At 69.6% G+C, this 42,321-nt stretch carries 34 protein-coding genes and 1 tRNA gene; 18 read left to right on the top strand and 17 right to left on the bottom strand.

The window, feature by feature from the left end; translation table 11 throughout:
- From BHQ18_RS27445 to nuoN, 8 genes are all read left to right on the top strand, one after another.
- Nucleotides 1-869, top strand: an 869-nt coding sequence (locus BHQ18_RS27445) for a molybdopterin dinucleotide binding domain-containing protein (protein WP_165614605.1), incomplete at its 5' end; no start/stop codon positions are given.
- Nucleotides 866-2,107, top strand: coding sequence for an NADH-quinone oxidoreductase subunit NuoH (gene nuoH / locus BHQ18_RS27440; protein WP_069416804.1), 1,242 nt, complete (start codon nt 866-868; stop codon nt 2,105-2,107). The genes BHQ18_RS27445 and nuoH, both read left to right, overlap by 4 nt.
- On the top strand, nt 2,100-2,639 hold the full coding sequence (gene nuoI / locus BHQ18_RS27435; protein WP_069416803.1) for an NADH-quinone oxidoreductase subunit NuoI: 540 nt from the start codon (nt 2,100-2,102) through the stop codon (nt 2,637-2,639). The genes nuoH and nuoI overlap by 8 nt, the downstream gene beginning before the upstream one ends.
- Nucleotides 2,640-2,659: 20 nt before the next feature.
- On the top strand, nt 2,660-3,406 hold the full coding sequence (locus BHQ18_RS27430; RefSeq protein ID WP_069416809.1) for an NADH-quinone oxidoreductase subunit J: 747 nt from the start codon (nt 2,660-2,662) through the stop codon (nt 3,404-3,406).
- A complete protein-coding gene (gene nuoK / locus BHQ18_RS27425) occupies nt 3,403-3,702 on the top strand; it encodes an NADH-quinone oxidoreductase subunit NuoK (RefSeq protein ID WP_069416802.1) in 300 nt (99 codons plus the stop codon). Before BHQ18_RS27430 ends, nuoK begins: the two co-directional genes overlap by 4 nt.
- A gap of 24 nt (nt 3,703-3,726) precedes the next feature.
- Entirely contained in the window at nt 3,727-5,607 is a 1,881-nt protein-coding gene (nuoL, locus tag BHQ18_RS27420; protein WP_069416801.1) for an NADH-quinone oxidoreductase subunit L, read from the top strand.
- Complete coding sequence (locus BHQ18_RS27415) at nt 5,601-7,169, top strand: NADH-quinone oxidoreductase subunit M (RefSeq protein WP_069416800.1); 1,569 nt, start codon at nt 5,601-5,603, stop codon at nt 7,167-7,169. Before nuoL ends, BHQ18_RS27415 begins: the two co-directional genes overlap by 7 nt.
- Nucleotides 7,166-8,743, top strand: coding sequence for an NADH-quinone oxidoreductase subunit NuoN (nuoN, locus tag BHQ18_RS27410; protein ID WP_069416799.1), 1,578 nt, complete (start codon nt 7,166-7,168; stop codon nt 8,741-8,743). The genes BHQ18_RS27415 and nuoN overlap by 4 nt, the downstream gene beginning before the upstream one ends.
- A 4-nt stretch (nt 8,744-8,747) precedes the next feature.
- On the opposite strand, the gene BHQ18_RS27405 is transcribed toward nuoN, so the two are convergent.
- Together BHQ18_RS27405 and BHQ18_RS27400 are read right to left on the bottom strand one after the other, a co-directional pair.
- Entirely contained in the window at nt 8,748-9,338 is a 591-nt protein-coding gene (locus BHQ18_RS27405; RefSeq protein ID WP_069416798.1) for a TetR/AcrR family transcriptional regulator, read from the bottom strand.
- Complete coding sequence (locus tag BHQ18_RS27400; RefSeq protein ID WP_069416808.1) at nt 9,335-10,783, bottom strand: FAD-dependent monooxygenase; 1,449 nt, start codon at nt 10,781-10,783, stop codon at nt 9,335-9,337. The genes BHQ18_RS27405 and BHQ18_RS27400 overlap by 4 nt, the downstream gene beginning before the upstream one ends.
- Before the next feature lie 76 nt (nt 10,784-10,859).
- On the opposite strand from BHQ18_RS27400, the gene BHQ18_RS27395 reads away from it, so the two are divergent.
- Nucleotides 10,860-11,636 (top strand): enoyl-CoA hydratase, encoded by a 777-nt coding sequence (locus BHQ18_RS27395; RefSeq protein ID WP_069416797.1) that lies wholly within the window; start codon nt 10,860-10,862, stop codon nt 11,634-11,636.
- 73 nt (nt 11,637-11,709) lie between these two features.
- On the opposite strand, the gene BHQ18_RS27390 is transcribed toward BHQ18_RS27395, so the two are convergent.
- Nucleotides 11,710-12,396 carry a PIG-L deacetylase family protein gene (locus BHQ18_RS27390; RefSeq protein ID WP_069416796.1) on the bottom strand — a complete coding sequence of 229 codons (687 nt, stop codon included), beginning with the start codon at nt 12,394-12,396 and terminating at the stop codon, nt 11,710-11,712.
- A 5-nt stretch (nt 12,397-12,401) separates the two neighbouring features.
- Nucleotides 12,402-13,004 carry a TetR/AcrR family transcriptional regulator gene (locus BHQ18_RS27385; RefSeq protein WP_069416795.1) on the bottom strand — a complete coding sequence of 201 codons (603 nt, stop codon included), beginning with the start codon at nt 13,002-13,004 and terminating at the stop codon, nt 12,402-12,404.
- A gap of 44 nt (nt 13,005-13,048) precedes the next feature.
- On the opposite strand from BHQ18_RS27385, the gene BHQ18_RS27380 reads away from it, so the two are divergent.
- A complete protein-coding gene (locus tag BHQ18_RS27380; protein ID WP_069416794.1) occupies nt 13,049-14,182 on the top strand; it encodes a phosphotransferase family protein in 1,134 nt (377 codons plus the stop codon).
- On the top strand, nt 14,182-15,294 hold the full coding sequence (locus tag BHQ18_RS27375; RefSeq protein WP_069416793.1) for an Rv3169 family protein: 1,113 nt from the start codon (nt 14,182-14,184) through the stop codon (nt 15,292-15,294). Before BHQ18_RS27380 ends, BHQ18_RS27375 begins: the two co-directional genes overlap by 1 nt.
- A 32-nt stretch (nt 15,295-15,326) precedes the next feature.
- Here the strand turns inward: BHQ18_RS27375 and BHQ18_RS27370 are convergent, their stop codons facing one another.
- The gene (locus tag BHQ18_RS27370) at nt 15,327-15,698 is read right to left on the bottom strand and encodes a DUF4345 domain-containing protein (protein WP_084294429.1); all 372 of its coding nucleotides are present in this window, start codon (nt 15,696-15,698) and stop codon (nt 15,327-15,329) included.
- A 32-nt stretch (nt 15,699-15,730) separates the two neighbouring features.
- On the opposite strand from BHQ18_RS27370, the gene BHQ18_RS27365 reads away from it, so the two are divergent.
- Nucleotides 15,731-16,516 (top strand): helix-turn-helix transcriptional regulator, encoded by a 786-nt coding sequence (locus BHQ18_RS27365; protein WP_069416792.1) that lies wholly within the window; start codon nt 15,731-15,733, stop codon nt 16,514-16,516.
- Nucleotides 16,517-16,581: 65 nt separating this feature from the next.
- Here the strand turns inward: BHQ18_RS27365 and BHQ18_RS27360 are convergent, their stop codons facing one another.
- Both BHQ18_RS27360 and BHQ18_RS27355 read right to left on the bottom strand, forming a co-directional pair.
- A complete protein-coding gene (locus BHQ18_RS27360; protein WP_069416791.1) occupies nt 16,582-18,054 on the bottom strand; it encodes a flavin-containing monooxygenase in 1,473 nt (490 codons plus the stop codon).
- Between the two features lie 40 nt (nt 18,055-18,094).
- Nucleotides 18,095-19,075 carry a TIGR03617 family F420-dependent LLM class oxidoreductase gene (locus tag BHQ18_RS27355; RefSeq protein WP_069416790.1) on the bottom strand — a complete coding sequence of 327 codons (981 nt, stop codon included), beginning with the start codon at nt 19,073-19,075 and terminating at the stop codon, nt 18,095-18,097.
- 25 nt (nt 19,076-19,100) lie between these two features.
- Between BHQ18_RS27355 and BHQ18_RS27350 the strand changes: the two genes are divergently transcribed.
- Complete coding sequence (locus tag BHQ18_RS27350) at nt 19,101-20,447, top strand: flavin monoamine oxidase family protein (protein ID WP_276045636.1); 1,347 nt, start codon at nt 19,101-19,103, stop codon at nt 20,445-20,447.
- Here BHQ18_RS27350 and BHQ18_RS27345 read toward each other — a convergent pair.
- Nucleotides 20,444-21,412 carry an alpha/beta fold hydrolase gene (locus tag BHQ18_RS27345; RefSeq protein ID WP_069416788.1) on the bottom strand — a complete coding sequence of 323 codons (969 nt, stop codon included), beginning with the start codon at nt 21,410-21,412 and terminating at the stop codon, nt 20,444-20,446. The genes BHQ18_RS27350 and BHQ18_RS27345 overlap by 4 nt on opposite strands.
- Before the next feature lie 111 nt (nt 21,413-21,523).
- On the opposite strand from BHQ18_RS27345, the gene BHQ18_RS27340 reads away from it, so the two are divergent.
- Complete coding sequence (locus BHQ18_RS27340; RefSeq protein ID WP_069416806.1) at nt 21,524-22,495, top strand: NADPH:quinone oxidoreductase family protein; 972 nt, start codon at nt 21,524-21,526, stop codon at nt 22,493-22,495.
- A gap of 4 nt (nt 22,496-22,499) precedes the next feature.
- Here BHQ18_RS27340 and BHQ18_RS27335 read toward each other — a convergent pair whose 3' ends face one another.
- From BHQ18_RS27335 to putP, 4 genes are all read right to left on the bottom strand, one after another.
- Complete coding sequence (locus BHQ18_RS27335) at nt 22,500-23,252, bottom strand: alpha/beta hydrolase family protein (RefSeq protein WP_069416805.1); 753 nt, start codon at nt 23,250-23,252, stop codon at nt 22,500-22,502.
- 29 nt (nt 23,253-23,281) lie between these two features.
- Nucleotides 23,282-24,646, bottom strand: coding sequence for an FAD-binding oxidoreductase (locus BHQ18_RS27330; protein WP_069416787.1), 1,365 nt, complete (start codon nt 24,644-24,646; stop codon nt 23,282-23,284).
- An 80-nt stretch (nt 24,647-24,726) separates the two neighbouring features.
- Nucleotides 24,727-26,247: a long-chain-fatty acid--ACP ligase MbtM gene (mbtM, locus tag BHQ18_RS27325; protein WP_069416786.1), complete on the bottom strand. Its 1,521-nt coding sequence runs from the start codon at nt 26,245-26,247 to the stop codon at nt 24,727-24,729.
- A 117-nt stretch (nt 26,248-26,364) separates the two neighbouring features.
- Nucleotides 26,365-27,894, bottom strand: a complete 1,530-nt coding sequence (gene putP, locus BHQ18_RS27320) for a sodium/proline symporter PutP (protein WP_069416785.1) — start codon at nt 27,892-27,894, stop codon at nt 26,365-26,367.
- 460 nt (nt 27,895-28,354) lie between these two features.
- On the opposite strand from putP, the gene BHQ18_RS27315 reads away from it, so the two are divergent.
- A complete protein-coding gene (locus tag BHQ18_RS27315) occupies nt 28,355-28,729 on the top strand; it encodes a DUF7715 family protein (protein ID WP_069416784.1) in 375 nt (124 codons plus the stop codon).
- A gap of 216 nt (nt 28,730-28,945) precedes the next feature.
- On the opposite strand, the gene BHQ18_RS27310 is transcribed toward BHQ18_RS27315, so the two are convergent.
- From BHQ18_RS27310 to BHQ18_RS27290, 5 genes are all read right to left on the bottom strand, one after another.
- A tRNA-Met gene (locus BHQ18_RS27310) sits at nt 28,946-29,019 on the bottom strand.
- Nucleotides 29,020-29,168: 149 nt separating this feature from the next.
- A complete protein-coding gene (locus tag BHQ18_RS27305) occupies nt 29,169-30,560 on the bottom strand; it encodes an FAD-binding oxidoreductase (protein ID WP_069416783.1) in 1,392 nt (463 codons plus the stop codon).
- 184 nt (nt 30,561-30,744) lie between these two features.
- Nucleotides 30,745-34,194, bottom strand: coding sequence for an ATP-binding protein (locus tag BHQ18_RS27300; protein WP_069416782.1), 3,450 nt, complete (start codon nt 34,192-34,194; stop codon nt 30,745-30,747).
- A gap of 13 nt (nt 34,195-34,207) precedes the next feature.
- A complete protein-coding gene (locus tag BHQ18_RS27295) occupies nt 34,208-37,222 on the bottom strand; it encodes a UPF0182 family protein (protein ID WP_069416781.1) in 3,015 nt (1,004 codons plus the stop codon).
- Between the two features lie 88 nt (nt 37,223-37,310).
- A complete protein-coding gene (locus BHQ18_RS27290) occupies nt 37,311-38,333 on the bottom strand; it encodes a YlbL family protein (protein ID WP_069416780.1) in 1,023 nt (340 codons plus the stop codon).
- A 194-nt stretch (nt 38,334-38,527) separates the two neighbouring features.
- On the opposite strand from BHQ18_RS27290, the gene BHQ18_RS27285 reads away from it, so the two are divergent.
- The 3 genes from BHQ18_RS27285 (at nt 38,528) to BHQ18_RS27275 (ending at nt 42,198) form a co-directional block, all read left to right on the top strand.
- On the top strand, nt 38,528-39,868 hold the full coding sequence (locus BHQ18_RS27285) for a zinc-dependent metalloprotease (protein ID WP_069416779.1): 1,341 nt from the start codon (nt 38,528-38,530) through the stop codon (nt 39,866-39,868).
- Between the two features lie 105 nt (nt 39,869-39,973).
- The gene (locus BHQ18_RS27280; protein ID WP_069416778.1) at nt 39,974-40,807 is read left to right on the top strand and encodes a bacteriocin biosynthesis cyclodehydratase domain-containing protein; all 834 of its coding nucleotides are present in this window, start codon (nt 39,974-39,976) and stop codon (nt 40,805-40,807) included.
- Nucleotides 40,808-40,860: 53 nt separating this feature from the next.
- Complete coding sequence (locus tag BHQ18_RS27275; protein ID WP_069416777.1) at nt 40,861-42,198, top strand: macrolide-binding ATPase MABP-1; 1,338 nt, start codon at nt 40,861-40,863, stop codon at nt 42,196-42,198.
- The last annotated feature ends 123 nt before the right edge of the window (nt 42,199-42,321 follow it).

Genomic DNA, 42,321 nt, shown 5'->3' with positions numbered 1-42,321 from the left:
TGGGCGCGCTGCCCAACCTGCTGCCCGGCGGCAGGCCGGTCGCCGACGCCGCCGCCCGCGCCGAGACCGCGGCCGCCTGGTACGTCGGCGACGTGCCGAGCACACCGGGGCGCGACACCACGGCGATCCTGGAAGCCGCCCGCAGCGGTGAACTGGGCGCCCTGCTGGTCGGCGGCCTCGAACTCGACGACCTGCCCGATCCCGCCGCCGCGCTGGCCGCCGTCGAGGCGACGCCGTTCGTGGTCAGCCTGGAGATCCGGGAGAGCGCGGTCACCGCGGTCGCCGATGTGGTGTTCCCCGTCGCGCCGGTGGTCGAGAAGGCGGGCTCGTTCGTGAACTGGGAAGGGCGGCTGCGCCCCTTCGAACCCGCGCTGCAGAGCAGCGCGAGCCCCGATCTGCGGGTGCTCAACTTCCTGGCCGACGAACTCGGTGTCGCGCTGAACCTGCCCACGCCGGCGGCCGCGGGCGAGGACATGGCGCGGCTGGGACTGTGGGCGGGCGCCCGACCCGCCGCACCCAGCGTCGCGCCCGCCGCGCCGCCGGCCCCGGCCGTGGGGCAGGCCGTGCTCGCCGGATGGCGGATGCTGCTCGACGAAGGCCGGCTGCAGGACGGTGAACCGCACCTGGCCGGCACCGCGCACGCACCGGTCGCGCGGTTGTCGGCGGCCACCGCGGCCGAGATCGGCGCCGCCGAGGGCGATCTCGTGACGGTGCGCACCCCGCGGGGGTCGATCACGCTGCCGCTGGCGATCACCGACATCGGCGACCGGGTGGTGTGGTTACCGCTGAACTCGCCGGGTTCTGCGGTGCACAGGAGGCTGGCGGCGACGGTCGGCGACGTCGTGTCGATCGGGCGGGCCGAATCGTGAACCATCCGGATCCGACCCTGTTCGGCAACGACCCGCTGTGGCTGATCGCGCTGAAGGCCGTCGCGGTCTTCGCGCTGCTGATGCTGACCGTGCTGTCGGCCATCCTGATCGAACGGAAACTGCTGGGCCGCATGCAGATGCGGTTCGGACCCAACCGGGTCGGCCCCAAGGGGCTGCTGCAGTCGCTGGTCGACGGTGTGAAGCTGGCGCTCAAAGAGGGCCTGGTGCCGACCGGTGTCGACAAGTTCGTCTACCTCGCCGCGCCGGTGATCGCCGCCGTTCCCGCGTTCATCGCGTTCGCGGTGATCCCGTTGGGCGGCGAGGTGTCGATCTTCGGGCACCGCACCGCGTTACAGCTGACCGACATGCCGGTCGCGGTGCTCTACATCCTGGCCGCGACCTCCATCGGGGTGTACGGGATCGTGTTGGCCGGCTGGGCATCCGGGTCGACCTACCCGCTGCTGGGCGGTCTGCGTTCGAGCGCGCAGGTGATCTCCTACGAGATCGCGATGGCGCTGTCGTTCGTCGCGGTCTTCATCTACGCGGGCACGATGTCGACGTCGGGCATCGTCGCCGCACAGGACGGCGTCTGGTTCCTGTTCCTGCTTCTGCCGTCGTTCCTGGTGTACGTGACGTCGATGGTCGGTGAAACCAACCGCGCCCCCTTCGATCTCCCCGAGGCCGAGGGCGAGCTGGTCGGCGGGTTCCACACCGAGTACTCGTCGATCAAGTTCGCGATGTTCATGCTGGCCGAGTACGTCAACATGACGACCGTCTCGGCGCTGGCCACCACGATGTTCCTGGGCGGCTGGCACGCACCGTGGCCGATCAACATGTGGGACGGCGCCAATACCGGGTGGTGGCCGCTGCTGTGGTTCATCGCCAAGGTGTGGATGTTCATGTTCCTGTTCTTCTGGCTGCGCGCCACGATGCCGCGCATGCGCTACGACCAGTTCATGGGGCTGGGCTGGAAGGTGCTGATCCCGTTCTCGCTGGCCTGGATCATGATCGTCGCGACCGCGCGGGCGCTGCGCAACGAGGGCTTCGACGAGCTCACCACCTGGCTGGCCTCGGCGGCCGCGATCGTCACGCTGCTGATCGTCGTCGCGCTGTGGCGCCGGATGCGGACCAGGAACGTGCGCCAGGCCCCGCAACAGAACCTCGACCCGCAGATCTTCCCGATACCGCCCCTGCCGGTCACCGACGGGCCGACTACGAAGGAGCGAGCAGATGCCTAAATTCATCGAAGCGATCAAGGGTTTCGCGGTCACCTTCGGGACCATGTTCAAGAAGCCGGTCACCGAGGAGTACCCGGAGAAGCCGGGCCCGGTCGCCAAGCGCTACCACGGCCGCCACCAACTCAACCGGTACCCGGACGGGCTCGAGAAGTGCATCGGCTGCGAACTGTGCGCCTGGGCGTGTCCCGCCGACGCCATCTACGTCGAGGGCGCCGACAACACCGAGGCCGAACGCTACTCCCCCGGTGAGCGTTACGGCCGCGTGTACCAGATCAACTACCTGCGGTGCATCGGCTGCGGGCTGTGTATCGAGGCCTGCCCCACCCGGGCGCTGACCATGACCAACGAGTACGAGATGGCCGACGACAACCGCGCCGATCTCATCTGGGGCAAGGACAAGCTGCTGGCGCCGCTGCGGTCGGGCATGCTGCCGCCGCCGCACCCGATGGCCCCGGGCAGCACCGACGAGGACTACTACCTGGGCAACATCGGACCGGTACCGACGGACAAGATCACCGAGGACGTGCGGTGAGGTTCGACCTGATCGCCGCGATGGCCGAAGACACCCCCGGTCGCACATCGACCACCGAGGCGGTGCTGTTCTGGGTGCTCGGCGCGGCCGCGGTGATCGGCGCGCTCGGGGTCATCACCGCCCGAAAAGCGGTGTACAGCGCCATGTTCCTGGCCATGACGATGATCATTCTGGCCGTCTTCTACATCGCCCAGGACGCGTTGTTCCTCGGCGTCGTGCAGGTGGTGGTGTACACCGGCGCGGTGATGATGCTGTTCCTGTTCGTGCTGATGCTCGTCGGCGTGGACTCCTCGGACTCGCTGGTCGAGACGATCCGCGGACAGCGGGTCGCCGCAGGCGTCGTCGGCGTCGGATTCGGGCTGCTGCTGATCGCCGGGGTCGGCAACGTCTCGGTCGCCGGGTTCACCGGCCTGGCCCAGGCCAACGCCAACGGCAACGTCGAAGGACTCGCGGCGCTGATCTTCGTGCGGTATCTGTGGGCGTTCGAGTTGACCAGCGCGCTGCTGATCACCGCCGCGCTGGGGGCCATGGTGCTCGCCCACCGCGAACGCTTCGGCCACCGCAAGACCCAGCGCGAACTCGCCGAAGAGCGGTTCCGGCCCGGCGGATACCCGACGACGCTGCCCAATCCCGGTGTGTTCGCCCGCAACAACGCCGTCGACATCGCCGCCCGCCTGCCCGACGGATCGCCGTCGGAGCTGTCGGTCAGCCCCTCGCTGGAGCAACGGACCGTGCCGGTGCGCAACGGGCGAGGAGGTGAGGCGTGAACCCGGACAACTACCTGTACCTGTCGGTGCTGCTGTTCACCATCGGCGCGGCCGGGGTCATGCTGCGCCGCAACGCGATCGTGGTGTTCATGTGCGTGGAACTGATGCTCAACGCCTGCAACCTGGCGTTCGTCTCGTTCTCGCGGATGCACGGCACGCTCGACGGTCAGGTCGTGGCGTTCTTCACCATGGTCGTCGCCGCGTGCGAGGTGGTGGTGGGGCTCGCGATCATCATGACCATCTTCCGCGCCCGCAAGTCGGCCTCCGTCGACGACGCCAGTCTGCTGAAACACTAAGTCGGTTGGAAACCTAAGGCCACGATGACGATTCCAGTTTGGCTCACCATCGCACTGCCGCTGGCGGGTGCGACGATCCTGTTGCTCGGCGGGCGCCGCACCGACGCGTGGGGGCACCTGCTGGGCTGCCTGGCCGCGATCGCGTCGTTCGTCGTCGCGGCCGTGCTGTTCTTCGACATGGTCGGGCGCGACGGCGAACAGCGGGCGGTCCACGAAAGCCTGTTCTCCTGGGTGCCGGTCGGCGGTCTGCAGGTCGACTTCGGCCTGCAACTCGACCAGCTGTCCATGTGTTTCGTGCTGCTGATCACCGGTGTCGGATCGCTGATCCACATCTACTCGATCGGCTACATGGCCGAAGACCCCGGCCGGCGACGGTTTTTCGCCTACCTGAACCTGTTCCTGTCGGCGATGCTGCTGCTGGTGCTGGCCGACAACTACCTCGGCCTCTACGTCGGGTGGGAAGGCGTCGGCCTGGCGTCCTACCTGCTGATCGGGTTCTGGGCGCACAAGCCGTCGGCGGCCACGGCGGCCAAGAAGGCGTTCGTCGTCAACCGCGTCGGCGACATGGGCCTGGCGATCGCGATGATGGTGATGTTCGCGTACCTGGGAACCATCTCGTACGCGGGGGTTTTCGAGGCCGCGCCGGTGGCCGGGGAAGGTGCGCTCACCGCGATCGGGTTGCTGTTGCTGCTGGCGGCGTGCGGTAAGTCGGCGCAGGTGCCGCTGCAGTCCTGGCTGGGCGACGCGATGGAAGGCCCGACCCCGGTGTCGGCGCTGATCCACGCCGCCACCATGGTGACCGCGGGCGTCTACCTGATTGTGCGGTCCGGACCGGTGTTCGACCTCGCGCCCAACGCCCAGCTGGGCGTGGTGATCGTCGGGGCGGTCACGCTGCTGTTCGGCGCGATCATCGGCTGCGCCAAGGACGACATCAAGAAAGCCCTTGCTGCGTCGACGATGTCGCAGATCGGCTACATGGTGCTGGCCGCCGGTCTCGGCCCGGTCGGTTATGCGTTCGCGATCATGCACCTGCTCACCCACGGCTTCTTCAAGGCCGGGCTGTTCCTGGGCGCCGGTTCGGTCATGCACGCGATGGACGACGAGGTCGACATGCGCCGCTACGGCGGTCTGCGCAAGGCGCTGCCCATCACGTTCGTCACGTTCGGCCTGGGCTATCTGGCGATCATCGGAATACCGCCACTGGCCGGCTTCTTCTCCAAGGACGGCATCATCGAAGCGGCCCTCGGCGCCGGCGGCGTCAAGGGCATCATCCTCGGCGCGGTCACCATCCTCGGCGCCGGTATCACCGCGTTCTACATGACGCGGGTGATGCTGATGACGTTCTTCGGCGAAAAGCGTTGGGCGGAAAAAGCACATCCACATGAGGCGCCCGCGGTGATGACCTGGCCGATGATCCTGCTGGCGGTCGGCTCGGTCGGGTCCGGCGCCGCGTTCGCGATCGGCGGCACGCTCGAACACTGGCTCGAACCCGTCGTCGGAACCCACGAGGTGCACCACGTCGCACCCGTGTGGGTGGTGACGACGGTGATCCTGGCCGTCGTCGCGGTCGGCATCCTGATCGCCTACCGGATGTACGGCACCCGACCGATCCCCGACGAGGTGCCCGACGGGTCAGCACTCACCGTGGCCGCCCGCCGGGATCTCTACGGCGACGCGTTCAACGAGGCGGCGCTGATGCGGCCGGGTCAGCTACTCACCCGCGGGCTCGTCGAGATCGACGACGAAGCGGTCGACGGTGCGGCCAGCGGGCTGGCGGGGCTGGTGTCCCGGCTCTCGGATGGTCTGCGCCAGTGGCAGACCGGGTTCGCCCGGTCGTACGCGTTGTCGATGCTCGGAGGTGCGGTTCTGGTGCTCGTGGCGATCCTGGCGGTGCAACTGTGGTGAGCGGCATTCCCTGGCTGACGGTGCTGTGGGCCACCCCGACAGTCGGCGCGGCGCTGGTGATCCTGCTGCCCGCCGCGCAACGCGTCCTGGCCAAGTGGTTCGCGCTCGCGGTCTCGCTGGCGGTGCTCGCCATCACCGCGGTGCTCGCCGTGGGGTTCGACCCGGGCGGCGAACAGTTCCAGTTCGTCGAATCACACCGCTGGATACCGTCGTTCGGGACCGGCTACATCCTCGGCGTCGACGGCATCGCGTTGGCGATCGTCGTGCTCACCGCCGTCCTGGTGCCGCTGCTGATCATCGCGGGCTGGAACGACGCCGACGGCCAGACCGGGCTGCGCGGCCGGTCGGTGCAGACGTATCTGGCGCTGACCCTGGCCGTCGAGGGCATGGTCATCATGTCGCTGGTGTCGCTGGACATCCTGCTGTTCTACGTGTTCTTCGAGGCGATGCTGATCCCGATGTACTTCCTCATCGGCGGGTTCGGCGGCGCGAACCGGTCCAAGGCGGCGGTGAAGTTCCTGCTGTACAACCTGTTCGGCGGGTTGATCATGCTGGCCGCGGTGGTCGGGCTGTACGTCGTGACTGCGGGCAGCGACGCGTTCGACGCCGGCACGTTCGACTTCCGCGCGATCGTGGCCGCGGTGGCCAGCGGCGAGTTCGTGGTCAACCCGGCCGTGATGCACCTGCTGTTCCTCGGCTTCATGTTCGCGTTCGCGGTCAAGGCGCCGCTGTGGCCGTTCCACCGCTGGCTGCCCGACGCCGCCGTGGAGGCCACCCCGGCCAGCGCGGTGCTGATGATGGCCGTGATGGACAAGGTCGGCACGTTCGGCATGCTGCGCTACTGCCTGCAGTTGTTCCCGGACTCGTCGCTGTACTTCCAGCCGCTGGTGGTCACGCTGGCGGTGATCGGGATCGTGTACGGCGCGATCCTCGCGATCGGCCAGACCGACGTCATGCGGTTGATCGCCTACACGTCGATCTCCCACTTCGGGTTCATCATCCTGGGCATCTTCGTGATGACCAGCCAGGGCCAGTCCGGGTCCACGCTGTACATGGTCAACCACGGGCTGTCGACGGCCGCGCTGTTCCTGATCGCCGGATTCCTGGTGTCGCGCAGGGGCACCCGCCTGATCAACGCCTACGGCGGCGTGCAGAAGGTCGCCCCGGTGATGGCGGGAACGTTCCTGGTGGCCGGGCTGGCGACGCTGTCGCTGCCGGGGCTGGCGCCGTTCATCAGCGAATTCCTGGTCCTGATCGGCACATTCACCCGGTTCCCGGTGCTGGCCGTGTTCGCGTCCACCGCGCTGGTGCTGTCGGCGATCTACATCCTGTGGATGTACCAGCGGATGATGACCGGGCCGGTGACCGACGGCAACGACCGCATCCGCGACCTGCTGCCGCGTGAACTCGTCGTCGTCGCACCGCTGATCGCGCTGCTGCTGGTTCTGGGCGTGTACCCCAAGCCCGCGCTCGACGTCATCAACCCCGCGGTCGACCACACGTTGACCACGATCGACCAACCTGACCCGGTACCCAGACTCGCCGAAGGGCCGACACCGTGACCCTGACCCCACCGACCGTCGAATACGGCCTGGTCTCCCCGCTTCTGATCATTTTCGGGGTGGCCATCGCCGGCGTCATCGTCGAGGCGTTCCTGCCGCGGCAGCACCGCTACCGGGCCCAACTGCTGCTGGCGTTCGGCGGCATGGCCGCCGCCCTGGTCGCGGTCGTGATGCTGGCCCGAGACCTGCACGGCAGCGTGGGACGCTCGGCGGTGATGGGCGCCGTCGTCGTCGACATGCCCGCACTGTTCCTGCAGGGCACCATCCTCGTCGTCGGCGTGCTGGGCGTGCTGCTGATCGCCGAACGCGAGATCCCCGCGCGCGCAGGCGGAGACAACGGCGAGCGCGGGCTGGACGGCTTCACCGCGCAGGCCTCGGCGGTCCCCGGCAGCGTCGCCGAACAACTGGCCACCAAGGCCGCGGTCATCCAGACCGAGGTGTTCCCGCTGACGATGTTCGCGATCGGCGGCATGATGCTGTTCCCGGCATCCGATGACCTGCTGACGATGTTCGTCGCGCTCGAGGTGCTGTCGCTGCCGCTGTACCTGCTGTGCGGGCTGGCGCGCCGGCGGCGTCTGCTCTCGCAGGAGGCGGCGCTCAAGTACTTCCTGCTGGGCGCGTTCTCGTCGGCGTTCTTCCTCTACGGCGTGGGCATGCTGTACGGCTACGCGGGCACCTTGGATCTCGACGGGATCGCCGCCGTCGTCGAATCCGGTTCCGGTAAAACGTCGCTGGCGCTGATCGGCATGGGCCTGCTGCTGGTCGGCGTGCTGTTCAAGATCGGCGCGGTGCCGTTCCACTCCTGGATCCCCGACGTGTATCAGGGCGCGCCGACGGCGATCACCGCCTTCATGGCGGCGGCGACCAAGATCGCCGCGTTCGGCGCGATGCTGCGGGTGTTCTACGTCGCGCTGCCCGAACTGCGCGACGACTGGCGGCCGGTGCTGTGGATCATCGCGATCCTGACCATGGTGGTCGGCACCGTGACCGCAGTGACCCAGGTGGACGTCAAGCGGATGCTCGCCTATTCGGCGGTCGCGCACACCGGGTTCATCCTGACCGGTCTGATCGCCGGGACCGAGGCCGGGCTGTCCTCGACGCTGTTCTATCTGTTCGCGTACGGGTTCAGCACGGTCGGCGCGTTCGCGGTCGTGGGTCTGGTCCGCGACGCGGCCGGTGAGGAGGACACCGCGATGGCCCGGTGGGCCGGTCTCGGACGGCGGTATCCCATTGTCGGCATAGTGTTTTCGCTGTTCCTGCTGGCGTTCGCCGGGATCCCGCTGACCAGTGGGTTCGTCAGCAAGTTCGCGGTGTTCAAGGCGGCCGGCGAGGGTGGTGCGATCCCGCTGGTGGTGGTCGGCGTGGTGGCCAGCGCGATCGCCGCCTACTTCTATGTGCGGGTGATCGTGCTGATGTTCTTCACCGACCCGCCCGAGGACCCGCCGACGGTGGTCGCGCCGAGCCTGCCGAGCACCGCGGTCGTCACGGTGACCGCTGCGGTGACGTTCGCGCTCGGTGCGCTGCCGCAGCCGCTGCTGGATATGGCGAACAACGCCGATCAGTTCCTGCGCTAGCTGCTCACTCGAGCAGCCCGACCTGCCGGTAGAGGCTTTCCAGGTAGCGGCGCATCTGCCGCGCCGTCGGCGGATTCGGTTGCAGGATACGGTAAGTGACCGCCCCGGCGAGCATGTCGATCAACACGTCGAGGTCGGCGTCGGCGTCGACCGCGCCGTCGGCCTGCGCGCGGCGCAGCATGGCGAGCACCGTCGTGCGCCGCGGGAGGATGTAGTGGTCCCAGTACGTCTGCATCAGCAGCGGGTGTGTGACGGCGGAGCCGTAGATCTGTGCGACCAGGCCGCGGAACCTGGGGTCGGCCGCGGTGGCCGCGGCGGCGGCGATGTTGCGTCGCACCAGATCCCGGGCCTCGACGGTTGCGACTTCGCCGTCGGTGGGCCACCGGATGTCCGCGCTGACCTGGGTTTCGATTGCGTCGGCGATCAAGCGCTCCTTGTCCGGCCACCTCCGGTAGACGGTCGGCTTCCCGACACCGGCGCGCTTGGCGACCTGCTCCATGCTCATGCCCGCGATGCCGCGGTCGATGAACAGGTCCAGCGCCGCGGTGAGGATCGCGGTGTCGGTGGCCGGGTCTCGCGGCCGGCCCCGTGTCATCGCACCGTGCCGGTACTCAGCGCCCGGCGCAGCCAGTCGTCGAGGCTCGCGGCATCGGTTCCGCGCCAGGCGAGATGGCCGTCGGGGCGGACCAGCAGGGCGTCACCGTCGACCGGGTCGTCCAGCATCTGGACATCCGGGCCGAGTCGGTGCGTCGCGACGTCGAGCAGTGCGCGCTCGCCGGATAGCAGCGCCCAGCCGCCGCGCAACTGCTCACCCGAGACCCCGGCGACGCGGTCCCCCGGTCGCGGCCGCTGCCACGGCAGGGACCGTTCGGCCAGCGGACCGCGGCGGTAGCTGACCCACAGTTGCGAGGTCTGGTAGGTGATCTTGCGCTGTATCCACGCCAGGTTCATCACCGGGACGAGGATCCGGTCGCGGAGGAACCGTCCGAAACCGTGTTGCGCCACATTGACTTTCGTCACAGCGCTGGTGCTGCGCAACACCTCGGTGGCCAGCGGGCGACGTTCGGATTCGTAGGTGTCGAGCAGCGCGGGTTCAGCGTGGCCGCCGATCACCGTCGCCAGCTTCCATGCGAGGTTTTCGGCGTCGCCGAGCCCGGTGAGCATCCCCTGCCCGCCGAACGGGGCGTGGGTGTGGGCGGCGTCGCCGGCGAGGAACACCCGTGACCGCCGGTAGGTGTCAGCCAGGCGCCGGTGCACCCGGAACGTAGACAGCCATCCGACGTCGGTGATCTGCACTCGGCGACCGGTGCGCTCGGGCAGGATCCGTTCGAGACGGCTCAACATCTCTGCGTCGCTGGGCTTGTCGGACGGTCCGTCGGGGTCGTAGGCGATGACGCGCCACATTCCGCCCGGCATCGGCATCACGCCGAGCATGCCCGCCGGGTGGATCCACCCGGTGGTTCCGGAGCGGTCCAGATCCCAGTCGAGTGCGACGTCGGCGAGCAGGAAGCGTTCGCTGAGCTTGACCCCCGGGAAACCGATGTCGGCGAGCTTGCGGGTGGCGCTGCCTGCGCCGTCGCAGCCGATCAGCCAGTCGGTCTGGTGCTGGGCGCCGGAGTCCGTGGTGGCCAGCACACCGTCATTGCTCTGGTGGAGCCCGACGAGTTCGGTGTCCCACTCGATCTGCCCGCCGAGTTCGGTCAGCCGGGCACGCAGCGCGGCCTCCACCTCGGCCTGGGAGATGACCATCGGCGGCGCGGCGGTCTGCATCTGCGGGTCGCCGAACCTGATGTGCATGACGGGGCGGTCGCCGAGGTAGGTCGTGATGCTCATGGCCCGCACCGAGCGGTCCGGTAGGTCGCCGAGCGCGCCGAGCCGCTCCAGCACCTCCGAACCGCGCGCATGCAGGAAGTTCGCCCTCGAGGTCGTCGCGGGCCCGTCGGCTTTGTCGATGACGCGCACCGCGACGCCGCGGCGGAGCAGCCCGCAGGCCGCCGCCAGGCCGGTCGGGCCGGCACCGGTCACCAGCACCTGGGACATCTGCGCCTCCTCCATTTACGAAACGGATACGTAACGGAATATACGCGCGTCGGGCCCGGACCGCTAGATTCAGGTGATGACCGAACAACCGCTCGTCCTCGTCGCCGACAACGGCCCGGTCCGGGTGCTGACGATGAACCGCCCCGAGGCTCGAAATGCGTTGAGCCGCGCGTTGATCCACGCCACCTACACCGCGCTGACCGACGCCGACGACGACGATTCGGTGCGCGCCGTCGTGCTCACCGGCGCCGACCCGGCCTTCTGCGCGGGCGTCGATCTCAAGGAGGCCCAGCGCGACGGCCTGGCCTACTTCGAGGAGTTCCGCTCGCAGAGTTGTATCGCCGCGACCGGCAACATGCGCACGCCGATCATCGCCGCGATCAACGGCGCCACCTTCACCGGCGGCCTAGAGATGGCGTTGGGCTGCGACTTTCTCGTCGCGTCCGAGCGCGCGGTGTTCGCCGACACACACGCCCGCGTCGGCATCCTGCCCGGCGGCGGGATGACCGCGCGGCTACCGCAAGTGGTCGGGCTGGCGATGGCCCGTCGGCTGTCGATGACCGGCGAGGTGGTCGACGCCGCCCGCGCCGAGCGGATCGGGCTGGTGACCGAGGTCGTCGAGCACGACCGGCTGCTGGCCCGCGCCGTCGAACTGGCCGCTCAGATCGCCGAGGTGCCGGGCCCGGTCATGCGCGGGCTCAAGGAGATCTATACGACGGGCGCCGCCGCGGTGATCGATCCGGCGCTGGCGGCCGAAGAGAAGATCGCGTACGCGCAGCACCGCGATTTCGAGGGGCTCGGCGACCGGTTCGAGGCGGTGTCGCAGCGCAACAAGCGCCAGATCGACACGTAGCGCTCGCGTGCTCGTCCGCCGAGCGTGGGAACTTTCGCGCGAAATGCGCGATATCGCATCAGAAACCCGACGCTCAGCGGCCTCGACCGTCGCGGACGAGGATGAACTCGACCGTGCGGCGGCCGCCGAACTCGGGGCGCGGCGTCGTGGTCATCTCCACCTGGCGGCGGGCCTGCTCGACGACCGGGGTGTCCGGGTCGAGCACCGACAGGTACACCTTGTGCTCGGCCAGCGACGCGACCGCCCGCTCGAAACAGCCGTCGTCGATCACCTCGGCGTGCGTCGCCTCCGGACCGTTCTGGAACAGCCACCGCGGCGGGTCGGCCAGCGCGTCGTAGGCGTCGACGACCGCGGCGGCGAACTCCATGTGGTCGCGCTGGTTGGGCTGCCCGGGCGCCCACTCGGGGCCGCCGTAGATGCTGATCACCACGTCGGGGCGCAGCGCGGTGATCGTCTCGGTGATCGCCGCGCGCAGCTCTGCGGTGTTGCGGATCTCGCTGTCGGGGAAGTCCCAGAACTGCACATCGGCGACGCCGAGGACGGCCGCGGAGCGCAACTGCTCGGCCTCGCGCAGCGGGCCCGCCTGCTCGGTCGGCATACCGGCGATGCCGGCCTCGCCGCGGCTGGCCAACGCGTAGTGGACGGTCCTGCCCTCGCCGGTCCACTTCGCCACCGCGGCCGCGCAACCGTACTCCGGGTCGTCGGGATGCGGCACCAGCAGCACCGCGGTGCGCCAGTCGGTCGGAAACGCCTCGAGCACGACCCCTATGTCACCACACCGTGCACCACGATCGCGGTGGTCTGGTCGACCCAGTCATCGCCGAGCGGCTCGCCGGGCTGCAACAGCATGCGCAGCAGCGTCGCGCCGCCGATCACCTCGACCAGCCGGTCCGGGTCGACGTCGGCGCGCACCTCACCGCGTCGCACTGCGTCGGCGACCCGGTTGCGCACGGCCACGAACACTCCGGCGAACCGTTCCATCACCCGCACGTTGAGCTCGGCGTCGGCGACCATGTCGGCGATCAGCCCGGGCAGCGCCGCGCGCACCACCGGGCTGGTGAACACGTCGCGGGTGGCGGCCAGCATCGCGCGGATGTCGGCTGCGAAACTGCCCGGCGGCGTCTCGATGGCCGACGGCGCCGCCGGGAACGCCGCCTCGTGGACCAGTTCGACCTTGCTCGACCAGCGCCGGTACAGCGCGGTCTTGGTGGTGCCCGCGCGCTCGGCGACCGCGGCCATCGTCAGATTCGAATAGCCGATTTCCACAAGCAGATCCGCGGTGGCCCGCAATATGGCAGCGTCGATACGCGGATCCCGGGGCCGCCCGGCGCCCGGGGTCTTGTCAAGCGAAGACGCGTCTGATTTCATATCGCTACCCAGCGTATCGTAATTAGCGGCCGAAGGAAGAACTTGTGGCTAGTGAACCGGCTGTCGAAGACATCAGCCGCCTCGAACACTCCAGTCGCGACCTGAGCACGCTGCCCGGCGTGATGTCGCGCTGGCTTTCCGGCGTGCTGCCCGGCGGCGTCGCCCCCGAGATCACCGTGGAAAGCGGCGTCGACGCCAACGGGATGTCCTCGGAGACCATCATCCTCACCGGGCGGTGGAGCGAGGACGGCCGGCCGCGCGAACAGAAGTGGGTGGCGCGCGTGGCCCCCACCGCCCAGGACGTCCCGGTGTTCTCCGAGTACCGGATGGATCACCAGTTCGACGTCATCCGGCTCGTCGCGCAGCACACCGACGTGCCGGTGCCGCAGGTGCGCTGGCTGGAGGACACCGGCGACGTGCTCGGCACGCCGTTCTTCCTGATGGACTACGTCGACGGCCGGGTGCCGCCCGACGTCATGCCGTACACGTTCGGCGGCAACTGGTTCGCCGACTCCCCCGCCGAACAGCGCCGCCAACTGCAGGACAACACCGTCGGCGTACTGGCCAAACTGCACTCGATCCCGAACCCGCAACAGACGTTCGGTTTCCTCGACGACGGCTCGGACCCGAACGCGTTGCGGCGCAACCTGAATTGGTTGCAATCCTGGTACCGGTTCGCGGTGCCCGACATCGGATCTTCCACGCTGGTCGAAAGCGCACTCGACTGGCTGGAGGCGAACTGGCCCGCCGACGTCGCGGCCGCCGACCCCGTGCTGGTGTGGGGCGACTCGCGGGTCGGCAATGTGCTCTACTCCGGTTACGACCCGGCGGCCGTACTCGACTGGGAGATGGCCACACTCGGCCCCCGCGAGATGGATGCGGCGTGGATGATCTTTGCGCACAACGTCTTCCAGGAGCTCGCCGGCCTGGCCGGGCTGCCCGGGTTACCGGACTTCATGCGCGAGGACGACGTGCGGTCCACCTACGCCGCGCTGACCGGCGTCGAACTCGGTGACCTGCACTGGTTCTACGTGTACTCCGGTGTGATCTGGGCGTGCGTGTTCATGCGCACCAGCGCCCGACGGGTGCGCTTCGGGGAGATCGAGCAGCCCGACGACGTCGAGTCGCTGTTCTATCACGGCGCGCTGCTCAAGCGACTGATCGGCCAGGAGGCGTAATGCTCGGACCCACAGACGAATTCCCGATCCACCAGATCCCCCAGCCGATCGCGTGGCCGGGATCGTCGGACCGCAACTTCTACGACCGCTCCTACTTCAACGCCCACGACCGCACCGGCGACATCTTCGCGATCACCGGCATCGGGTACTACCCGAACCTGGGTGTCAAGGACGCGTTCGTGCTGGTACGGCGCGGTGACACCCAGACCGCCGTGCACCTGTCCGACGCCATCGACGGCGACCGGCTCAACCAGCACGTGCTGGGCTATCGGGTCGAGGTCAGCGAACCGCTGCGCAAACTGCGGATCGTGCTCGAGGAGACCGAGGGCATCGCTGTCGACCTGACCTGGAACGGTCTGTTCGACGCCGTCCAGGAGCAGCGCCACGTGTTGCGCACGGGCACCCGGATCACGTTGGACGCCCAGCGGTTCGCGCAGGTCGGGTCGTGGAGCGGGGTGATCTCGGTCGACGGCGAGGACATCACCGTCGACCCGGACGTGTGGATCGGCAGCCGCGACCGGTCGTGGGGCATCCGCCCGATCGGCGAGGCCGAACCGGCCGGCCGGCCCGCCGATCCCCCGTTCGAGGGCATGTGGTGGCTGTACGTGCCGATGGCCTTCGACGACTTCGGGATCTGCCTGATCATCCAGGAGGACCCGACCGGGTTCCGCAGCCTCAACGACTGCACCCGCATCTGGCGTGACGGCCGCGTGGAACAACTCGGCTGGCCGCGGGCCAAGATCCACTACACCTCCGGCACCCGAATCCCGTACGGCGCCACCATCGAGGCCGCCACACGAGACGGGTCGCCGGTGGTGTTCGAGGTCGAGTCCAAGTTGGCGGTGCCGATCCACATCGGCGGCGGCTACGGCGGCGACTCCGACTGGCTGCACGGGGTGTGGAAGGGCGACAAGTTCACCGAGCGGCTGACCTACGACATGACCGACCCGGCGGTCAACGGCCGCGCCATGTTCGGGGTCATCGACCACGTCGGCCGCGCCGTGTGCACCGAGGGCGGCGCGTCCCGCGAGGGCTGGGGCCTGTTCGAACACGGCGCGCTCGGCCGCCACGACCCGTCGGGCTTCAAGGACTGGCTCACCCTCGCCGATTGAGTGGTTTCAGGGCGCTAACCGTCGACCAGCGATCAGTAGCGCACCGAAACCACGATGAGGGCGACGGCCGCGACCGCCTCGACAAGGCAGTAGAACCAGTTGGGGTAGAACGCTGTTCGTGTGTCGACGACCGCCGACACCACCCGACCGAACGCCATGCCGGTCAGCGCGACGCCCACGGTGAGCAGCACGCCGGCGCGAACCTCCGCGGCGACGACGGCGTACCCCAGTACGCCCGCGATCGCCAACCCGAAACCGCCGTACACCGCGCGCACCTCGGCCCGCGCGGTCGCCCCGCCCAGCGTGGTGCCGAAGGGCCGCACCAACCGGTCGGGCACCGCCAGCGCGTAAACGCCCATCCCGGCGAAGAACACGGCGATGACCGCCACGACGATGTCTGCCACGGTAGCCTCCTGTCGATCGGTAGGAGGCCAGCATGACCGTCGACGCAGCGGGCCCGCTTCCACAAACCTGTCGCCCGTCGGTGTGGTTGTGGCCGGGGCTCGCGCTGTATGCCGGGCCGAGCCTGAACCTGGCGCCGCACTCAGGTTCGGTGTGGTGTCTGGCGGTCGGCATCGGCGGACCGTTGAGCGTCACCGTCGAAGGCGCCGATCCGGTGCGCGCACCCAGCGTGCTGATCCCGCCGCGGTTCACCCACCACCTGGCCTGCCACGGCGACGGGCTGGTCTCCTGCTATCTGGAGCCGGCGTCGAGCCGCGCCGAGTGCTGCCGCGCCAAGGTCGGCGCCCGGCGCGGCGACATCGGCGTTGGCCATGTCGAGGCGCATCGCCTGCAGTTCACCCCGGACGACGACGACTCCGCGTCGCACTGGCTCGACATCGCCGCGCCCGTCGCCGACCGCCACCTGGACCCGCGAATCACACTCGCGGTCAACCGGATTCGCGCGGACCCTGCCGATCGGGTGTCGGCCCGCGAGCTGGCCGCCTCGGTCGGGCTGTCCGAGTCGCGGTTCCTGCACCTGTTCCGCGCCGAGGTGGGCACCACGCTGCGCCGCTACCGGTTGTGGGCGCGGCTACTGCGCGCGGGTGCGGCCATCGCCGACGGTCACAACCTGACCGACGCGGGGATGCAGGCCGGTTTCGCCAGCCCGTCGCACCTGTCCGACCGCTTCAAGTCGACGTTCGGGCTGACGGCCTCGGCGCTGCTGGACTCCGGCGCCGCGGTCCGCGTGCCCAAGACGTGGCGAGCAGACGCAAACTGACCGGAAAAGTGCCGAAAATAGGGCACTTCGCGTCTGCTCGCCGAAGAAGGCGGCCCGCGCTCTCTCTAGGCGACCGGGCGTACCGGCACCGGCGCCCGGCCGAACACCATCGACTCCTCGATGCGGTCCAGGCGGTGGTCGATCGCGTCGAGCACGTAGTTGTGCCGCACGTTCCACGGCCGGTGGGTACCGGACTTCGGCAGCACATGCCCGGCGCGCTGCACGTAACCGGCGTTGATGTTCCACGCCGGCTTCTCGGCCATCGGCTTGTCGCCGAGATGCGGGTAGGCATGCGTGTAGCCGTGAGAGTCCATGTAGGACACGAGCTTCGCGAACGCTCGCGCGGTCAGGTCGGCCCGCAATGTCCACGAGGCGTTGATGTAGCCGACGCACCACGCCAGGTTCGGCACGTCCTCGAGCATGTGCTCCTTGTAAACGAACCGGTCCTGCGGCTTGACCTCTTCGCCGTCGATGTGGATCGCCACCCCGCCGAGGGCCTGCAACTGGATCCCGGTCGCGGTGATCAACACGTCGGCGTCGATGCGCTGCCCGGACCGCAGCACCACACCGTCGGAATCGATGTGGTCGATCTGGTCGGTCACCACGTCGAGTCGACCGGTGTTGATCGTGTCGTAGAAGTCGTTGTCGAGCATCGCGCACAGCCGCTGATCCCACGGGTCGTAGCGCGGCTTGAAGTGCACGTCGACCGGATAGCCCTTGGGCAGATTGCGTTTGGCGTAGCCGCGGATGAAGGCCCTGGCGAGCTTGGGCGCCGCTTGGGCGAACGCGTAGATGAACACCGTGAAGATCGTGTTGAAGATCCGCGCGCCCCAGTAGCCGGCGCGGCCGGGCAGCACCTTGCGCAGCGCCTGCACCACCGGGTGCACCCGCCACGTCGACAACACGTACGTCGGTGAGCGCTGCAGCATGGTGACGTGTCCGGCCTTCTCGGCCAGCGACGGGATCATGCTGATCGCGGTCGCGCCGCTGCCGATCACCAGCAGCCGCTTGCCGGTGTAGTCGAGCGACTCCGGCCAGTGCTGCGGGTGCACCACCTCCCCGGCGAACTCGTCGATCCCCGGGAAGTCGGGGCGGTAGGGCTCGTCGTAGTTGTAGTAGCCGGTGCCGAAGAACAGGAACCGCGACCGGTAGCTCCTCGGTGTGCCGTTCTCCTCGGCGTGCACGGTCCAGGTGTCGGTCGTCGAGTCCCAGTCCGCCGAGAGCACGCGGTTGTTGAACCGGATGTGACGGTCGATGCCGTGCTTGCGGGCGGTCTCGGTCAGATAGTCGCGGATGTCGGCGCCGTCGGCCACGTTCTCGGGTCGCGTCCACGGCTCGAACGGGTAGCTGAGCGTGAAAATGTCGCTGTCGGAACGGATGCCCGGATACTGGTGCAGATCCCAGGTGCCGCCGATGCGGGCCCGCCGCTCGAGCACCGTGTAGGTGGCCTGCGGGTTCTTCTCCTGCATCCGGTAGGCGGCCCCGATCCCCGAGATGCCCGCGCCGATGATCAGCACATCGGACCACTGCTCACTCATCCGCAACCTCCTCTGGTCCCGATGGGTACCACGATAGGAGTCAAGCGGCGAGTGCGTCGACAATCTCGGTCAACGCGCTGATCGCGATGGGTCCGGGCTGGTAGAGGCAGACCCGGTCGGAGACCCCGCCGACGCGGTCGCGGATGTGGGCGGCGATCTGCGCGGGGCTGCCGCAGGCGGCGATGGTGTGCAGCATCTCGTCGTCGACGAGCGTCGCCATCTCCTGCCACCGGCCCTGTTTGGACATCGCGTTGAGCTCGGGCTGCAGCTCGCCCCAGCCGTGCGCGTCGAGCACCGGCCGGTACGCCGGGGTGGAGCCGTAGAACGCCAGCAGCCGGCGCGCGGCCGTGTGATCGCTCCCGACCGACACGATGACCTCCGGGACGACGGCGAAGTCGTCGAGCGAGCGGCCGGCACCGGCCAGCCCGTCGCGCACCGCGGGCATCGTCACCTCGTGCAGGAACCGTTTCGAGCCGAACGGCATCACCAGCAGACCGTCGGCGACCTCGGCGGTGGCGCGGGTCAGCCGCGGGCCCAGCGCGCCGAGGTAGATCGGCGGCGGGCCGTACGGGTTGGGCCCGGGGTTGAACGTCGGGGTCATCAGCGTGTGCCGGTAGTACTCGCCGCGAAAGTCGAGCCGCTCGCCGGTCTCCCAGGTGGTGAACACCGCCCGCAGCGCCCCGACCATCTCCTTCATCCGCTCGACCGGCCGGTCGAAGGCCGCGCCGTAGCGTTTCTCCACCTGCGCGCGGACCTGGGTGCCGAGCCCGAGGGTGAACCGGCCGCGCGCCAGCAGCTGGTGGTCATAGGCCTGGTGCGCCAGCTGGACGGGGTTGCGCGGAAACGCGATCGCGACGTTGGTCAGCAGATCCAGGCCTCCGACGGTGGCGGCCACGGTCAGCGGCGCGAACACGTCGTGCGGCCCTTCGAAGGTGAACACCCCGGCCGCCCCGGCCTCGCGCAGCTGCTGCGCGCGTTCGGCCGCGTCCGTCGGCCCGAACAACGCTGTCATGACCTTCACGACGTGAGAGCCTATCGGCGTGACCATGCAAGCCAGTGCCGACGCGGTCGTGGTGGGCGCCGGGTTCGCCGGGTTGGCCGCGGCGCGCGAACTCACCCGGCTCGGTCACGACGTCGTCGTCCTCGAGGGCCGCGACCGCGTCGGTGGCCGCTCCTCGACCGTGACGATCGCCGGGGTGGCAGTCGACCTCGGCGCCACGTTCGTCGGCCCCACCCAGGACGCGGTCACCTCGTTGGCCGCCGAGCTGGGCTGCGAGGCGGTGCCGACGTTCAGCCGGGGCAAGAACCTGATCCGCTGGCGGGGCCGGGTCCGCTCCTACCGCAGCACGATTCCGCGGCTGTCGGTCATCGAGTTGCTCGACGTGTCGCGGATCCAGTGGCGCTTCGAGCGCGTGTGCCGCCGGGTGCGGGTGGACGAGCCGTGGGCCGGGTCGAACGCCTACCAGCTCGACGGCCTGACGCTCGACGGCTGGCTGAAGTCGGTGCGCGCCAGCGCCGGCACCCGCGACCTGATGGCGATCATGTCGCGGGTGACGTGGGGCGCCGAACCCGACGCCGTGTCGATGCTGCACGCGGTGCGTTACGTCAAGGCCGCCGGCGGGCTGGACCGCATGCTCGACGTCGAAGGCGGCGCGCAGCAGAGCCGTTTCCCGGGCGGCACGCAGCAGATCGCGGTGCGGATGGCCGAGGAGCTGGGGCCGCGGGTGGTGCTGGGCGCCGTCGTGCGGCGCATCGAACGTCACGGCGACGGCACCCTCACCGTCACCGCCGATTCCGGTGCGGTCCGCGCCAGGGCCGTCGTCGTCGCGATCCCACCCGAGCACCGCAGGGCCATCACGTTCCTACCCGATCTGCCACCCGAGTACGGCAAGCTCGCCGAGCACTGGCCGCAGGGCAAGCTGAGCAAGGCCTACGTCGCGTACGAGAAGCCGTTCTGGCGGGCCAACGGCCTGTCCGGAGAGGCACTTTCGGACGAGGGGCCGGTGTTCATCACGTTCGACGTCAGCCCGGGCGACGACGGGCCCGGTGTGCTGCTGGGCTTCACCGACGCCCGCACGTTCGACCCGCTGCCCCCCGAACAGCGCAGACAGCGCGCACTGACCGGGTTCTCGGCGCTGTTCGGCGATCAGGCACTGAACCCGATCGACTATCTCGACCACCGTTGGGGCGCGGAGGGTTTCGCACCTGGTGGGCCGACGGCCGCGGTGCCGCCCGGCTCATGGACGACCTACGGCCGCTGGCTGCGCAAGCCGATCGACGGGATCTACTGGGCGGGAACGGAAACCGCCGACACCTGGACCGGGTTCCTCGACGGCGCGGTGCGCTCGGGCCGGCGCGCGGCCGACGAGGTGCACCGCGCACTGTCCGGCTAGGAGCTGATCCGGCGCTGGGCGCTGACCGAGTCGATCAGCAGCCGAAGGTGGTTGTTCACGTCGTCGGGACGCTCGAGGATCGCGCAGTGCCCGCCGGACAGTTCGACGAACTGCGCCAGGTTGGGCACCTCGCGGGCGATGCGGCGCGCCGAGACCATCGGCAGCAGCCGGTCCTTCTCGCTGCCGATCACCAGCGTCGGCACCACCAGGTTGTGCAGCCCGATGTGCTGGGGCCCGAGGTGGTCGACCAGCGCGCCCGCCCAGCCGCCGCGGCCGGCGGGCGCGGTCCCGGCGAACAGGTCGTGGACGAACGCGGCGATCGTCGGGTCGGCGTCGCGACCGACGGCCAGCATCGACACGAACCGCTGGTTGGGGCGGTGGATCGCGCGGGGCACCGGCACCGCGCCGAACGTCTTGAGCAACGTGCCCGCGGTGCGGACCCGCACACTGGCCAACGGGGCAGGCACCCGCAGCAGCTGGACGTGGCGCAGCAGGTCACCGGTCGTGGTGTTGATCAGCGCGACGCCGTCGGCCCGCTCGCCGACCCGCTCGGCGTAGCGCTCCGACCACGAGGTGATCGCGATACCGCCCATCGAATGCCCGGCGACGACGGCCCGCTCCCCCGGTGCCAGCGTCTGCTCCAGCACGGAGTCCAGGTCGGCGGCCAGGTGGTCGAGGCTGTAGCTGCGCCGCGACCGTGGGACCTCGCTGCGCCCGTGGCCGCGGTGGTCGTAGGCGATGACGCGGTAGTGCCGGGACAGGTCGGCGATCTGGTTCGCCCAGACCCGGATGGCGCAGGTGATGCCGTGTACCAGCACCACGGGGTAGCCGTCGTCGGGGCCCCAGACCTCGGCATGCAGGCGGGTGCCGTCGGCGGACCGGACCGTGACCTCGCGGCCCGGCGGAAGCGCCTCGGCGGGGGCGAACACGGACGTCCTGGATCGTCTCGCGGGACCACGGCTCATGAGCGCTCCATTCCAGATCGGCAACACTGCCGGATAAGTAAGCTTATCTACGCTCCGGCAAGCCGGTGGCATTACCCCGGCCGGTGTCGCGCCGCGGGTTTAATGGGCGCCATGCGCGCGATACAGATTGCCAGCCTCGACGGACCCCAGGCCGCCAAGCTCGTCGACATCGACGAGCCCGACGCCGACGGTCAGGTACTCATCGATGTGCACGCCGCCGGCGTCGCGTTCCCCGATGTGCTGCAGTCGCGCGGGCTCTACCAGTACAAGCCGGACCTGCCCTACAGCCCCGGCGGTGAGGTCGCAGGCGTGGTGCGCAGCGCCCCGGACGACGCGCACGTGGCCGCCGGCGACCGGGTCGCCGGGCTGACGATGGTGTGCGGCGCGATGGCCGAGGTCGTTGCGCTGCCCGCCGAGCGGGTGTTCAAGCTGCCTGACAACGTGTCGTTCGAGGCCGGCGCCGGCCTGCTGTTCAACGACCTGACCATGCATCACGCGCTGCGCACCCGCGGCCGGTTGGCCGAGGACGAGACCGTGCTGGTGCACGGCGCGGCCGGCGGCATCGGCACCTCGACGCTGCGGCTGGCGCCGGCGTGGGGCGCGTCGCGAGTGATCGCGGTGGTCAGCACCGAAGACAAGGCCGAGGTGGCCCGGGCCGCGGGTGCGACGGATGTCGTGCTGGCCGACGGGTTCAAAGACGCCGTCAAGGAGTTGACCGGCGGGCGCGGGGTGGACATCGTCGTCGACCCGGTGGGCGGTGACCGGTTCACCGACTCGCTGCGGTCGCTGGCGCCGGGCGGCCGGTTGCTGGTGATCGGGTTCACCGGCGGCGAGATTCCGACGGTCAAGGTGAACCGGTTGCTGCTGAACAATGTCGATGCGGTCGGAGTCGGCTGGGGCGCCTGGACTTTCACGCATCCGAACTATCTCGCCGAGCAGTGGGCCGAACTGGAGCCGCTGCTGGCCTCGGGCAAGGTGGCCGCGCCGCAGCCACAGGTGTTCCCGCTCGAGCGGGCGGCGGAGGCGATCGCGGCGCTGGAGGACCGCTCGGCCAAGGGCAAGGTCGTCGTCGCCCTGCGTTAGGCGCTCACAGGTACGGGTCGGCCCAGGCGCTGATGATGCGGGCGGCACGGGCGGCCTGGTTCTTGCCGGTCAGCAGATGGTCAGCGCCCTCGAGTGAGACGAAACTGCGTGGGTGGCGCGCACATTGGAAGATGTCGCTGGCGTTGGCGATTCCGACTGTGTTGTCGGTCGGCGAATGCATGACGAGCAGCGCGCGCCGCAGGGTGTGGATGCGCTCGCGCAGGTCGGCTTTGCGGACGTCGTCGATGAAGTGCCGGCGCAGGGTGAGCGCCTTGCCGCCGATGTGCAGCCGCGCCTCCCCTTCCTCCTCGATGCGTTGTACGAGCGCGTCGTAGATGTTCTCGACGTGGGCGGGCTGGTAGGGGGCGGCGACGCTCGCCACGGCCGCGACCGTCGGGCATTCGTGCGCAGCGGCCAGCACGGCCGACCCGCCGAACGAGTGCCCGACCAGCAGGCGCACCTCGCGTCCGCCCGCGTTCATGTACTCGACGGCGCGCACGGTGTCGGCGACCTTGTGCGAGAACGAGCCATCGCCCCAGTCCCCCTCGGAGTCGCCGAGGCCGAGGTTGTCGAATCGCAGCATGCCGATGCCTTCGGCCGCCAGCTGTTTGCACATGCGGCTGGCGGCCGGGCTGTCCTTGCCGAGCGTGAAGCCGTGCGCGAAGACGCCCCACCCGCGGACGTCGCCGTCGGGGTGGTCGATGACGCCGCACAGGTTCGGACCGCTGGAACTCGCAAAGATGACGCGCTCACCCACGTCGGCCATCCTGTCACTCGCCGGCGCCGTCAGTCGCGGATGCGGGCGACCTGACCGGTAGCCAGCACCCCGGCGGGGTCGTAGTGCTCGGCCAGGTCGGCCAGCCGGAACAGGGTGGGCATGTCGTAGCAGCGCACCAACCGGTCCGGGCCGGTCGCCGGCGCGAAGTTCGGCAACGAGTCGCCGGTGGACCACTTCGCGAGCGCGGCGATTACCCGCGCGGTGCGCCCGGGCACTGCCGGGTCCACCACCCCGATCGTGACGAGGGTGAACGCGGCGTCGCGGTGGCAGAACGCGTCCGGATGCCGCGGCGGGCGGGCGAACGCTCCACCGAGTTGGCGTATCTCGACGATCGTCTGCGGCGAGCCGGATCCCGGGCCGGCCACGGCCAGCAGGGCGTCGACGGTGTCGGCGGTGACCTCGCGCAGCACGGTGTGATCTTCGTGGACCGGTAGGGGGTCGACCGGATCGGCGTGCACGGCGCCGATGGCCGCGTACGGCAGCACCGACACCGTGTCGAGCACCGGCTCGGCGACCTTTCGCATCGGCTCGAGCAGCCGTCGCGCCTCGTCGTGGTCGCCGACCGCGGCGAAGCGTACGGCGACGGTCATCCGCCCGGCCAGTGGTGCGGGAACCTCCGGTAGCGGCGGAAGTTGCAGCACCGCAATCGAAGTGGTCACGCTGTGTGGCAGTTCTGTGCACCAGTCGCGCCAGGCATGCAGTACGGCGGCCGCGTCCTCGCCGTCGAAGTAGACTGCGCCACCGAAGAACTCGGGGATCGGCAGTAGGTCGATCTCGACGGCGGTGACGATGCCCAGCGTCCCTTTGCCGCCGCGCAGACCCCAGAACAGGTCGGCATGTTGGCTCGGCGTCGCGGGCAGGATGTCGCCGGTGCCGGTGACCACTTCGAAACCGCGGACGTGGTCGGACGACAGGCCGATGCTGCGGGCCAGCGGTCCGACGCCTCCGCCGGTGAGCAGCCCGACGACCCCGACGCCGGGCGCCGAACCGCACGGTGCGGCCAGCCCGAACGGTGTCAGCGCGTCGAGCACCTGCTGCCAGCACACCCCGGCGCCGACCCGCGCGGTGCGCCGCATGACATCGACGTCGAGGCTGTCGAGCCCGGCGGTGAGCAGCAGCACCGTGTCCGAATCCACCCCGGTCGCACCGTGACCGGTGGCTTGCACCGCGATTCGCATCCCGTGCGCTCCGGCGAACCGCACGGTGCGGGCCACGTCGTGCGCCGATGCCGCCAGCACCACCGCGGCCGGTGTCACCGCGGCCCCGTTCCACGGTGCGCACCGCTCGTAGCCGGGCTCCCCGGGTAGCGCGACGGGGCAGCTGAGGTGATCCCGCAGGGTGGCGGTGCGGGTGCGGTCGTCCGACAGAGTCATCGGGGTCCTTTCTCGAGGCCTTCGGCCATCGAGTAGGAATCCCATCGCAGGCGGGGCCCGGGTGACAGGCCCTGGCAGTGCTACCTCGGGTGCAGCAGGTCGCGTTTGACCTCGAGTCGACGCAGTTTGCCCGACGAGGTCCGAGGCAGTGTGCCGGGCCGGACGAGCACGACATCGGCTGGCACGACACCACATTCGGATGCGACCCGCTCGATCAGGTCGGCGCGTGACTTGGCTTCGTCGGGGCCGCGGAACTCCGCGACGATCGCGACACCGGGCCGGATCGAGCGCTCCCCGACGCCGACGGCGACGACGGCACCCTCCCGCACGCCCGGTGCGCCTGCGGCGACGCGTTCGACCTCGGCGGGGAAGATGTTGCGCCCGGCGACGGTGATCAGTTCCTTGGCGCGACCGCACACCACCAGGCCGCCGTCGACGAGGTAGCCGAGATCGCCGGTGGGGAACCACTCGTCGGCGGACAGCGGCGCGCCGTCACGGTAGCCCGACATCATCGAGGTGCCGCGGATGAAGACTTCGCCGATGCCGTCGTCGTCGACCTCGCCGATGCGCACCTCCATACCGGAGATCGGCTCACCGAGCACGGCTTGTCCGGCGTCGTCGACGACCAGGCCGCAGCCGGGCTCGGGAACGGTTACCGCACAGGTGGATTCGGCGAGACCGTAGGAGGGAGCCAGGGCTCCCGCGGAAAATCCGAAGCGGGCCATCTCCTCGGCGAAGCGTGCGGTCAGCTCGACGTCGACGGGTTCGCCGCCGTTGAGGGCGAAGCGCACGTTTCCGAGGTCGACGTCGCTGACGCGTCGCGAGTACTTGCCGATCAGGCCGTAGGCCATGTTCGGTGCGGCGGTGATGGTGGCTCGGCTCTCGGTGAGCCAGGACAGCCAGCGAAACGGTGACGCCTGAAACGCCGTCGTCGGCGCCTGCCAGACGTCGGTGCCGGCGAGCGCACCGGCGAGCAGGAAGCTCAGCCCCATGTCGTGGTAGAGCGGTAGCCACGAGCACCCGGTGTCGGCGGGGGTCACGCCGATGCGGTCGTTGAGCCCGGACAGGTTGGCCAGCACGGCATCCGGTGACAGTTGCACGGCGCGCGGCACGCCCGTCGAGCCCGCGGTGCCCTGCAGCAGCGCGATCTCGGGCCGCTGGTCGGGGGCGCGGAAGGTGGTGGACCGGGTGAGCGACGCGACGGAATCGAGTTCCTTGACCAGCGGGCCGGTCTCGACGCGGGAGAGCTGCTCGAGGTAGCTGCCCGTGCTGAGGACGTGGGTGACGCCCATGCCCGCGAACCGGGCCGCGGTCGTGGACGCCCATTTGTCGGTGTCGGCGCCGCGGACCGGGCCGGGCGCGATGGTGACCGGGATTCCGGCCTGGAAGGCGCCGAGGATCGCGGCGATCATCTCGACGGTCGGCTCGTTGGCCAGGCCCAGGGTGGCGACCTCCTCGTTGAGCAGCCAGTCGGCGACGTTCTCCGAACGGGCGTGTACCTCCGGCCAGGGGTGGCGCCGCCAGGACCCGTCGTCGAAGACGTACAGGCTGTTGTCGGAGCTGGCCAGCCGTTGAGCAAAGGCCTGCGCCAGCGTGTTCATGGAAACCTCGCAGAGTCAACCCGCTCGAACGAGCGATTGTCGGTCAGGTCAATTGCCTCAAAGCTAACCGATGATGATTGGCTGCGGGCAGCCACCCTCCGGCGCGGTTGCCCGACTTCAGGCAGACGCCACGGCTTCTTGAGTCTGCTCGGCCCGCTCTGCCATCTCGGTGAACTCGCGTTGGATCTCGTCGTCTTCGCGGGCGGTCATCAGCGAGACGACGACGGCGACGACCAGGCAGGCGAGGAAGCCGGGGACGATCTCGTACATCGCGCTCGACAGTGCCTCGGTCTGGCCCCAGATGCCGACCACCACGGCACCGGCGATCATGCCGCCGATCGCGCCGGCCGAGGTGAGTTTGCGCCAGAACAGCGACAGGATGATCAGCGGGCCGAACGCGGCACCGAAGCCGGCCCACGCGAAGCCGACGAGGTCGAGGACCGTGCCGTCCGGGGTGAGCGCGAGCAGGCCGGCCACCACCGCGACCGTCAGCACCCCGAGCCGGCCGTAGGTGACCAGCCTCGTCGGGTTGGCCTCTTTGCCGAACGCCCGGTAGATGTCTTCGACCAGCGCCGACGAGCACACGATGAGCTGCGACGAAACCGTCGACATGATCGCCGCCAGCACCGCGGCGAGCACGATGCCCGCGACGAAGGGGTGGAACATCACCTGCGCCAACTCGAGGAACACGGTCTCCGGGTTGTCCAGCGTCACGCCCTCGCGGAAGAAGTACGCCAGACCTGCGAGGCCGGTGATGATCGCACCCAGTGAGGTGAGGATCATCCAGCTGATGCCGATCCGGCGACCGGCCTTGGCGTCGGCCGAGGAACGCATCGCCATGAACCGGACGATGATGTGCGGTTGGCCGAAGTAGCCGAGCCCCCAGGCCGCCGCGGAGATGATGGCGAGCACACTTCCGCCGAAGAACAGTGACGTGCGGTGCAATTCGTCGCCGGGGTCGGCGGTGTTGTGGGCGGCGTCGGCGGCCTGCACCAGGGCGACCACTTCGCCTGGTCCGCCGGTGGCGATGATCGTGACGACGGGAATGGTGACGAGCGCGGCGAACATCAGCAGCGCCTGCGCGACGTCGGTGAGCGATGCACCCAGGAAACCGCCGAACAGCGTGTAGCACAGCGTGACTCCGGCGACCAGCAGCATGCCGGTCAGGTACGACGAGCCGAACGACGACTCGAAGAACACGCCACCGGCGACCATGCCGGACGACACGTAGAACGTGAAGAAGACCAGAATGATCGTGCCCGCCGAGATCCGCAGCACGTGCGATTTGTCGCGCAGCCGGTTCTCGAAGAAGCTCGGCACGGTGATCGAGTTGTTGGCGATCTCGGTGTAGGCCCGCAGCCGCGGCGCGACGAACTTCCAGTTGAGCCAGGCGCCGATGACCAGGCCGATCACGATCCACGACTCGATGAGCCCGGAGGCGTAGATGGCGCCGGGGACGCCCAGGAGCAGCCATCCGGACATGTCTGATGCGCCCGCCGAGAGCGCCGCGACGGTCGGGGTGAGCTGGCGCCCGCCGAGCATGTAGTCGTCGAGATCGCTGGTCCGACGGAAGGCGTAGAAGCCGATCGCGAGCATCAGGACGAAGTACAGGCCGATCGCCAACATCTGGAACGCGGTGTCGGACATCAATTTCTCGTTCCGTCGAAGGTTTCCTGCGAAGGGCGCGCCGTCTCATCATGCAAGCCGGGTTCCGATCATGAAAGCAGGACGGGCACCGGAATTTCTTGGCCGATCGTATGGGAATCGGGTGGGCTCTTTATCCGGTTCGCCAAAGCCATGGGGCCGGTCCCCCGCACGGGTCCGACCGGCGCTTGAGCGCCTTCCTGTCGGCGGCGAGGACAGTTCGGGATCTGCCTGGGCGATGAGCTGCACTCCGGCCAACTGGCCGGACAGGGCGATGGCCTGCTGGGTCGCCCTGCTGCCTGCGGCATTTCCGGGCCCCTCCGGTCTGCGCAGCGACAAACCGGAAAGGACGAGGCCACGGTGACTGACGTGCGGGCGCGCTGTTGGCTGCCGCGGCGGTGATGAACCCGAACTGTCGGTGGGCAGTCGTAGCGTCGGCGCCAACCGTGAAGGAGGGCGGACAATGAAGATTCTGGTGGCGACAAAACTCACCCAGGGCGCCCGCAGCAGTGACTACAACTACTGCGTCCCAGGGGAACTCGTGTGGGTCCAAGAACCGTGCGACCGAGGCCGCCGCAATCCCGATGGCGGCTGCGGATGCGGCCGAGGCTTCGCCGGCGTGGCGTCCCACCGCGCAACGACAACCGCGGAGGTCGTCGAGGTCGATTTCACCCGCGCCGAAATGATTGTTGCGATGCGAACAAGCCTGGCCGACGGCGGGTGGCCGCAGGACTGGGCGGCAGGAGTCGTCGACGACAACCTGGCGATCGCTTCGGTGTTTCCGGCCGGGACGGTCATCGAGCGGCGACTGGAGCAGTTTCAGGCCCGGGCTGCCTAGGCTCGGACGCCTCAACGCGCCGAGCGACGATTGACTGGGTAACACCGAGCCGGCGCTCGCCCCCGCGTGATCGCCTCCATCGGGCATGTAGGAGACATCTTGGCAACGGCGCTTTCGTTCCCGATCCGCGAAGTCCTTGCGTGGGATGCCCCAAAAGTGTTCCCAAAACCAATGAAAACGGCCCCCGGAGTGTCCTCCGGGGGCCGTTCCATTTAGTAGCGGGGACAGGATTCGAACCTGCGACCTCTGGGTTATGAGCCCAGCGAGCTACCGAGCTGCTCCACCCCGCGACGGGTGAACGCTAGGTTACCCAAGTGGTCGTTCGGCCTCCAAATCGCCTGCTCATCGCCCATGCTTCGCACGCTCACTGCGGTACGAGCGTGCACAAACTGCCGAAATTCCGCGGCGTGTCGTGTGCAAACCCGCACGCTCGCCGCAATTAGGCGGTAGTGGTGCGGATCACCTGGCCGGTGGCCAGCACCCGGCCCGGGTCATACCGGTCGGCCAGGGCGGCCAGCCAGTGCAGCGTGTCGTCGTTGTACACCCGCGACGGGCGGGCCGGGTCGTAGGAGGGCGCGAAGTTCGGCATCTGTCCGCCCGTCGACCACCGGGCGACCGCATCCGTGAGCGCCGAGGCGTGCCCGGCCACCACGTCCGCGATCTCCGGGGCGGCCAGCCCGATCACGGCCAGCGAGTACGCCGCGTCGCGATGGCAGAATGCGCTGCGGTGCTGCGGTTCCCGCGCCAGCGACCCGCCGAGCAACCGCAACTCCACCAGCACCTGCGGCGACCCCGACCCCGGGCCGGCCAGCGCCAGCACCGCGTCGACCGCCTCGGCGGGCAGTTCCCGCAGCAGCGCCTGGTCCTCGTGGATCGGCATCGGGTCGACCGGATCCGCGTGCACCGCACCGAGAGCCGCGTACGGCAGCACCGCGACGGTGTCGAGCACCGGCGTCGCCACCGCCCGCATCGGCGCCAGCAGTCGTTCGGCCTCGTCGAAATCGCCGACGGCGGTGTAGCGCACCGCCACCGTCATCCTGCCTGCCAGCGGTTCGGGGATGCCCGGCAGCGGCGGCAGCTGCTGAATCGCGATCGACGTGTTCACCGTCTCCGGCAGCTCCGCGGTCCACTCCCGCCACGCGTGCAGCACCGCCGCCGCGTCGGCGCCGTCGAAATACACTGCACCACCGTAGAATTGCGCGATCGGCAGCAGGTCGATCTCCACCGACGTGACGATGCCCAGCGTCGCCTTCCCGCCGCGCAGCCCCCAGAACAGGTCGGCGTTGTCGCGCGGCGACGCCCGGAACAGCCGGCCCTCCCCGGTGACCACGTCGAAGCTGCGGACGTGGTCGGACGACAACCCGACCGTGCGCACCAGCGGACCGATCCCGCCGCCGGTCAGGTAGCCGACCACCCCGACACCCGGCGCCGAACCCGCCAGCGGCGCAAGCCCGTGCGGGGCGGCCGCGTCGATGACGTCCTGCCACCGGGCGCCCGCACCCACCCGCGCCGTGCGGCTGTGCGGGTCGATCTCGCAGTGCTTCATCGCCGCGGTCTGCACCAGGATCGTGTCCGCGCCGACACCCACCGCGCCGTGCCCGGTCGCCTGCACGGTGACCGTGAACCCGTACGCGGCGGCGAACCGGATCGCGCCCGCGACGTCCTGGGCCGTCGTCGCCATCACCACCGCCGCCGGGGCCACCGTCGCGGCCACGTTCCACGGCGCGCACCGCTCATAGCCGGGCTCCCCCGGCAGCGCCACGGGCGTGGCGACGTAGTCACACAGCAGCGGCAGCACCTCGGCGCGGTCACGCGTCAGGTCGAGCGTCATCGGAGTCCCTTCGTCAAGCCGTCAGGTCGGCATTCCTGGTGTCGGCACGAAGCATCGCCGAACCGGCTTGGCACTCCCTTGGCCCCGGATTCAAGAAAAATCCAAGCAGCGAGCGTGCGATTGTGCACGCCCGCGCGGCGTGTCGCGTGCCGCAATCGCACACTCGGCGGAAAAAGAGGCGGGCTCACACCAGCGCGTGGGCGGCGTCGACCACCGACACCATCCCGATCGCGGCCGCATCCGCCGCCAAGGCCTGCAGGGCCGCCGTCCGCGCAGGTCCGGGCTCACCCAGCTCGCACTCCAGCAGCCGGGCGCGCAGCAGCGTCGGCACGCCGCCGGTGCGCTCGGCCAACTCCCGGGTGCGGGCCACGTCGGCGCGGGCGCGGGCCGCGTCGCCGCGCAGCGCGTGCAACCGCGCGGTGGCCAGGCTGACCGGACCCGCCGAGCCGACCTGGCCCAGCACCGCGATCCGGTCACCGAACGGCGCGAGCCGCTCCAGCAGCAGATCGGCGAACTCGGTCAGACCGTGATCGGCCGCGAGATGGGCCAGCAGCGTGTGGTGGCCGAGCGTCGGCCAGATATGCGCCTCGTCGTGCGCTGCCCAGGTGCGCAGCGTCGCCTCGGCCTCGGCGCGCGCCTGCGGCCCGCGGCCCAGCGACTGCACGCCGGTGCGAACGACACTGACGACACCCGGCCCGCCGAACGCCTCGATGTCCCCGACCGGTTGGAAGTGTGCGGGAACCGGCCCGCCCTTCTCGCGCAGCAGCGTTGCGGTCGCCAGCAGCCCGCTGCCCGCCTCGTACAGCTCGGTCTGCTCGTGCACGTGCGCGGCGATCGCGTGATGCCGTTCGGCTTCGGCGAAGTCACCGACCCACGCCGCGACGACGGCCTCCATCCACCGCAGCTGCGCGCGCAGCACCGGCAGCTGCAGCTCGTCGCTGCCTGCGATCCCGGCCTGCAGGTGACGACGCGCGGCGGCGAGGTCGCCGAGGTTCATCGCCGCCATCGTCGCGACCGAGTGCGCGATCACCGTGTCCTCACGGGATCGGCTGTGCTGCAACCGGTTCAGCCGCTCCACCCACTCCAGTGTCTGACGGGCGTGGGTGGCCATCCCGGAGTAGGTGATCAGCCGGCCGATCAGCACGTCGGCGGTCACATCCGGGTCGTCGGCCGCCTCGGCCAGCTGATCGGCGTCGTCGAGGAGGGTCGCCGCCACCGTGGGATCCGGGTGGTAACAGTTCCCGACTGCCAGCGCGGAGCGCACCCGGGCGCCGGCGGCCGGGTCGTCGGCGGCCAGTGCGGCGGCGCGTTCGAGCACGCCCAGCAGCTCGCCGGGCTCCCGGCCCGGCGCCAGCCAGGGCCACCCGCCGCTGGCCCGCAGCAGCGCGCTGGCCACCCGCCCGGCGGTGGCCGTCCGGCCGGTCCGCAACGCCTCACCGAGGTAGCGGTGCACGCTGTCCAGCACCAGTTGTCCTCGGCCGGCCCGGGAATGGGCTTCCAGCAGCTCCACCGTCAGCGCGTCGCGTTCCTCGTCGTCGCGCACCGGGGCGGGCAGCCGGTCGTAGGCGTCCAGTGCGGCCTGCCACCAGCGCGCCGCAATGTCCGAACTCCACTGCGCGGTGGCCTGTTCGGCCGCCAGCCGGCACGCCTGCACCACTTCGGCGGGCTCGACCAACGGTTGCGCGGCCACCAGATGCTGCGCGCGCCGCGTCGGGGCGTCCGCGTCGGTGCTCTCCGCGAGCACCTCCCCGACCTTGGCGTGCACCCGCTGCCTGCGCAGCGCGGGCATCCCCGCCAGCAACTGCTCGCGCAGCAGCCCGTGCGCGAACACGTAACCCTCGCCGCCGTAGGCGCTGACGATGATGCGTTCGTCGGCGGCGTCGTCGAGGTGATCGGCCAGGGTGTCGAGATCCAGTCCGGTCGTCTTGGCCAGCACCGGCACCGCGGCCGCGTCGATGCCGTCGCCGATGACCGCCGCGGTGCGCAGCACCTGCACGACAACGGGATCCAATGCGGCCAATCGGCGTTCTAGCACAGCGCGCACCGCGTGCGGGATCTCCGCACCGACCCGCTCTGCGCGCGGCAGCCGCGCATACTCGGAGACGAAGAACGGGTTGCCGCCGGTGCGGTCGGCCAGTTCGGCGGCCTCGTCAGCGGTCACCGGTTCCTCGGCGATCTCGTCGGCCAGCGTCGCCACATCGGCCGACGACAGCGCGGGCACCTCGATGTGCCGGTTGGCCTCGCCGCGCGCCACGGTGCTGAGCAACCGGGCCACCTCCGGGCTGCGTTCGCCGTCGCGGACCGTGACCAGCATCAGCACCGGCCGCCCGCGCAGCGCACCGGCGATGTAGGCCAGACAGCTCGCCGACGTCGGGTCCGACCACTGCACATCGTCGACCACGACGGCCAACGTCGTGTCGGTCGACTCCAGCAGCGCTTGAATGCGTTCGTAGACAAGGAACCTGGCGGTGTCGGGGTCAGCCCCGGTGGGCACCTCGAGTACCGAGTCCGCGTCGGCGCCCAACCCGCGGACCAGTTGACGCATCGGCCACCACGGCGGCGTCGCCTGCTCGTCGGGACAGCCGACCCACACGACCTGACCGCCACCTGCCGACACCCGCTCCGAGATCTCCTCGGCCAGCCGGGTTTTGCCGATGCCGGGCGGCCCGGACAGCACCAGCCAGCGGGTCGCGCCGGACGCCACCCGGGCCAGGATGTCCTCGGCGACGGACAGTTCACGGTAGCGCCCCACCAACGGCGTGCGGTGCGCGGCGGGTTCGACGACGGCCGTCGCCGCCGCATCCACCGTCGGCCCCGAAATCGTTGCGGCACCGGTCCATTCGGGTGACCGCGGCCACGCCGCCAGCTCCGGCGCCTGACGCAGGATCGCGGTCTGCAGCTCACGCAGTTGCGGTCCCGGCTCCAGACCCAGTTCGCCGTCGAGGAGTTCGGCATGACGCGTGTAGGTCTCCAGCGCCTCGGCGACCCGCCCGGCCCGGTACAGCGTCAGCATCTGCAACCGGGCGCCGCGGTCGGCCAGCGGGTCCACCGCGCGCAGCCGCGCCACCTCGGTCAGCGCCGCCGGGACCCTGCCCAGCGCCAGCAGCGAGATCACCTTGTCGGCAAGGCATTCGGTCTGCAGATCCGACACCCGCTGCGCTTCTTCGCGCGCCCACTCGGCGTCGGGCAGGTCCTCGAGCAGGGGCCCGCGCACCAGGCTCAGCGCGGCGTCGGCCTCGGCGAGCCCCTCGTCCCAGCGTTCGGCCTCGACGGCCGCCGCGGCCCGCGCGCAGCGCGCGGCGAACACGGTGACGTCCACCGACTCCGGGTCGACGTCGAGGTAGTACCCGGGCGGCTGCCGCACGATCGGCTGTGCCACCGAGGACGCCATCTGGTTCTCACCGCCGGCCGCCCGCAACGCGCGCCGCAAGTTGGAGATGTAGGCCTGCAGGCTCGCGGTCGCGCTGGCCGGGACCTGCTCACCCCATACCGCGTCGACGAGCCGGTCCACCGACACCACCCGGCCCCGGGCCAACAGCAGCGCGGCCAGCACCACCCGCTGCTTGTGCGGGCCGACGTCGACCGCCGAGTCGGCCCCGACCACCTGAAGCGGCCCCAGTAACCGATAGCGCACCGGCGGGGACGGCTCAGCCCGCCGACTGGTACTTGCTCATCGCGTCGTCGAGGCGCTGCAGCGCTTCGCCGAACTCGGCGAAGTCACCACTCTGCTGCGCCTCACGCAGCCCGTCGAGCGCGGTGTTGACCTCCTGCAGCGCAGCGGCTTTCGCACCCGAGAGCTCCACCGGCCCGCCCGGCGGGACGGCCGCGGGAGGCGGTGTCTGCGGGGCCCGGCCCTGCTGATTGGCCGGCGGACGGCCCGTCGGCGCCTGACCGTCGGCGGGCGGCTGCGCGGCGGGCTGCTGCCCACCCGTGCCGGCGAGCGGCGCGGGCCCGGTCGCGGTGGCGTCGGCGCCGGGTCCGAACAGCTCGATGAGCGCGTCACGCACCGTCGGGCCGTAACCGACCTTGTCGTTGTACATCATCGCCACACGGATCAGGCGCGGGTACGACGACGCCGCGTCGCTGGCGCCCGGCGAGGCGTAAACCGGTGCGACGTAGAGCAATCCGCCCTCGGCGACCGGCAACGTCAACAGGTTGCCCCAGCGGATGCGGTTCTGATTGTCGCGGCCGATGACACCGAGGTCCTGCGACACCGCGGTGTCGGTGCTGATCGCGTTGAACGCCAGCTTCGGACCGTTGACCTGACCCGGAATGGTCAGCACGGTGATCTTCCCGTACGTCTCCGGATCCGAACTGGCGCTCATGAACGCGGCCAGGAAGTCGCGACGGAACCGGTTCATCGCGCTGGTCAGCTGGAACGATGCGGCGCTGTCGTTCTCGGCCAGATCCTTGGCCACGATGTAGTACGGCGGCTGGAAGCTGCTCGCGGTCGGGTTCGGGTCCAGCGGGACGTCCCAGAAGTCCGACGTCGAGAAGAACGTCACCGGGTCATCGACGTGGTACTTGGCCAGCAGCGCGCGCTGCACCTTGAACAGATCCTCCGGATAGCGCAGGTGCTCCTGCAGCTCCGGGGAGATCTCGCTCTTGGGCTTGATCGTGCCGGGGAACACCTTCATCCACGCCTGCAGCACCGGGTCCTGCTCGTCCTGGGCGTACAGCGACACGGTGCCGTCGTAGGCGTCGACGGTGGCCTTGACCGAGTTGCGGATGTAGGACACCTGCTTGTCGGGCTGCAGCCGGTTCAACGCCACCTCGTTGGAGTCGACGGTGGCCGACGACAGCGTGGTCAACTCCGAGTACGGATAGTTGTCCAGCGTGGTGTAGCCGTCGATGATCCAGACGATGCGTTCGTTGACGATCGCCGGGTAGACCGTGGTGTCGGTGGTCAGCCACGGCGCCACCGCCTCCACACGCTTGGCCGGGTCGCGGTTGAACAGCAGCTTGCTGTTCTCGCCGATCACGTTGGAGAACAAGAAGTTCCGCTCGGCGAACTTCGCGGCGAACACGCTGCGCGTCAGCCAGTTGCCGATCGGGACGCCGCCCTTACCGGTGTAGGTGTAGTTGCGGGTCTCGACGTTGTTCTCGTAGTCGTACTCGCGCGGGGGGCCGTTCTCGCCGACGATCGCGTAGTCGGCCGGGGTGTTGGCGATCACCGGGCCGTAGTAGATGCGCGGCTGCGACAGCGGCGCCGGCCCGGGCGAGATCACCTCACCGTTGGCGCCGACCACGCTCGACAGGAACTCGGGGTACCCGCCGTTCTGGTTGGGGTCGTTGGCCACCCCGCGCACGGTGTTCGCCGGGGAGGCGATGAAACCGTTGCCGTGGGTGTAGACCGAGTGGCGGTTGATCCAGTCGCGCTGGTTGTCGATCAGCCGGTCGGGGTTGAGTTCGCGTGCGGCGACCACGTAGTCGCGCAGGTTGCCGTCCTCGTCCCGGTACCGGTCCATGTTCAGCTGGTCCGGGAAGTAGTAGAAGTTCTTGCCCTGCTGGAACTGGGTGAACGCCGGGCTGACGATGTTGGGGTCGAGCACGCGGATGTTCGAGGTCGTCGCGCGGTCGGCGGCGACCTGCGCCGCGGTGGCCTCGGCGTTGCCCGGATAGTCGCGGTAGCTCACCACTTCGTCGGTGAGCCCGTAGGCCTGCCGGGTCGCCCCGATGCTGCGACTGATGTATTCGCTTTCCTTCTGCGCCGCGTTCGGCTTGACGCTGAACTGCTCGACCACCAGCGGCCAGCCGGCGCCCACCACCATCGACGACAACAGCAGCAGCACCACGCCGATCGCGGGGATCCGCAGATCCCGCAGCACGATCGCCGAGAACACCGCGGCCGCACAGATGATCGCGATCGCCATCAGGATCAGCTTGGCCGGCAGCACCGCGTTGATGTCGGTGTAGCCGGCGCCGGTGAACGGCTTACCGCCGCGGGTGTGGCTGAGCAGCTCGTAGCGGTCCAGCCAGTAGGCGACCGCCTTGAGCAGCATCAGGATGCCGACCAGCGTGATCAGCTGGATGCGGGCGGCGCGGCTGAGCGCACCGGCGCGCCCGGACAGCCGGATGCCGCCGAACAGGTAGTGGCCCAACAGGTTTGCGATGAACGCCAGGAACGTCGCGACGAACAGGTAGTTCAGCACCATCCGGTAGAACGGCAGGTCGAACGCGTAGAAGCCGAGGTCCTTGCCGAACTGCGGGTCGGTGACGCCGAAGCTGTTGCCGTGCAGGAACAACTGCACGGTCTCCCACTGCCCGACCGCGAAGAGCCCGACGAACACGCCGACCAGGGCGGGCACCCCGATGCCGACGAGCCGCAACCGGGTCATCACCGCGGTGCGGTAGGTCGCGACCGGGTCGTTGGGGCCGTTGGTCGGCACGAACACCGGCCGGGTGCGGTAGGCCAGCGCCATACCGGCGAACAGGATGACGCCGATCAGCAGCGCCACCACGACGAACAGGATGATCTGGGTGACCAGCACGGTGGTGAACACCGAGCGGTAGCCCAGTTCACCGAACCACAGCCAGTTGACGTAGGTGTCGATCAGGCGGGGCCCGAGCAGCAGCAACAGGACGGCAACGACACCTGCCCCGATGAGAAAACGGCTACGTCGTGTCAGCTTCGGCATTCGTGCCGCGGGCCGCATTCCCACTCGTCGACTCCAGTCATATTTCTCTGATCGTCACCCTGACGTGCCCCAACTCTACGCAACCGCGCTTTTGTTGTTCGGGCGACGCCGACTAGCAGTGCGGCCGTTCGCCACCGGCGGACAACGTCTTCAACGCGTCGACCGCGGTGGCCAGCGTGTCGACCTTGACCAGTTCCAGGCCGTCCTGCGGTGCGGTCAGCGCCTCCGCGCAGTTGTCGGCGGGCACCAGGAACAACGTCGCACCGGCCTCGCGGGCGGCCAGCATCTTGTGCGTGATCCCGCCGATCGAGCCGACCTCGCCGTCGCCGGTGATGGTTCCGGTGCCCGCGACGAACTGCCCGTCGTTCAGGTCGCCGGTGGTCAGCTTGTCGACGACGGCCAGCGAGAACATCAGGCCCGCCGACGGGCCGCCGATGTTGGCGAGGTTGAACTCGATGGAGAACGGCGCCCACGGCGCGTCGAGCACCCCGATACCCAGGTAGCCCTGGTCGCGTTCGGGGTGCTTGCCCAACGTGATGGTCGCGACGCCGGGCGCGGCGTCCTTGCGGCGGTAGTCGAGGACCACCTCGTCGCCGGGCTTGGTGTCCTTGAGCAGGGCCTGGAACTGCTCGAGGTCGGCCACCGGTTTGCCGTTGACACCGTCGATCGCGTCGCCGTCCTCGAGCTTGCCCTTCGACGGGCCGTCGTCGTTGACGTTCTCCACGGTGACCGCCATCGGGAAGTCGAGGAAGTGCAGCGCGGCGTACTCGGCGCTGTCCTCGGACTGCCGGAAGTCGGTGGTGTTGGCCTGCTCGACCTCCTCGCGGGTCTTGTCCGGCGGGTACACCAGATCCCGCGGCACCAGTTGTTCGCGGCCCGACAGCCACAGCGCCATCGCCTGGCCCAGGGTGAGCTGGTCGCGCTGCGACACCGTGGTCATGTTCAGGTGTCCCGTCGTGGGGTAGACGTCGGCGCCCTCGATGTCGACGACCTGCTTGCCGTCGATGTCGCCGAGCGTGTTGAACGTCGGCCCCGGTCCCAGCGACACGTAGGGCACCGTCACCACCGACACCAGCAGCCCGAAGGCCAGGATCGGGACGAGCGCGACGAGCAACGTCAGAGTCCGCCTGTTCACGTCGCCCAATGTAAAGGTTGCGACCGCAGACCCCGTGCTCGTGGCGGTCGACGCCGATTTCTGCGCCACGGCTGGGAAAATCGCCCGCCGACGACCGTCGTGCAGAAATCGGCGCACGCACCGCTGGAGACCGTTCGCTGTCGGCGTGCACCGCCACCCGACACGGCCTGGCCACGGTGAGTACCGTTGAGGTCATGGCTGACCTGCCCTTCGGCTTCAACTCCGGAGATGATCCCGAGCGCGACAAGCGCAAGAAGGACTCCAGCGATCCCTTCGGCATGGGCGCCGGCGGCTCCGAGTTCGACATGAGCCAGCTGGGCCAGATCTTCACCAAACTCGGCGAGATGTTCAGCGGCGCCGGCGGCGCGATGGCCGGCGGTAAACAGTCCGGCCCGGTCAACTACGACCTCGCCCGGCAGCTGGCGTCCAGCCAGATCGGGTTCGTCGCCCCGGTGCCCGAGTCGACGACCGCCGCGATCGGTGACGCCGTGCGGCTGGCCGAGACCTGGCTCGACGGCGCGACCGCGCTGCCCGCCGGCACCAGCAAGTCGGTGGCGTGGACCCCGACGGACTGGATCGACAACACGCTGGAGCGCTGGAAGCGGCTGTGTGACCCGGTGGCCGAACAGATCTCGACTATGTGGGCGTCGACCCTGCCCGAGGAGGCCCGCAGCATGGCCGGCCCGCTGCTGTCGATGATGACGCAGATGGGCGGCATGGCGTTCGGCTCTCAGCTCGGCCAGGCCCTGGGCAAGCTGTCGCGAGAAGTGTTGACCTCCACCGATGTCGGGCTCCCGCTCGGGCCCCAGGGCGTGGCGGCGCTGATGCCGGAGGCCATCGAGTCCCTGTCGGAGGGCCTCGAGCAGCCCCGCAGCGAGATCCTCACGTTCCTGGCCGCCCGCGAGGCCGCGCACCACCGGCTGTTCAGCCACGTGTCGTGGCTGCCCAGCCAGCTGCTCAACGCCGTCGAGGCGTTCGCCAAGGGCATGAAGATCGACATGAGCGGCATCGAGGAACTCGCGCAGGGCTTCAACCCGGCCGCGCTGGCCGATCCGTCGCAGCTCGAACAGCTGCTCAACCAGGGCATCTTCGAGCCGAAGGCCACCCCGGAGCAGACCGCGGCGCTCGAGCGGCTCGAGACGCTGCTGGCGCTGATCGAGGGCTGGGTGCAGACCGTCGTCGCCGAGGCGCTCGGCGACCGCATCCCGGGCACGTCGGCGCTGGCGGAGATGCTGCGTCGGCGCCGCGCCACCGGCGGGCCCGCCGAGCAGACCTTCGCCACGCTGGTGGGGCTCGAGTTGCGGCCGCGCAAGATGCGCGAGGCCGCCGCGCTATGGGAGCGGCTGACCCAGGCGGTCGGCGCCGACGCCCGCGACGCGGTCTGGCAGCACCCCGACCTGCTGCCCAGCCCGCAGGACCTCGACGAGCCGGCCGGCTTCATCGACCGCGTCGTCGGCGGCGACACGTCCGGCATCGACAGCGCCTTCCAGGAGGCCATCGCCGACCTGGAGAAGGATCTCGACGACCCGGAGTAGGCGATTCGGTGCCGTCGGGTGCGCCAGGCGCCACCAACCACACCGAAATCGCGGGCCCTGTGGATAACTCGCGGCGGGGTGTGCGCGACGTGGCACGCTCGATCGATGACGCGATACGCGTTGAATCCCGCCACCCCGGTGCTGTTGCGCCCCGACGGCGCGGTTCAGGTGGGCTGGGATCCGCGGCGCGCGATGCTGGTCCGGCCGCCGTCGGGAATGACGGCGTCGACGCTGGCGACGCTGCTGCGGCACCTGCAGTCCGGCGCGACACCCGCCGACCTGAAGAACCTGACGCCTGACGACGTCCCCGATTCCGTGCTGGCCGACCTGATCGGCGTGCTGGTCCAGGCGCGGGTGCTCAACACGGCCCCGCCGCGACCGGACCGGACCGCCGCGATCCGGGTACACGGCCGCGGCCCGCTGTCGGATCTGCTGGTCAGCGCGCTGCGCAGCTCGAGGTCGCGGGTCACCCACAGCAACCGCAGCGACACCGGGGCGCCGCGCGGACACGACCTCGTGGTGATCGCCGACTACCTGGTCGCCGACCCGAGGATGCTGCGCGAGCTGCACACCGAATCGGTCCCGCACCTGCCCGTGCGGGTGCGCGACGGCGTCGGCCTGGTCGGACCGCTCGTCATCCCCGGTGTGACCAGCTGCCTGGACTGCGCCGACCTTCACCGCAGCGACCGGGACGCGGCGTGGCCGGCGGTCGCCGCCCAGTTGCGTCACACCGTCGGCAACGCCGACCGCGCCACGGTCCTGGCCACCGCGGCGCTGGCCCTCAACCAGATCGACCGCGTCATACGCGCCGTCGGCGCCGGTGACGCCGCCCGCGGGGCCGAACCGCCGCCGACGCTGGACACCACGCTCGAGTTCGACGTCAACGTCGGATCGGTGGTGGCGCGCCGGTGGAGCCGCCATCCGCGGTGCGCGTGCTGACGACGTTTTGACTACACACGTTGGCAAGTCGTTGCGACCTGTTCAGCCTCGTCATGGATGATGGTCTGGTGAGTGAGATCAAACGGGGCAGCGCTGCGCGTAACGCCAAGTTGGCCGGCCTGGGCGCCGGGATGGCCGGGCGGGCCGCGCTGGGCTTCGGCAAACGGTTGACCGGCAAGTCGAAAGACGAGGTCAACGCCGAACTGATGGACAAGGCTGCCCAGCAGTTGTTCCAGGTGCTCGGCGAGCTCAAGGGCGGCGCGATGAAGGTCGGCCAGGCGCTGTCGGTGATGGAGGCCGCGATCCCCGAGCAGTACGGCAAGCCGTACCGCGAGGCGCTGACCAAACTTCAGCGCGAGGCGCCGCCGCTGCCCGCACCGAAGGTGCACCGGGTGCTCGACCAGCAGCTCGGCACCAAGTGGCGGGAGCGGTTCACGTCGTTCGACGACAAGCCGGTCGCGTCGGCCAGCATCGGGCAGGTGCACAAGGCGGTGTGGTCCGACGGCCGCGAGGTCGCGGTCAAGATCCAGTACCCCGGCGCCGACGAGGCGCTGCGCGCCGACCTCAAGACCATGCAGCGCATGGTCGGGGTGCTCAAGCAGCTCTCCCCCGGCGCCGACGTGCAGGGCGTCGTCGACGAACTGATCGAGCGCACCGAGATGGAGCTCGACTACCGGCTCGAGGCCGACAACCAGCGGGCGTTCGCCAAGGGCTACGACGGGCATCCGCGGTTCGCGGTGCCGCGCATCGTGGCCAGCGCCCCCAAGGTCGTGATCCAGGAGTGGATCGAGGGTGTGCCGATGTCGGAGATCATCCGCAACGGCACCCAGGAACAGCGAGACCTGATGGGCGCCAGGCTTTTCGAGCTGACCTACGATGCGCCGCGCCGGATCCAGATGATGCACGGCGACGCGCACCCCGGCAACTTCATGCTGCTGGAGGACGGCCGGATGGGCGTCATCGACTTCGGCGCGGTGGCGCCCCTACCCGGCGGCATCCCGATCGAGATCGGGCTGGCCACGCGGTACGCGCTCGAAGACGACTACGACAACCTGCTGACCGCGATGCAGAAGATCGGGTTCGTCCAGCGGGGCGAACAGGTGTCCAAGCGCGAGATGGACGACATCATGCGGCAGTACGTCGAGCCGCTGGAGGTCGAGGTGTTCCACTACTCGCGCAAGTGGCTGCAGAAGATCACCGCCGCGAACATGAAACCGGACCGCGCCGCCGGGCAGATCAAGGCCGCCCGGCAGATGGATGTCCCGGCGAAACTCGCGATCCCGCTGCGGGTGATCGCCTCCAACGTGGCGATCGCCTGCCAACTCGACGCGCGTATCCCGGCACGCAAGCTGGCCACCGAACTGGTACCCGGCTTCGCCGACGCCGCCTAGGAGTCTGCTGAATTAGGGGTGTTTGGGGCGGGGTGCCTCGGAGCGCTCTGTGGCGCGTGGGTTTTAGTCAGACCCGCTGGGTCGACAGTACGAGGTCACCCCGCCGTGTTGAGCGTGGCACCT

It is taken from the genome of Mycolicibacterium flavescens (assembly GCF_001722335.1).
GTDB lineage: Bacteria > Actinomycetota > Actinomycetes > Mycobacteriales > Mycobacteriaceae > Mycobacterium > Mycobacterium flavescens.
This window is presented reverse-complemented; position numbering and strand designations above follow the sequence as displayed.

Excerpts from the sequence above, each read along its gene's own strand:
- BHQ18_RS27305 (WP_069416783.1), bottom strand. The coding sequence starts at position 30,560 with ATGACGCTCGACCTGACGCGTGACCGCGCCGAGGTGCTGCCGCTGCTG.
- BHQ18_RS27275 (WP_069416777.1), top strand. The coding sequence starts at position 40,861 with ATGGATGATGGTCTGGTGAGTGAGATCAAACGGGGCAGCGCTGCGCGT.
- mbtM (WP_069416786.1), bottom strand. The coding sequence starts at position 26,247 with ATGAACACGCTGGCGCAGGCCTTTGCTCAACGGCTGGCCAGCTCCGAC.
- BHQ18_RS27340 (WP_069416806.1), top strand. The coding sequence starts at position 21,524 with ATGCGCGCGATACAGATTGCCAGCCTCGACGGACCCCAGGCCGCCAAG.
- BHQ18_RS27315 (WP_069416784.1), top strand. The coding sequence starts at position 28,355 with ATGAAGATTCTGGTGGCGACAAAACTCACCCAGGGCGCCCGCAGCAGT.
- BHQ18_RS27405 (WP_069416798.1), bottom strand. The coding sequence starts at position 9,338 with ATGACACGGGGCCGGCCGCGAGACCCGGCCACCGACACCGCGATCCTC.
- BHQ18_RS27330 (WP_069416787.1), bottom strand. The coding sequence starts at position 24,646 with ATGACTCTGTCGGACGACCGCACCCGCACCGCCACCCTGCGGGATCAC.
- BHQ18_RS27430 (WP_069416809.1), top strand. The coding sequence starts at position 2,660 with ATGGCCGAAGACACCCCCGGTCGCACATCGACCACCGAGGCGGTGCTG.
- BHQ18_RS27285 (WP_069416779.1), top strand. The coding sequence starts at position 38,528 with ATGGCTGACCTGCCCTTCGGCTTCAACTCCGGAGATGATCCCGAGCGC.
- putP (WP_069416785.1), bottom strand. The coding sequence starts at position 27,894 with ATGTCCGACACCGCGTTCCAGATGTTGGCGATCGGCCTGTACTTCGTC.
- BHQ18_RS27280 (WP_069416778.1), top strand. The coding sequence starts at position 39,974 with ATGACGCGATACGCGTTGAATCCCGCCACCCCGGTGCTGTTGCGCCCC.
- nuoI (WP_069416803.1), top strand. The coding sequence starts at position 2,100 with ATGCCTAAATTCATCGAAGCGATCAAGGGTTTCGCGGTCACCTTCGGG.
- BHQ18_RS27365 (WP_069416792.1), top strand. The coding sequence starts at position 15,731 with ATGACCGTCGACGCAGCGGGCCCGCTTCCACAAACCTGTCGCCCGTCG.
- BHQ18_RS27400 (WP_069416808.1), bottom strand. The coding sequence starts at position 10,783 with ATGTCCCAGGTGCTGGTGACCGGTGCCGGCCCGACCGGCCTGGCGGCG.
- BHQ18_RS27350 (WP_276045636.1), top strand. The coding sequence starts at position 19,101 with ATGCAAGCCAGTGCCGACGCGGTCGTGGTGGGCGCCGGGTTCGCCGGG.
- BHQ18_RS27345 (WP_069416788.1), bottom strand. The coding sequence starts at position 21,412 with ATGAGCCGTGGTCCCGCGAGACGATCCAGGACGTCCGTGTTCGCCCCC.
- BHQ18_RS27385 (WP_069416795.1), bottom strand. The coding sequence starts at position 13,004 with ATGAAATCAGACGCGTCTTCGCTTGACAAGACCCCGGGCGCCGGGCGG.
- BHQ18_RS27360 (WP_069416791.1), bottom strand. The coding sequence starts at position 18,054 with ATGAGTGAGCAGTGGTCCGATGTGCTGATCATCGGCGCGGGCATCTCG.
- BHQ18_RS27375 (WP_069416793.1), top strand. The coding sequence starts at position 14,182 with ATGCTCGGACCCACAGACGAATTCCCGATCCACCAGATCCCCCAGCCG.
- nuoL (WP_069416801.1), top strand. The coding sequence starts at position 3,727 with ATGACGATTCCAGTTTGGCTCACCATCGCACTGCCGCTGGCGGGTGCG.
- BHQ18_RS27395 (WP_069416797.1), top strand. The coding sequence starts at position 10,860 with ATGACCGAACAACCGCTCGTCCTCGTCGCCGACAACGGCCCGGTCCGG.